The organism is Microbulbifer aggregans, assembly GCF_020524005.1.
Lineage (GTDB): Bacteria > Pseudomonadota > Gammaproteobacteria > Pseudomonadales > Cellvibrionaceae > Microbulbifer > Microbulbifer aggregans_A.
The window spans coordinates 576,715-634,385 of the sequence record NZ_JAIVKK010000004.1 but is presented as its reverse complement, the minus strand read 5'-3'; the positions used below and the strand labels follow the sequence as shown (position 1 = coordinate 634,385).

Annotated in this window: 50 protein-coding genes, 1 tRNA gene and 1 pseudogene; 29 read left to right on the top strand and 23 right to left on the bottom strand. The window is 56.6% G+C overall.

The window, feature by feature from the left end; translation table 11 throughout:
* The 4 genes from LC093_RS10290 to LC093_RS10275 form a co-directional block, all read right to left on the bottom strand.
* Nucleotides 1-390: an STAS/SEC14 domain-containing protein gene (locus LC093_RS10290; RefSeq protein ID WP_226664692.1), complete on the bottom strand. Its 390-nt coding sequence runs from the start codon at nucleotides 388-390 to the stop codon at nucleotides 1-3.
* A gap of 137 nt (nucleotides 391-527) precedes the next feature.
* Entirely contained in the window at nucleotides 528-842 is a 315-nt protein-coding gene (locus LC093_RS10285; RefSeq protein WP_226664691.1) for a hypothetical protein, read from the bottom strand.
* Nucleotides 843-1,011: 169 nt separating this feature from the next.
* Complete coding sequence (locus LC093_RS10280) at nucleotides 1,012-2,520, bottom strand: aldehyde dehydrogenase (protein ID WP_226664690.1); 1,509 nt, start codon at nucleotides 2,518-2,520, stop codon at nucleotides 1,012-1,014.
* A 111-nt stretch (nucleotides 2,521-2,631) separates the two neighbouring features.
* A complete protein-coding gene (locus tag LC093_RS10275; RefSeq protein ID WP_226664689.1) occupies nucleotides 2,632-3,156 on the bottom strand; it encodes an asparaginase in 525 nt (174 codons plus the stop codon).
* A gap of 185 nt (nucleotides 3,157-3,341) precedes the next feature.
* Between LC093_RS10275 and LC093_RS10270 the strand changes: the two genes are divergently transcribed.
* The 4 genes from LC093_RS10270 to LC093_RS10255 all read left to right on the top strand — a co-directional run bounded on the left by LC093_RS10270 (nucleotide 3,342) and on the right by LC093_RS10255 (nucleotide 5,918).
* Entirely contained in the window at nucleotides 3,342-3,974 is a 633-nt protein-coding gene (locus LC093_RS10270) for a Crp/Fnr family transcriptional regulator (RefSeq protein WP_226664688.1), read from the top strand.
* Nucleotides 3,975-4,063: 89 nt separating this feature from the next.
* A complete protein-coding gene (locus tag LC093_RS10265) occupies nucleotides 4,064-4,690 on the top strand; it encodes an NAD(P)H-dependent oxidoreductase (protein WP_226664687.1) in 627 nt (208 codons plus the stop codon).
* Between the two features lies 1 nt (nucleotide 4,691).
* Nucleotides 4,692-5,132: a DMT family transporter gene (locus LC093_RS10260; RefSeq protein ID WP_226664686.1), complete on the top strand. Its 441-nt coding sequence runs from the start codon at nucleotides 4,692-4,694 to the stop codon at nucleotides 5,130-5,132.
* Between the two features lie 12 nt (nucleotides 5,133-5,144).
* A complete protein-coding gene (locus LC093_RS10255) occupies nucleotides 5,145-5,918 on the top strand; it encodes a GNAT family N-acetyltransferase (protein ID WP_226664685.1) in 774 nt (257 codons plus the stop codon).
* Between the two features lie 91 nt (nucleotides 5,919-6,009).
* On the opposite strand, the gene LC093_RS10250 is transcribed toward LC093_RS10255, so the two are convergent.
* Nucleotides 6,010-6,672, bottom strand: a complete 663-nt coding sequence (locus LC093_RS10250; RefSeq protein ID WP_226664684.1) for a fumarylacetoacetate hydrolase family protein — start codon at nucleotides 6,670-6,672, stop codon at nucleotides 6,010-6,012.
* A gap of 185 nt (nucleotides 6,673-6,857) precedes the next feature.
* On the opposite strand from LC093_RS10250, the gene serA reads away from it, so the two are divergent.
* Both serA and rarD read left to right on the top strand, forming a co-directional pair.
* Nucleotides 6,858-8,105 carry a phosphoglycerate dehydrogenase gene (serA, locus tag LC093_RS10245; RefSeq protein WP_226664683.1) on the top strand — a complete coding sequence of 416 codons (1,248 nt, stop codon included), beginning with the start codon at nucleotides 6,858-6,860 and terminating at the stop codon, nucleotides 8,103-8,105.
* Between the two features lie 170 nt (nucleotides 8,106-8,275).
* Entirely contained in the window at nucleotides 8,276-9,190 is a 915-nt protein-coding gene (rarD, locus tag LC093_RS10240; protein WP_226664682.1) for an EamA family transporter RarD, read from the top strand.
* Between the two features lie 9 nt (nucleotides 9,191-9,199).
* Here rarD and LC093_RS10235 read toward each other — a convergent pair whose 3' ends face one another.
* The 9 genes from LC093_RS10235 to LC093_RS10195 all read right to left on the bottom strand — a co-directional run bounded on the left by LC093_RS10235 (nucleotide 9,200) and on the right by LC093_RS10195 (nucleotide 18,522).
* Nucleotides 9,200-10,195: an alpha/beta hydrolase gene (locus LC093_RS10235; protein WP_226664681.1), complete on the bottom strand. Its 996-nt coding sequence runs from the start codon at nucleotides 10,193-10,195 to the stop codon at nucleotides 9,200-9,202.
* 89 nt (nucleotides 10,196-10,284) lie between these two features.
* Nucleotides 10,285-11,079, bottom strand: a complete 795-nt coding sequence (gene trpC, locus LC093_RS10230) for an indole-3-glycerol phosphate synthase TrpC (RefSeq protein ID WP_226664680.1) — start codon at nucleotides 11,077-11,079, stop codon at nucleotides 10,285-10,287.
* A 4-nt stretch (nucleotides 11,080-11,083) separates the two neighbouring features.
* Nucleotides 11,084-12,118, bottom strand: a complete 1,035-nt coding sequence (trpD, locus tag LC093_RS10225) for an anthranilate phosphoribosyltransferase (protein WP_226664679.1) — start codon at nucleotides 12,116-12,118, stop codon at nucleotides 11,084-11,086.
* A gap of 211 nt (nucleotides 12,119-12,329) precedes the next feature.
* Nucleotides 12,330-12,908, bottom strand: coding sequence for an anthranilate synthase component II (locus LC093_RS10220; protein ID WP_226664678.1), 579 nt, complete (start codon nucleotides 12,906-12,908; stop codon nucleotides 12,330-12,332).
* On the bottom strand, nucleotides 12,905-13,774 hold the full coding sequence (locus LC093_RS10215; RefSeq protein WP_226664677.1) for an ion transporter: 870 nt from the start codon (nucleotides 13,772-13,774) through the stop codon (nucleotides 12,905-12,907). Before LC093_RS10215 ends, LC093_RS10220 begins: the two co-directional genes overlap by 4 nt.
* Nucleotides 13,775-13,811: 37 nt before the next feature.
* The gene (gene trpE, locus LC093_RS10210; protein ID WP_226664676.1) at nucleotides 13,812-15,293 is read right to left on the bottom strand and encodes an anthranilate synthase component I; all 1,482 of its coding nucleotides are present in this window, start codon (nucleotides 15,291-15,293) and stop codon (nucleotides 13,812-13,814) included.
* A 663-nt stretch (nucleotides 15,294-15,956) separates the two neighbouring features.
* Nucleotides 15,957-16,625, bottom strand: coding sequence for a ribulose-phosphate 3-epimerase (rpe, locus tag LC093_RS10205; RefSeq protein ID WP_226664675.1), 669 nt, complete (start codon nucleotides 16,623-16,625; stop codon nucleotides 15,957-15,959).
* Nucleotides 16,626-16,707: 82 nt separating this feature from the next.
* A complete protein-coding gene (murU, locus tag LC093_RS10200) occupies nucleotides 16,708-17,403 on the bottom strand; it encodes an N-acetylmuramate alpha-1-phosphate uridylyltransferase MurU (RefSeq protein ID WP_226664674.1) in 696 nt (231 codons plus the stop codon).
* Between the two features lie 9 nt (nucleotides 17,404-17,412).
* Nucleotides 17,413-18,522 (bottom strand): aminoglycoside phosphotransferase family protein, encoded by a 1,110-nt coding sequence (locus tag LC093_RS10195; RefSeq protein ID WP_226664673.1) that lies wholly within the window; start codon nucleotides 18,520-18,522, stop codon nucleotides 17,413-17,415.
* A 253-nt stretch (nucleotides 18,523-18,775) separates the two neighbouring features.
* On the opposite strand from LC093_RS10195, the gene LC093_RS10190 reads away from it, so the two are divergent.
* The 6 genes from LC093_RS10190 to LC093_RS10165 all read left to right on the top strand — a co-directional run bounded on the left by LC093_RS10190 (nucleotide 18,776) and on the right by LC093_RS10165 (nucleotide 29,115).
* Entirely contained in the window at nucleotides 18,776-21,487 is a 2,712-nt protein-coding gene (locus LC093_RS10190) for an LPS-assembly protein LptD (protein ID WP_226664672.1), read from the top strand.
* Nucleotides 21,487-22,857, top strand: coding sequence for a peptidylprolyl isomerase (locus LC093_RS10185; protein ID WP_226664671.1), 1,371 nt, complete (start codon nucleotides 21,487-21,489; stop codon nucleotides 22,855-22,857). Before LC093_RS10190 ends, LC093_RS10185 begins: the two co-directional genes overlap by 1 nt.
* Nucleotides 22,854-23,849 carry a 4-hydroxythreonine-4-phosphate dehydrogenase PdxA gene (gene pdxA / locus LC093_RS10180; RefSeq protein WP_226664670.1) on the top strand — a complete coding sequence of 332 codons (996 nt, stop codon included), beginning with the start codon at nucleotides 22,854-22,856 and terminating at the stop codon, nucleotides 23,847-23,849. Before LC093_RS10185 ends, pdxA begins: the two co-directional genes overlap by 4 nt.
* A 47-nt stretch (nucleotides 23,850-23,896) precedes the next feature.
* Entirely contained in the window at nucleotides 23,897-24,718 is an 822-nt protein-coding gene (gene rsmA, locus LC093_RS10175) for a 16S rRNA (adenine(1518)-N(6)/adenine(1519)-N(6))-dimethyltransferase RsmA (protein ID WP_226664669.1), read from the top strand.
* An 11-nt stretch (nucleotides 24,719-24,729) separates the two neighbouring features.
* Complete coding sequence (locus tag LC093_RS10170) at nucleotides 24,730-25,560, top strand: symmetrical bis(5'-nucleosyl)-tetraphosphatase (RefSeq protein ID WP_226664668.1); 831 nt, start codon at nucleotides 24,730-24,732, stop codon at nucleotides 25,558-25,560.
* Nucleotides 25,561-25,860: 300 nt separating this feature from the next.
* Nucleotides 25,861-29,115: a phosphopantetheine-binding protein gene (locus LC093_RS10165; protein ID WP_226664667.1), complete on the top strand. Its 3,255-nt coding sequence runs from the start codon at nucleotides 25,861-25,863 to the stop codon at nucleotides 29,113-29,115.
* Here the strand turns inward: LC093_RS10165 and LC093_RS10160 are convergent.
* The 3 genes from LC093_RS10160 to galE form a co-directional block, all read right to left on the bottom strand.
* The gene (locus LC093_RS10160; protein ID WP_264192973.1) at nucleotides 29,102-29,794 is read right to left on the bottom strand and encodes a TauD/TfdA family dioxygenase; all 693 of its coding nucleotides are present in this window, start codon (nucleotides 29,792-29,794) and stop codon (nucleotides 29,102-29,104) included. The two genes, LC093_RS10165 and LC093_RS10160, sit on opposite strands and share 14 nt — an antisense overlap.
* Nucleotides 29,766-30,089 carry a TauD/TfdA family dioxygenase gene (locus LC093_RS20355; protein WP_264192972.1) on the bottom strand — a complete coding sequence of 108 codons (324 nt, stop codon included), beginning with the start codon at nucleotides 30,087-30,089 and terminating at the stop codon, nucleotides 29,766-29,768. The genes LC093_RS10160 and LC093_RS20355 overlap by 29 nt, the downstream gene beginning before the upstream one ends.
* Before the next feature lie 164 nt (nucleotides 30,090-30,253).
* Nucleotides 30,254-31,276: a UDP-glucose 4-epimerase GalE gene (galE, locus tag LC093_RS10155; protein WP_226664666.1), complete on the bottom strand. Its 1,023-nt coding sequence runs from the start codon at nucleotides 31,274-31,276 to the stop codon at nucleotides 30,254-30,256.
* Between the two features lie 393 nt (nucleotides 31,277-31,669).
* Here galE and LC093_RS10150 point away from each other — a divergent pair, with 393 nt between their 5' ends.
* The 3 genes from LC093_RS10150 to LC093_RS10140 all read left to right on the top strand — a co-directional run bounded on the left by LC093_RS10150 (nucleotide 31,670) and on the right by LC093_RS10140 (nucleotide 36,517).
* Nucleotides 31,670-33,592 carry a PrkA family serine protein kinase gene (locus LC093_RS10150; RefSeq protein WP_226664665.1) on the top strand — a complete coding sequence of 641 codons (1,923 nt, stop codon included), beginning with the start codon at nucleotides 31,670-31,672 and terminating at the stop codon, nucleotides 33,590-33,592.
* Nucleotides 33,593-33,674: 82 nt separating this feature from the next.
* Complete coding sequence (locus LC093_RS10145; protein ID WP_226664664.1) at nucleotides 33,675-34,955, top strand: YeaH/YhbH family protein; 1,281 nt, start codon at nucleotides 33,675-33,677, stop codon at nucleotides 34,953-34,955.
* On the top strand, nucleotides 34,955-36,517 hold the full coding sequence (locus tag LC093_RS10140) for a SpoVR family protein (RefSeq protein WP_226664663.1): 1,563 nt from the start codon (nucleotides 34,955-34,957) through the stop codon (nucleotides 36,515-36,517). Before LC093_RS10145 ends, LC093_RS10140 begins: the two co-directional genes overlap by 1 nt.
* A 142-nt stretch (nucleotides 36,518-36,659) precedes the next feature.
* Here the strand turns inward: LC093_RS10140 and LC093_RS10135 are convergent, their stop codons facing one another.
* Entirely contained in the window at nucleotides 36,660-37,223 is a 564-nt protein-coding gene (locus tag LC093_RS10135; RefSeq protein WP_226664662.1) for a helix-turn-helix domain-containing protein, read from the bottom strand.
* A 492-nt stretch (nucleotides 37,224-37,715) separates the two neighbouring features.
* Here LC093_RS10135 and LC093_RS10130 point away from each other — a divergent pair, with 492 nt between their 5' ends.
* From LC093_RS10130 to LC093_RS10120, 3 genes are read left to right on the top strand one after another with little or no spacing between them, the layout of a single operon-like run.
* Nucleotides 37,716-38,936 carry a multifunctional CCA addition/repair protein gene (locus LC093_RS10130; protein ID WP_226664661.1) on the top strand — a complete coding sequence of 407 codons (1,221 nt, stop codon included), beginning with the start codon at nucleotides 37,716-37,718 and terminating at the stop codon, nucleotides 38,934-38,936.
* 46 nt (nucleotides 38,937-38,982) lie between these two features.
* Nucleotides 38,983-39,711, top strand: coding sequence for a pteridine reductase (locus tag LC093_RS10125; protein ID WP_319004918.1), 729 nt, complete (start codon nucleotides 38,983-38,985; stop codon nucleotides 39,709-39,711).
* A gap of 42 nt (nucleotides 39,712-39,753) precedes the next feature.
* The gene (locus LC093_RS10120; RefSeq protein ID WP_226664660.1) at nucleotides 39,754-40,329 is read left to right on the top strand and encodes a phosphoribosyltransferase; all 576 of its coding nucleotides are present in this window, start codon (nucleotides 39,754-39,756) and stop codon (nucleotides 40,327-40,329) included.
* Nucleotides 40,330-40,390: 61 nt separating this feature from the next.
* Here LC093_RS10120 and LC093_RS10115 read toward each other — a convergent pair whose 3' ends face one another.
* The gene (locus LC093_RS10115) at nucleotides 40,391-40,852 is read right to left on the bottom strand and encodes a winged helix-turn-helix transcriptional regulator (protein WP_226664659.1); all 462 of its coding nucleotides are present in this window, start codon (nucleotides 40,850-40,852) and stop codon (nucleotides 40,391-40,393) included.
* 134 nt (nucleotides 40,853-40,986) lie between these two features.
* Here LC093_RS10115 and LC093_RS10110 point away from each other — a divergent pair, with 134 nt between their 5' ends.
* The 4 genes and pseudogenes from LC093_RS10110 to LC093_RS10095 all read left to right on the top strand — a co-directional run.
* On the top strand, nucleotides 40,987-42,099 hold the full coding sequence (locus LC093_RS10110) for an NADH:flavin oxidoreductase (RefSeq protein WP_226664658.1): 1,113 nt from the start codon (nucleotides 40,987-40,989) through the stop codon (nucleotides 42,097-42,099).
* Nucleotides 42,100-42,205: 106 nt separating this feature from the next.
* The gene (locus LC093_RS10105) at nucleotides 42,206-42,895 is read left to right on the top strand and encodes a response regulator transcription factor (protein ID WP_226664657.1); all 690 of its coding nucleotides are present in this window, start codon (nucleotides 42,206-42,208) and stop codon (nucleotides 42,893-42,895) included.
* On the top strand, nucleotides 42,885-44,132 hold the full coding sequence (locus tag LC093_RS10100) for a sensor histidine kinase (protein ID WP_226664656.1): 1,248 nt from the start codon (nucleotides 42,885-42,887) through the stop codon (nucleotides 44,130-44,132). The genes LC093_RS10105 and LC093_RS10100 overlap by 11 nt, the downstream gene beginning before the upstream one ends.
* An 84-nt stretch (nucleotides 44,133-44,216) precedes the next feature.
* A pseudogene (locus LC093_RS10095) lies at nucleotides 44,217-45,005 on the top strand (type 1 glutamine amidotransferase domain-containing protein); the annotation flags it as partial.
* A 310-nt stretch (nucleotides 45,006-45,315) separates the two neighbouring features.
* Here the strand turns inward: LC093_RS10095 and folK are convergent.
* Genes folK through tsaD form a run of 3 tightly spaced genes read right to left on the bottom strand, consistent with a single transcriptional unit; the run spans nucleotide 45,316 to nucleotide 47,239 of the window.
* Nucleotides 45,316-45,813 (bottom strand): 2-amino-4-hydroxy-6-hydroxymethyldihydropteridine diphosphokinase, encoded by a 498-nt coding sequence (gene folK / locus LC093_RS10090; protein ID WP_226664655.1) that lies wholly within the window; start codon nucleotides 45,811-45,813, stop codon nucleotides 45,316-45,318.
* A gap of 2 nt (nucleotides 45,814-45,815) precedes the next feature.
* On the bottom strand, nucleotides 45,816-46,187 hold the full coding sequence (gene folB / locus LC093_RS10085; RefSeq protein WP_226664654.1) for a dihydroneopterin aldolase: 372 nt from the start codon (nucleotides 46,185-46,187) through the stop codon (nucleotides 45,816-45,818).
* A gap of 11 nt (nucleotides 46,188-46,198) precedes the next feature.
* A complete protein-coding gene (gene tsaD / locus LC093_RS10080) occupies nucleotides 46,199-47,239 on the bottom strand; it encodes a tRNA (adenosine(37)-N6)-threonylcarbamoyltransferase complex transferase subunit TsaD (protein WP_226664653.1) in 1,041 nt (346 codons plus the stop codon).
* A 347-nt stretch (nucleotides 47,240-47,586) separates the two neighbouring features.
* Here tsaD and rpsU point away from each other — a divergent pair, with 347 nt between their 5' ends.
* The 7 genes from rpsU to LC093_RS10045 all read left to right on the top strand — a co-directional run bounded on the left by rpsU (nucleotide 47,587) and on the right by LC093_RS10045 (nucleotide 55,326).
* On the top strand, nucleotides 47,587-47,802 hold the full coding sequence (rpsU, locus tag LC093_RS10075; protein ID WP_043319591.1) for a 30S ribosomal protein S21: 216 nt from the start codon (nucleotides 47,587-47,589) through the stop codon (nucleotides 47,800-47,802).
* Between the two features lie 209 nt (nucleotides 47,803-48,011).
* A complete protein-coding gene (locus tag LC093_RS10070) occupies nucleotides 48,012-48,458 on the top strand; it encodes a GatB/YqeY domain-containing protein (protein ID WP_226664652.1) in 447 nt (148 codons plus the stop codon).
* A 24-nt stretch (nucleotides 48,459-48,482) separates the two neighbouring features.
* Nucleotides 48,483-50,510, top strand: a complete 2,028-nt coding sequence (gene dnaG, locus LC093_RS10065; protein ID WP_226664651.1) for a DNA primase — start codon at nucleotides 48,483-48,485, stop codon at nucleotides 50,508-50,510.
* Between the two features lie 219 nt (nucleotides 50,511-50,729).
* Nucleotides 50,730-52,604, top strand: coding sequence for an RNA polymerase sigma factor RpoD (gene rpoD, locus LC093_RS10060; protein WP_226664650.1), 1,875 nt, complete (start codon nucleotides 50,730-50,732; stop codon nucleotides 52,602-52,604).
* Between the two features lie 137 nt (nucleotides 52,605-52,741).
* Nucleotides 52,742-53,131, top strand: coding sequence for a diacylglycerol kinase (locus LC093_RS10055; RefSeq protein ID WP_226664649.1), 390 nt, complete (start codon nucleotides 52,742-52,744; stop codon nucleotides 53,129-53,131).
* Between the two features lie 135 nt (nucleotides 53,132-53,266).
* Nucleotides 53,267-55,150: an autotransporter outer membrane beta-barrel domain-containing protein gene (locus tag LC093_RS10050; RefSeq protein WP_226664648.1), complete on the top strand. Its 1,884-nt coding sequence runs from the start codon at nucleotides 53,267-53,269 to the stop codon at nucleotides 55,148-55,150.
* 99 nt (nucleotides 55,151-55,249) lie between these two features.
* A tRNA-Ile gene (locus LC093_RS10045) sits at nucleotides 55,250-55,326 on the top strand.
* Nucleotides 55,327-55,438: 112 nt separating this feature from the next.
* On the opposite strand, the gene LC093_RS10040 is transcribed toward LC093_RS10045, so the two are convergent.
* Nucleotides 55,439-57,475 (bottom strand): metallophosphoesterase family protein, encoded by a 2,037-nt coding sequence (locus LC093_RS10040; RefSeq protein WP_226664647.1) that lies wholly within the window; start codon nucleotides 57,473-57,475, stop codon nucleotides 55,439-55,441.
* Between the last annotated feature and the right edge of the window lie 196 nt (nucleotides 57,476-57,671).

Below are 57,671 nucleotides of genomic sequence, written 5' to 3'. Positions count from 1 at the left end.
TTATGTGTTTTGTTGTAGCCAGGCCAAGGCTTCTGCCGGGCCTTCGAAGAATCTGGCCTCACCGCCGATAAACCAGGTTCCGATTTTTGCGGCGATTTCCTGCCAACGCTTATTCCCGACCATCGCAATTTTATTGAACTGGCGACCGTGCTTGACCCCGAGTTTGAGATCGTCCCAGGCTGCACGGATTTCCCAACCTTCCAGTTCGCGCATGTCCATGAGCACGTCTATTTTGGGGTGCTCCATACCCGCGATGGCGGTTTCCAGCATCGGCACGAGAGTTTCGTAGTCTTCGTGCTCCAGCTTACCCCTCGCATGCATTCTGAGCAGTACGCGCTCGGTACCGGTACGCTCAATACCAATGGAAAAACCGTGGTGATAATCGTCCATGTACCCTCCTGATTGGTGTCACAGCGCAAGAAACTGCATTGTAACTCTATCGGTGGCCTTAGGTTTAGGGTGGGTCACCGCCGGTCACAAGCAACCGGCGGCAGGATGTCGAGGGGACGACAGGGGAAAAGAGCGGGTCAGTGGGACAGGATGTCGACAATCTCATGGGTAGCATGCATCAAGCGCACCAGCTCCCCTTCGATCCGCACGGTCACTATGCCCCGGTTGTCCACTGGGCGCACAATAACTGCATGGTCGTAAATAGCATCTTCCAGCACATAGCCAGGTCGCAGCTTTTTCTTCCAGCCCGGGGGTAACTCACCACCGCGATTCACTTTTTTCTGCAACCCGGGAGGGAGGTTACCGGACTTGTCCGGTTTTGCCACCGCCGAGGCCGCTCCCGTTGCCAGCGCGACCATCAAGAATACGGAAATCAAAGGACGCTGTTTCATAATTGCCAACCTGTCTGACTGATTATCATGTAAGGACCATGAGTAGGTAGACGAAACTGTACCAACTCCAGGCTGTACCTTCACTGAATGGGTTCACAGGTATCACTGTTGCGCCCGCACAAAAAAGGGCCGCAATAGCGGCCCGAAGGAGTCAGAATGGGAAAAGGGTTCAGCTGATATCGATCCAGGTAGATTTCAGCTCGCAGTACTTGTCCAGCGCATGCAGGGACTTGTCGCGGCCATTGCCCGACTGCTTGAAGCCGCCGAACGGCACAGTGATATCACCGCCAAAGTAGTTGTTCACCCATACGGAGCCGGCGCGGATATCACGGGCCATGCGGTGAGCACGGCTGATGTCCCGGGTCCATACGCCGGACGCCAGACCGTAGATAGAATCATTGGCGATCTTGAGCGCTTCCTCTTCGGTCTCGAACTCGATGATGGACAGTACCGGGCCAAAGATCTCTTCGCGGGCGATCTTCATATCGCCATTTACACCACGGAAGATGGTGGGCTCGTAATAGTGCCCTCCCGCCACCGCGTCTGCAGGCTTACCGCCACAAACCAGTTGTGCGCCCTGCTCCAGGCCTTTGGCCACGTAGAACTCGACCGTATCGAACTGGCTCTGGTCGATCAGGGCACCCATTACAGAGTTGGGGTCCTGCGGGTGACCGGGCTGGAAGCGCTCGGAGGCCTTTTTCACTTTTTCGATAAAGGTGTCGGCGATGCTCTTTTCGACCAGCAGGCGGGTGCCAGCAGTACAGGTTTCCCCCTGGTTGTAGAACACTGCCAGTGCCGCGGCTTCTGCCGCCTTGTCCAGATCCGCATCGGCAAAGACGATATTGGGACTCTTGCCACCCAGCTCGAGGAAGGTGCGCTTGAGGTTGGACTGGCCGGAGTACTCGGTCAGGGTCTTACCCACCTCGGTGGAACCGGTAAAGGTCAGGCCATCGATATCCATGTGCAGGCCCAGGGTCTTGCCCAGGCTGCTGCCTGGCCCCGGCAGTACATTCAGCACACCGTCCGGCAGACCGGCTTCTTTTGCCAGCCCGGCCAGTTTGATGGCAGTCAACGGAGTATTGGAGGCCGGTTTCAGGATTACGCTGTTACCGGTAGCCAGTGCCGGCCCGAGTTTCCAGGCAGTGGTGGAAAGCGGGAAGTTCCAGGGCACGATGGCCGCGACCACCCCCAGGGGCATACGGGTAATCAGGCCGATCTCGTTCGGACCTGTGGGCGCAATCTCGTCATAGATCTTGTCGATCGCCTCCGCATTCCAGCGGATGGTGGTCACCGCACTGGGCACGTCGACGTTCATGGTGTCGCTGATGGGCTTGCCCGCGTCGAGGCTTTCCAGCAGTGCAATCTCGACCTTGTTCTGCTCGATCAGCTCGGCAAAGCGCACCAGGATCTTCTTGCGTTCCATCGGCGGCATATGCGACCACACACCGGACTCGAAAGTCTCGCGGGCCACTTTTACCGCGCGCTCGGCATCTTCCGGGCCACAGCTGGCGATCTGCGCCAGCTCTTTGCCATCGGCGGGATTAATGCTCGGGCGGGTGGTACCGGACAGGGCATCCACGTATTCACCGTTGATAAAGGCCCGGCCCTCGATGTTCAGCTCGGCGGCCAGCGCCTGCCACTCCTGCAGGGTTTGCGGGGTCTTATTCTGTTCTGCCATGGCACACCTCGATTCTTGGTAGAAGGCGATTAAAACTGAAGTATTATTCAGTTTATACCCAAAATGTGATCACAAATCAAAGACCCCGGCATCATACCGGTAAATTTGCGCTCAGACAGCCTCGAAAGTACCGGTTTCCAGGTTTTTGCGCGCACCGGGGATTTCGAACACCCGGTTGTGGAAAGCAATATAGAAACCGGGCCCCATCAGCCGGGCCGCCAGCAGGGCTTCGGTGACATTCTGACGGGCGTCGGAGTCGATAAAACCCATGGGCTTCATGGCGCCCGTGAATACCACCGCGACCTTGGGAGTACCCATCTGCTTGTAACAATACTCGGCGGTGACCGACATGGTATCGGTGCCATGCAGCACCACGATGGGGTCGCCCTGTTCGGCGGTGGCGGCGATGGCGCTGCAGATTTGCATGCGATCGCTATCGTCCATTTCCAGGGAATCCTTGTTGAGGACACTTTCCAGCTCGAGATGGGTATAGGGCAGACGCAGACTGGCGATCAGGCCGTCGCGAATGATCGAGGCACGGTTTTTCAGCGTGCCCTCGGACTCACAATAACTCTTTTCGATGGTGCCACCGGTGGTGAGAATGCGGATAGTGGCTTTTTGGTTGAGATCTGTCATCGTTTTTCCCACTGAATGAGTACAGTTGCGCGCATCTTAGAGGGGGTTTTGGAATGGGACAATCTTAGTTTCCATTGGCAGTCACGCCATCACTCCTAAGCCGTTCGGTCAATTTCAGCTGCGGACGCAGGGTGCGTCACTTTATAATCAGCACCCCAAACTGAGCCCAAGGCGCGACGGATTTCATGCCCTCCCACCCCCATTCCCTGCTGTCTCAGGAAGAGGCGGCGTTTATCGCCCTGCGTAAAACACTACATGGTTACTACCCCCTGAGCGATGCCACCTGGACGGCCTACCGCACACTCTGCACCTGGCGCCAGGTCAAAAAGGGCACCGAGCTGTATCCCGCTGGAGAAACACCGCGCTCTTTTGCCTATGTACATCAGGGACTGTTCAGAGTGTATGTACTCGATGACAAAGGGAACGAGTACAACAAGAACTTTTTCCCCGAAGGCCGCTTTCCCGGTTCGATGACCGCGCTACTGCGCGGGGAGCCATCGCTCTACACCATTGACGCGCTGGAAGATTCCGCAATCATTGAGATTGACCACGCCGGATACCGCCACCTGCTGCAGGTAAACGAAGACCTCAAGCTGTATCACATTCGCTATCTCGAGCGGCACTGGCTGATCGGAAAGGAACCTCGGGAAGTTTCGCTGGTACAGGATGAGGCCGCGGTTCGCTACCAGCGTTTCCTGCAGGATTTTCCCAGCCTGGCCGAGCGCCTGCCGCAATACCACATTGCTTCCCACCTGGGGATCACCCCCACCCAGCTCAGCCGGATACGAAAAAACCTGCTGATCGCTCAACCTATGTAAATGCCCTCGCCGACCTGAGCCCATAGACTGCACCGCGTGTTGGGGAGTGACCGATCTCCCCTTTCAAGTGCCAGATTCAGGAGAGAGCGATGCAAGTATTATCCGCGTTGCAATGGCGATACGCCGTGCGCCGTTTTAGCGAAGAGCGCCTGCCGGCGAGCGATGTAGAAACCCTTATCGAGGCCACGCGGCTGAGCGCCTCGGCCTACGGTTTGCAGCCCTACCGCCTGTTCCAGGTCGATAGCAGAGCCGTTCGCGAGCGCCTGCTTCCCCATGCAATGGGGCAGTACAAGGTTCTGCACTGCTCCCATCTGCTGGTTTTCGCCATCGAGACCCGCACCGGCGATGAGACCGTTGATCGCTATATGTCCCTGCTGGAAGGGGCTCGCCCCGTGACCGCCGACGACAAAGCCGGCATGGCCCGACATATGAAAGGCGTGCTTGCAGGCATGACGACAGTAGAGCGTGCGAGCTGGGCGCGGGAACAGGCTTTTATTGCCCTGGGCACACTGCTCACTGCGGCAGCAAGCCTGCAAATCGACAGCTGCCCCATGACCGGATTCGAGGCGGAAGGGTTTGATCAGGTACTGGGATTGGCCGAGCAGGGGCTTACCGCGACCGCCTTGTGTGCGCTGGGATACCGGCATCCGGAAGATGATCACGCAATACTCGAGAAGGTGCGCCTGCCCGCAAACGATTTCGCGCAGGTTATCTAACATGCTGGCCCTGGCAACCCTGGCCCTGATGGCCGGTGCAGCGATTGCGGTTCAGGCCAGCATCAATGCACAACTGGGCGTACTGCTGCACAGCTCGCTGCTCGGAACCGCCGTCGCATTTGCGGTCAGCTGCCTGGTTTCCGTATTCGCCATCGCGGTGGCAGTAAGGCACTACCCCACTCTGGCCACCATTCAGAGCGTACCCTGGTACCTGTGGTGCGGCGGACTGCTCAGCGCCTTTGGCGTAGGGCTGTTTTACTTCCTGATTCCGCGCATGGGGGTTGGCAGCATGATGTCGTTTGCTCTGACCGGGCAAATACTGGTTGCCGTGGTCTCCAGCCACTTCGGCTGGTTCGACCTGCCCGCCAAACCAGTCTCACTCCTGCGCGGACTGGGTGTCGCAGCGCTATTGGCGGGTATCGTATTAATTAACTGGGAGTAACCGAGAGTGATCATGGAAAGCATTTCAGTAACGGGCGGCATCAGCCATCTCCCTCTGCGCGATGAAGAGCTGGATAAAGCCAATATCGAGAACCTCACCAGCCTGTGGCGCGCCGCTGGAGCGAAGCAGGTTCCCGACACCGGAGCGGCGACACTCTATGCGTGCGACCGCTGGCCCAATCGGCACTGGTTTGAGGAAGACACAGTCCTCCCTGGACAAGAGACACTGCAAAACATTGTACGGCGCCTTCCGGCGGAGGCCATGGTGCCGGTGTGGAAGGCCGCCCCGAACCTGGAAGCGGCATTACTGGACTCCGGTTTTCAACCCTGCCTTGAGCAGCGGGCCATGCACCTGGATCTCGGCCGGTGGCCGACAACGGCAACCGACGCAACCCTGGTTTTGCGCCCGGTGCAGACGCGCGCAGAAATAGAAACCTGGGTAACCGTATGCAGCGAAGCTTTCGGTTACGCCATCGACGACACGGTGATTACCAACCTGGCCGCACACCGCGAAGTGAACCTGTGGCTTGCCGTGCGCGACAACACAGCGGTAGGCACCGCCCTGCTTTTCCGTACCGGAGAGGGGATCGGCATCCATCAGGTCGGTGTCCCGGATAGATTCCGCGGGCAGGGCATCGCGCGCACGCTGATGCAGTTGCTGCTGAACCTCTGCCAGCAGTCGGGTGCACGCTATGTCACCCTGCAGGCATCCCAAATGGGCGAGGGCCTGTATCGACAACTCGGGTTTGAACCCCGGTTCGGGATCACCAGTTACCGCCGCCCGTGATTATCGCGGTGACGTCGATTGTCAAAACAGCCAAAGCCGGCCATGGCCTGTTGCAGGTTTGACCGGCTTTAATCACGACAGTCCATTGACGTCAAACCACAGACGTTTCCACCCGCAGCCAGTCCTCTTCCAACCCCATGGCAATGCGGTCGCCCACCAGCAATTCGCCCACGCCCGCCGGTGTGCCAGTCAGCACGACGTCGCCCGGCATCAGGGTAAAGTAGCTGCTGATATACGCCACCAAATCCAGAATGGGTGTCAGCATATGATTGCTCTTTCCCCGCTGGCGGACCTCGCCATTGAGCCACAGGGTGTATGTCAGCTCGTCCCAATTGGGCAACCAGTCCAGTTTTACAAAAGGAGACAGGGGGCAGGCGCCATCAAAGCCCTTGGCTTTTTCCCAGGGCTGCCCCAGTTTCTTGAGATCCGACTGCAATTCCCGCAGGGTCAGGTCCAGCGCCAATCCCAGGCCGGCAATGGCCGGAGGCACTTCTGACGGGTTCGCATCCGTTAAGCGCTCGCCGATCAGCAGCGCCAGCTCACCTTCAAAGTGGCAACCGCCCCGTCCCCGCGGCAAATGTATCGGCTCACTCATGGGCGCCAGGGATGTCGCCGGCTTGATAAACAACAGCGGTTCCTCGGGAATCGGGTTGTTCAGCTCCTCTGCATGGGCCGCATAGTTGCGCCCGACACAGACAATTTTGCCCACTGGCAGGTCGACAGGAGAATTACAGGTAAATTGATGCTTATACATAACCAAATTCGATAGTTAGGATAGATATTGCGTATAAATCTTTGCAGGGCCCTTGTGGTATGATGCCGCACTCGCCGGGCACCCGGCGAGCCCCAACTGATTTTCGCCCTTTTTCGCTAATATGCCGCGATGTCCCGTCCCTTTTAATTGGTGTATCGTCATCGCGCACGGCCAAGAGATCCGATATGGCTCCGCCCAGTTCTTATCCGAAAGAATCTTTGCAGAAAGACAAAATCCGTATCCTGTTGCTGGAAGGCGTACACCAGTCCGCCGTAGACCTGCTGACCGCCCGCGGCTACTCCAACGTGGAATACATCAAAACCGCGCTGCCGGAAGATCAACTGATCGAGAAGATCGCCGACGCGCACTTTGTCGGTATTCGCTCCCGTACCCAGCTGACCCGCAAGGTGCTGGAAAACGCGCCCAAGCTGATCGCCGTCGGTTGTTTCTGCATCGGTACCAACCAGGTAGACCTGCAGGCCGCTACCGATCTCGGTATTGCGGTATTCAATGCCCCCTACTCCAACACCCGTAGCGTAGCCGAGCTGGTGATCGCCGAGGCGATCATGCTGCTGCGCGGCATTCCGGAAAAGAACATGGTCTGCCACCGCGGTGGCTGGCAGAAGTCGGCGGTGGGTTCTTACGAAGCCCGCGGCAAGACCCTCGGCCTGATCGGTTACGGCGCTATCGGCTCTCAGGTATCCGTACTGGCCGAAGGCATCGGCATGCGCGTGATCTTCTTCGACGTGGTCACCAAGCTGCCGCTGGGCAACGCGTCCCAGGTAAACACCCTGGACGAACTGCTGGCACAAGCTGACGTGGTATCCCTGCACGTGCCGGAGCTGCCCTCCACCAAGTGGATGATCGGCGCCGAGCAGATTGCGAAGATGAAGAAAGGTGCCATCCTGATCAATGCATCCCGCGGCACCGTGGTGGAAATCGAGCCGCTGGCAGAAGCACTGAAAAGCGGCCACCTGGCGGCGACCGCCATCGATGTATTCCCGGTAGAGCCCCGCGGCAACGACGACGAATTTGTATCGCCGCTGCGTGGCCTCGACAATGCGCTGCTGACACCGCACGTAGGCGGCTCCACTGTCGAAGCCCAGGAAAATATCGGGGTGGAAGTGTCCGACAAGCTGGCGCTCTATTCCGACAATGGCACCACCACCAGCTCGGTGAACTTCCCGGAAGTTGCCCTGCCAGGTCATGCCGGTGCACACCGCCTGCTGCACATCCACAAAAACGTGCCCGGTGTTCTGGGTGCCATCAACCAGGTGTTCTCGGAAAACGGCATCAACATCTCCGCCCAGTACCTGCAGACCAATGAGACGGTAGGTTACGTGGTCATCGATGTGGACGCAGAGTACTCCGACCTGGCGCTGGAAAAGCTCAAGAATATCCCCGGCACCCTGCGCTGCCGCGTACTGTTTTAAGGGACCTTTTTAAGGGGCCCTTCCTGACAGGCGCGCCGCGCGTCTGATAGACTCCCGCAAACCCGGACGGCACCCGCCGCCCGGGTTTCTTTTTTCTCCCTGACTGACCGGCTCGCTTCCGCATCCCGCAGTACAGTATTCGCTGTGCGCCGAGCCAAGGCTTATTTCACGTGCAAAACCAGAATTCCGACTCCGCCACGGCAGGCCTGCTGGCCGGCATTGGTGCCTTCCTCATCTGGGGACTGGCGCCGCTGTACTTCAATTTGCTCGACGGTATTTCCGCTCCGGAAATCCTCAGCCACCGCAGTGTCTGGTCGTTTATCCTGGCTATGTTGCTTCTGGCACTGCTGGGCAAATTGAAAGACTTCTGGGAGACCCTGGGCTCGCGCAAGAAAATGACCACGCTGCTGCTATCCACACTGCTGATCGGCAGCAATTGGCTGGTCTTTATTTGGGCCATTACCAATCAGCACATGCTGGACGCCAGCCTCGGGTATTACATCAACCCACTGGTCAGTATTTCCCTCGGCGTCCTGTTTATGGGCGAGCGCCTACGCCCGCTGCAATGGTTTGCAGTTGCGCTCGCCGCGGCCGGCATTGGCTATGAATTGTGGCAGTTTGGGCGGGTACCGCTGATCGCGCTGTTCCTGGCGTTTTCATTCGGCTTTTATGGCCTGGTACGCAAACGCGCCCCGGTCGACAGTCTCACGGGGCTCGCCGTGGAAACCCTGTACATGCTGCCCGTCGCGATCATTTTCCTGCTGTGGACGGACAGCCCCAGCAGTAACCTGCTGACCAACAGCTGGCAACTGAATGGCCTGCTATTACTGGCCGGCCCGATCACGCTGACGCCGCTGTTACTGTTCAATATCGCAGCGCGACGACTCAACCTTTCCACCGTGGGCTTCCTGCAATATATCGGACCAACCCTGATGCTATTGCTGGCAACATTTTTCTACGGAGAGCCGTTGGGTGAGAGCAAGCTGATCACTTTCGCCATCGTGTGGTTTGCGCTGTTCCTGTATTCCACCGATGCGCTGGTACACCGGCGCAAGCGCCGTCTATTGCGTAAGGCGGCACTTTAAGCGGAATAACTATTCGGCAAGCCAGTCGTCCAGGGCCTGAATGATCTGCTTTCGGTATGGCTGGGTTTCATTGATCATCTGGTGGCGGGCGCCACGCACAATGACGCGCTTGCTGTTGGGGAAGCGATCGCGGATGGCGCGCATGTTGTAGCGCCAATCGACAGTGCCATCGTCCGTGCCTTGTACCACCAGGATCCGCTTGGAATTGCGCGCGGTTTTGGGGAAGGATTTCAACCAGTCCACCATCGCGCCCAGCCAGCGAATCGACATAACCGGGGATTGCAGCGGGTCGCGATGCGCCTGGCGGCGGGCGAACTCCGCATCGTGGGTATTGATATTGAAACCGCGGTTGGGATGCGGCATCAGGTAACGCCCCAGGTAATACATCCACTTGCGCAGGTGCCAGCGCGCCGGACGTATCAAGGGCGCCAATAGCATGACCTTGTCGAACGGCTGCCAGTAGCTGTACTGAAGATACCCCAGCAGCGCCGCCCCGCCGGTGCTCTGTCCCATGCCATGCCAGGGCTCCGGCATTTTCCCCTGCGCACGACGCAACAGGGTTTCCAGTGATTCCCGATACTGCAGAAACGTATCAATGGCCACCGGCTCGCCACTGGAAAGACCGTGGCCGGGAAAGTCGAAAATCACTACGTTGTAACCGCGCTCCAGCCCAAAGCGGATAGCGGCACCATAAATACCCGTGTGGTCAAAGTAGCCGTGACAGATAAACAGGGTGCCCTTGGGAGCATTCACCAACCAGTACTGCGCAACCAGTTCAAAGCCCGCCGCCTTGAACGTCCCGATACCGGTAGCGCTCGCTTCAGCAAAATTCAGGCGATAAAAATTGCGGTAGGAAACCACCGATTCCGGCAGCGGCTGGTCGCAGGCAAAGTCCAGTTTCGGCAGAGTCTGGCGCAGCGCGGAATAGTCCGGCCGGCGAATTACCGGACTGGGTTCGATAACATTGAAATCTTGCAGCAGGTCCATGACCCAATGGTACTGCATTTCTTGCCGGGGTGGTTATGGGCAAGAGAATTAAGAAGGAGCGGGAGTCTTTGGGTGGCAAGCCCGTATCAGCCTGCCACCCGGCGAAATCAGTTAAACAGTTCCAGCAGTCGACGGCCCGGTTCCGGCTCGCGCATAAAGGCTTCACCGACCAGGAAAGTATCCACATTGTGACCGCGCATTGCGGCAACGTCGTCGGTGGTATGAATGCCACTTTCGGTCACAACAATGCGGTCGTCCGGAATCAGGTCCAAAAGCTTGAAGGTGGTTTCCAGCTGCACTTCAAACGTGTGCAGATTGCGGTTGTTGATACCAATCAGGCGGTTCGGCAGCTGCAGCGCGCGCTCCAGTTCCGCGCGATCATGCACTTCCACCAGCACGTCCATACCCAGCTCGATCGCCAGGTCATTGAGCTCTTTCAGCTTCGCGTCATCCAGGCAGGCGGCTATCAGCAGGATGCAGTCGGCACCGATGGCGCGGGCCTCGTAAACCTGATACGGATCGACAATAAAGTCTTTGCGAATCACCGGCAGGCGCACGGCGTTACGAGCCTGTTGCAGGTACTCGTCCGCGCCCTGGAAAAAGTCCACATCGGTCAATACGGAAAGACAGGCCGCGCCGCCCTTCTCATAGCTGGTAGCGATCTCGGCCGGAATGAAATCTTCACGAATCACACCCTTGCTCGGCGAGGCCTTCTTGATTTCCGCGATCACTGCAGCCTCACCAGCGTTGCGCTTGGCTTCGATCGAATTCACAAATCCACGGCACGGCGGCTGTTGCAGGGCGCGCTGCTGGATCTCATCCAGGGACACCTGTTGTTTGCGCTCGGCAATTTCCTGCCACTTGCGATCAACGATGGTTTTCAGAATCGTTGGCGTATCCATTACTTCACTCTTTGTATGCGCTGGTAAATGCAGCCAGCTCGTTTATTTTTTCTCCGGCGAGGCCGCTGTAGATAGCATCCTGGGCCATGCTTACCCCTTCCTGGGTACTCGCAGCAACGCCGCTTACGTAGATCGCCATACCGGCATTGAGAGCAATGATATCAGCTGCCTTGTTACCGGCGGGGGTTTCGCGCTTGCCGAGGGCATCGCGGATCAGCGCCAGCGACGCTTCCGAGCCGTCGACACACAGGCCATCGAGGTTCTGGCGCTCGATACCGAAATCTTCCGGGCTCAGTGTAACCTTTTTAAGCTCGCCGTTTTTCAGCTCCCAGCCGTGGGTATCGGCAGCGAGACTGATCTCGTCCAGACCGTCGTCACTGTGCAGCACCATTACGTGCTCTGACCCCAGGCTCTGCAGTACTTCGGCCAACATGCGGCAATAGTGCGGGTCGTAGACCCCGATTACCTGGCGTTTGACCCCGGCGGGGTTGGTGAGCGGGCCGAGGAGATTAAAAATGGTGCGCAATCCCAGAGCTTTGCGCGGGCCGATCGCGTGGCGCATGGCGCTGTGGTAACTCGGGGCAAACATGAAACCGACCCCCACACCTTCGATACAGCGGGCTACTTGCTCAGGAGATAAAGGCAGGTAGATTCCGGCTTTCTCCAGCAGGTCGGCGGAGCCGGAGGAGGAAGAAACGGAGCGGTTGCCGTGCTTGGCGACCCGCGCGCCGGCCGCCGCGGCCACAAAGCTCGACGCGCTGGAGACATTGAACAGATTGGCACCGTCACCACCGGTACCAACGATATCCACAGCATTGGTCAGGTCGATGTGCACCTTGGTGGACAGCTCACGCATGACCTCCACCGCCCCGGTGATTTCCTCCACCGTCTCGCCGGCCATCCGCAGGGCAACCAGGAAAGCACCGATCTGTGCATCCTCCGCCTCCCCCTGCATGATCTGCCCCATAGCTTCACGCATTTCCGCTCTGGTGAGGTGATCGCCGTCTACGAGCTTGGCGATGGCTTGTTGGATATTCATTTTTACTCCCCCTGAGACTATTCCTTTTGGTCACCCGGTGGTCGAAAGCAGGCGTGTGGCGGGCCTGCTACCGGGGACTGTTTGCGAGACACGCCGTGAACCCATCCCTGGGGGCTCTTCCGCGAGGTCCCTCTCGCGGAAGGTCTCGCAAACAGTCCCCGGTATCAGGCCCTTCGCATCTCGCGCTTCACTTCGCGGCAGGCGACTGCCCCTAGCCTTCCAGAAAATTCCTCAACATATCGTGCCCATGCTGGGTCAGGATCGACTCCGGGTGGAACTGGACCCCTTCGATCGGCAACTCACGGTGCCGCAGCCCCATAATTTCGTCAATCTCACCATCTTCGGTTTCAGTCCAGGCAGTAACTTCCAGACACTCCGGCAGACTGCCCTTCTCCACCACCAGCGAATGGTAGCGAGTCGCCTCAAACGGGTTCGACAGGCCTTTGAACACGCCCACATTGTTGTGCACGATCGGCGAGGTCTTGCCGTGCATCACCTGCCCGGCGCGCACAACCCGCCCACCAAACACCTGGCCGATACTCTGGTGGCCCAGGCAGATGCCGAGGATCGGAACTTTGCCGGCATAAGTGCGAATGGTCTCCATGGAGATACCCGCTTCATTCGGCGTGCACGGACCCGGAGAGATCACGATCTTCTCCGGGTTCAGCTGCTCGATGTCAGCAACGCTGATTTCGTCGTTGCGCTTGACCACGACCTCGGCACCCAGCTCCGCCAGGTATTGCACCACATTCCAGGTGAAGGAGTCGTAGTTGTCGATCATCAGGATCATGATTCGGTTCCTTTTTCATTCCCGTCCGACAGTTCTAATTCATTCCCCAACCGCTTCTGCAAACGGGTCAGGGATTCCTGGGTAGCGCGCAGCTCGCGCAGGATCTCGGTCTGGCTGGGTGGCATGCTCAGCTCATCCAGGCGGCGCAACTTGGCCTCTTCCAGGTTATTCAGCACCACACCGATAAACAGGTTGATCATTACAAACGCACCCATCACCACAAAGCTGATGAAGTACAGCCAGGCATAGGGCATGGCCTCCATCGCCGTATACATGATGTCAGTCCAGTCCTCGAAGGTTACGATCCGGAACAGACTCAACAATGCAATCGGCAGGCTGCGCCAATGGGTCGGATCGATTTCGTGGAACAGGAAGTAACCTGCTACCCCGTATATGTAAAAAATAATGCCCATCAGCAAACTGATATGGAACATGCTCGGCAGGCTCCGCAGCAGCGTATCCACGAGCAAACGCAACTCGGGGAAAGCGGATACCAGGCGCAATACCCGCAACACCCGCACCAGGCGCGCCAGTGTCGCCATGGGGCCCGCAGCCGGAATCAGGCTCAACACGATGATGCTGAAGTCGAAGCAGTTCCAGCCATTGGCGAAATAGCGCCAGGGGCGGTTGCCGTGGGCGGCGATCTTGATCAGGGCCTCGGCCATGAAGGCCACCAGGATCAACTGGTTTACACCATGCAGCAGATCGCTGAAACGCTCAACGATCCAGCTCGATGTTTCCAGGCCCACGGCCACCGCATTGACCATGATCAGGCCAATAATGATCTGGTTGAATCGTGGCGCTGCCGCGATACGGCGACAGGTTTCAGCCAGGGTGCTTTTCTGCGATACAGAAAGTTCGCTCATCGGTACTACTTCTTCCAATGGTTGCGCGTCTTACGCGTTATTGCCCGTTTGCAATGGCCACCGCACGGAACAGCGCGCGGGCCTTGTTCATGGTTTCATCCCACTCGGACTGCGGGTCTGAATCTGCCACCAGACCGGCGCCGGCCTGGACATAAATCTTCTCATCCTTGATCACCGCGGTACGGATCGCAATGGCGGTATCCATATTGCCATTCCAGGCCAGGTAGCCCACGGCGCCGCCGTAGATGCCGCGCTTTTCCGGTTCCAGTTCGTCGATGATTTCCATCGCACGGATTTTCGGCGCTCCTGACAAAGTGCCCGCGGGATGGGCTGCGCGCAGCGCGTCGATTCCGGAGAGCCCGGGTTTAATCTTGCCGGTGACATTGGAGACGATATGCATCACGTGGGAGTAACGCTCCACAACCATCTTGTCCGTTACCTGCACCGTCCCGGTCTGCGCCACGCGGCCGACGTCATTGCGGCCGAGGTCGATCAGCATCAGGTGCTCGGCCACTTCCTTCGGGTCTGCCAGCAGCTCTTTTTCAAGCGCCAGATCCTGCTCTTCCGTCACGCCTCGGCGGCGGGTACCGGCGATCGGGCGCACGGTCATATCACCATCTTCCAGGTGTACCAGGATCTCGGGACTGGACCCCACCACCTGGTGGTCGCCCAGGTCGAGGAAATACATATAGGGAGACGGATTGAGGCTGCGCAGGGCGCGGTACAAATTCAACGGCGGGGCGGTATACGGCGCAGACAGACGCTGGGACGGTACCACCTGCATTACGTCACCGGCGAGGATGTACTCCTTCACCTTGTGTACGCCCTGTTTGAACGCCTCTTCGCCAAAGTGCGACATAAAGAGCGCTTCTGCGGTGTCATCGCCGTCGATACCCAGCGGATCCACCGCCGCCAGCGGCTGCGACAGCTGGCCGACCAGCTCGTCCAGGCGGCGCTGGGCCTGTGCGTAAGCATCGTCCTGCCCGGGGTCGGCGTGAACAATAAAGATCACCGCCCCGGCCAGGTTGTCGAATACCACCAGCTCGTCACTGACCATCAACAGGATATCGGGGTTGCCGAGGGTATCCGGCGGGCAGCTGTTGGCGAGCCTGGGCTCGATATAACGCACACAGTCGTAGCCAAAGTAGCCAACGAGTCCACCGTTGAAGCGCGGCAAGCCGGGCAACTCAGGAACCTTGTAGCGGCTCTGGAAGGCTTCCACGAAGGCCAGAGGGTCTTCTACGGTACTCTGCTCGACAATTTTGCCATCGCGCTCGATAGTCACCTCGTGGCCGGATGCCCGCAGCACGGTGCGCGCGGGCAAACCGATAATGGAATAACGCCCCCATTTTTCCCCACCCTGTACCGACTCAAACAGGTAGCTGTAGCGACCGCCGTCGCGGGCGGCGAGCTTCATGTAGGTGGTCAGCGGGGTTTCTATGTCGGCCAGTACGCGGCGGACCAGAGGTATGCGGTTGTATCCTGCAGACGCAAGTTGGGCGTATTCGCTGGGGGTCATGGCGACTCCGTGTCTATCCAATGCTATTGGTATTACTGTGTTTTTTCGGGGGCTGGGCCACGCTTGTGTTGTGGAATCCTACCCGCGGGAAAGGCGTCCGGGCGACCTGGGCTGGTCGTCAGACTTCAGAGCGGTTCAGTGGCGCCATCGCCAGCTGTTGTTGAGGTGGGCAGTGCAGTTCAATGTCAGAATCTCGCAGCGTCGAGTTGCTTCCCTGTATTCCGGCGAGCAAGTGTACAAATCTCTGGTAAAGGCGGCAAGCTCGGGATTTTCATGACTCTGTTTGGTCCTTTGTGGTCCTTTATAACCTCTTGTGGCGCCTGAGCACCGGGTAAAGGTTTTTGAAACCGCTGTGAACCCATCCCTGGGCGCTGCGGCGCAAACATCCTGTTTGCGACGCTTTCAAAAACCTTTACCCGGCACTCCAGCTTCAATTCAAACTTATGGAGCTCTGAACACTAGTGTAAACGGGGCACTGAAATTTGATGCGAAGGCTGGGGGCCGGGTGGAGCTTTTCGGGATCGTCGGCAACATGGATGTTGCCGACGAAGCGTACAGGGACGTATTCACAGGGGGGCGCCTAGCTCGGTCCCGAAAAGCTCCACCCGGTGCCCAGCCGCCAGGTAGCCCCTGCGAAACCACCAAATCTACGGAGTCCAGCCCTCAGACCTGCGCCAGCTCCGAGCGCATCACCTTAATAACTTCCGCATAGTCATCCGTATTGAAGATCGCGGAGCCGGCCACAAAGCTGTCGGCACCGGCCTGGGCGATTTCGCGGATATTGTCTTTGGTCACACCGCCGTCAATCTCCAGGCGGATATCGAGGCCGGAATCGTCGATCAGCTTGCGCGCTTCACGGAGCTTGCCCAGGGTCGCGGGGATGAATTTTTGGCCGCCGAAGCCGGGGTTTACGGACATGAGCAGGATCATGTCGAGCTTGTCCATCACATACTTGGCCGCATCCAGGCTGGTGGCCGGGTTGAATACCAGGCCGGCCTTGCAGCCGAGGGAGCGGATAAGCTGCAGGGAGCGGTCCACGTGCCTGCTGGCTTCCGGGTGGAAGGTAATGTAGGTGGCGCCGGCGTCGGCAAACATGCGGATCATGTCATCGACTGGCTCAACCATAAGATGCACGTCGATAGGCGCTTCCACACCGTGATTGCGCAGCGCCTTGCACACCATCGGGCCGATAGTGAGGTTGGGCACGTAATGGTTGTCCATTACATCGAAGTGCACCCAGTCCGCGCCAGCGGCGAGTACGTTGTCGACCTCTTCGCCCAAGCGGGCAAAGTTAGCAGAAAGAATAGAAGGGGCAATTTTGTAGTCTGACATCATCTCGTCTCAGTGTTTTGCTATAGACCTTTTTTGACTGGGCCTTTCAGTTCAAATAATTGCGTATCGTAAGCGGGTTCGCTCACTCCGCCCGCAAACGCTCTTCCAGATTATTCAATCTTTCCGGCGTACCCACATCACACCAGTCACCCCCATAGACTTCCGCCTGCATCAGGTCTTCATTGTGGGTAAACACCTCGCCCAACCCATAGCATTCACGAGCATGGGGGTAAGCCGTGAGGATCTCTGGACGCAGCCAGCTGATTCCGGCAAAGGTATAGCGGGGCTTCGCCGTTCCCGACAGCAAGCCGTCCTCAATACCGAAATCCCCTTCGGGGTTGTGCGGAGGGTTGGGCACCATCAGCAGGCGGCCGGGACAGTGATCAGGCAGCGGGTTTTCGATCCAATTGGAAAAGTCGAAGTCGCACCAGACGTCGCCATTGACCACCAGAAAGGGCGCATCCCCAAGCAGGGGTAACGCCTTGGTAATACCGCCAGCGGTTTCCAACGGCTGATCTTCCGTAGAGAACTGGATTTGCAGCCCCCAGCGCTCACCACTGCCAAGGTACTCGCGAATCTGCTCGCCGAGGTGCGCAAGATTGACCACCACACGTGTAACACCGGCAGCAGCGAGACGCTCCAGGGCGTACTCAATCAAGGGTTTCCCAAGTACCGGAATCAGTGGCTTGGGCGTGTAGTCGGTCAGTGGCCGCATACGTTTGCCGAATCCGGCGGCGAGCAACATGGCCGCTGGGGCCTGGCGTGTTGGGACGTTCATACAGTGCAATTATTCGGGTGACTCTGTGTCAACGGTGGTGCGGTCCCCCGCAGTACGATAGTCGCGGTACCAATCCTGCTGCTCGATCAACGGCAGGATTTCAGCGCGGAACCACTGGGCAAAGGGCTGTAACTCGGGATATTTCTCGCTGACTTCCAGTGTGTAGCGGATCACCAGGGGGAGATCCGGCAGATAACCGTGCTTGCCATCGCGCAGGTACAGGCGCGGGAAAAGCCCCAGCACCTTGATGTGACGCTGCAGGCCTATCCAGTCAAACCAACGCAGGAAGGTTTCAGGGGAGACCTCAGGGATAACATCCGCCTCAGCGGCTATGGCCGCATAGGCGAGCGCCCAGTTTTCCACTTGCTCCCGCGGCCAGCGGATATAGCAGTCCCGCAGCAGTGAAGCGAGGTCATAGGTTACTGGCCCCCAGACCGCATCCTGGAAGTCGACGACCCCGGGACGCTGGCCATCGTGCAACATCAGGTTGCGGCTGTGGTAATCCCTGTGCACCAGGACCTGGGGCTGAGCGCAGGCACTATCGAGCAGGTGGGCAAAGGTGCGCTCCAGCAGGTGGTCTTCTTCTTCGCTCAGCGTGCGTCCGAGTAACTTGCCAATCAGCCACTCCGGCAGCAGGCGCATCTCCATATGCAGCAGCTCGCGATCGTAGGGAGGGAACAGCCCCTCCGCACGCGGAATCTGCTGCAGGCACAGCAATTCATTCAGAACTTCGGCATAAAGTCCGGACACGCTGTCGCTGTTTAGTGCCCGCAACAGCTGAGTGTCGCCGAGATCCTCCAGCAGCATAAAGCCCCGCTCGACGTCGGCTGCGATCACCAGCGGAGTATGAATCCCGTTGCGACGCAGATAATCCGCCAGGGCGACAAACCGCTTCACGTTGGTTTTTTGCGGCGGCGAATCCACCGCGATCAGGCTCGGAGAGGTGTCAGCACGGAAATAGCGGCGGAAACCTGCATCCCCGGAAAGGGGCTGAAGGCTCAGGGTTTCCCGCAGAGGCGGCAGTGCGAGCGGTTCATGGCCGCTCTCCAGGGCACGGGCAGCCCATTCGCGCAGCTGATCACGACGCTCATCCTGACCTTCATCAACACTCTCAGTCATCCGCCACCTGTTTTCAATTTACTGCTCTATTATTTGTTTCCCGCAGCGACGTTGGGACGCTACTGGTGCTGCTAACTTTACCGGATATACAGGAGTCTGAACCCGGCGCGGAAGGATGACCGCCTAAAAACTGCGCATTGTAACTGCGCTGGCGGTGCGTATCACCCGCTATTGTTTCCATGGTTACGGCCATTCAAGTAGAATCCTCCGCTGATTTTTGCGCTTCAGACCCGCAGGCAGCGTCACAGGTTCAATGAATTTTGTCACCATCGCCGGCAACACCTGGGCATTCTGGCTGCGCAGCCGCGGCTGCAATTGCGCAAACTCGCCAACGGAACAGACTCTAAAGATAGCCGGAACAATTCATTCGATGCTGGAAGCTGCCCACTGGCGCCGCTTGGCGCTAGCAATAGGACAATTGTCGCGCCCCCGTACATTCGTCATTGGACTCCTTGCCGCGCAACCTCTGTGGGCCGCCGCCGAGGAAGCCGTACCTGCGCCCCAGTCCGATGAAAATCCTTACCTGTACCTGGATTGGTTCCCCAAATCGCAACTGACGCCGGAAGAGCGCAGCCTGCTGCCACCAGTATGTGGCGGCACCTTTATTTCCCCGGCGCGAAACTACCCCGATGCCAACCTGCTGCCGGAAGAGGCGCCACTGCGGGCAACCGCCGATTCCGCCAACTGGCTGGACGATGGCACCGCGCAGTTGAGGGGTAATGTCCACGCTACACAGGGCTACCGCCAATTGTTCGCGGATCAGGTGGACGTCAACCGCGACGAAAACACTGCTTACCTGAGCGGTGCCATCGAGATGCGCGAGCCCAACCTGTTGGTGCGCGGCAAGGCCGCGGAAATCCAGACCGACAGCAAGGCCGCCTTCATCGAGGACGCGACCTATGTGGTGCACGACCAGTATGTACACGGCAGCGCGCAGCACGCCTCCCGCGAAGCCAGCGGCGAGCTGATCCTGACCCAGGGCACCTATACCCGCTGTGAGCCAGACGATGTATTCTGGCGCATGAGTGGTGGCGAAATATCCATCGACAACGTGGAGCGCCAGGGCACCGCGCGCAATGTGCGCCTCGAAATTGCCGATATCCCTGTATTTTACTTCCCCTACCTGCGCTTTCCGGTGGGCAGTGACCGGATGTCCGGCTTCCTGTTCCCGAGCATCAGTACCGATGAAGACAATGGCTGGGATATCGCCATTCCCTACTACTGGAATATCGCCCCGCAACTCGACGCAACCATTACGCCGCGCTACATCCAGTACCGCGGCACCGGTCTCGAGCTGGAAACCCGCCACCTGAGCCAATCGTTCAATACCGAGCTGCGCCTTGCCGGCCTCCCCAACGACAAGGGTGGCGATGACGAGGACGCCCGCGAGCTGATCCGCGAAGGCTTCCCGGAAGACCTGGTACTGCCCGCCAAGGGCGAGGATCGCTGGTTCGTCAATTTGAACCAGAAAGGCGGCAATGGCGGCCTGTGGCGCACCAATATCGACTACGCCAAAGTCAGCGACCCGGACTACTTCCGCGACCTCGACACCGCCGATATCAAGGTGCCGCAGAACGTGAATGCTTCTGCGGAAACCGCTCTCAGCCAAATGGCCGAGGCCAGCCTGGTCAGCGAGCACTGGCAAGCCCGCGTGCGTGCGCAGGATTACCAGCAGCTGGTCAAGGACCGCTTTGACACCTATAGCCAGTTACCCCGCGTGAACGTGAACGGCAATTACAAGTGGGACGACTGGCAATTACTGATGGAACATGAGGTCACCGCCTTCGATCACGCGGATACGCAGACCATTCGTTTTATCGACGATGTGGACGACCCCGACAGCGTAATCGAGCGCAGCCGTAACTTCGTCAATGCCAAGCGCACCCGTATTGACTACAGCTTTGGCTGGGATAAACAATGGCTGTGGGGCTTTTTCAACCCCAGGGTCACCGGCATCTACCTTGGCTACGAACTCGACGACACCTTCCTCGCCGACCCCACGATGGACACCCCGGAAACTTCCGCCGGCCAGCTGTCCATAGACACCGGACTTTTCTTCGAGCGCGACGGACAGTTCTTTGGGCACGAATATATCCAGACCCTGGAGCCCCGCCTGTTCGCTTTTGCCAGCAGCGAGGCGGACCAAAGCGATTTCTTCAATGTCAGCACCCAGGCCAGTGACGGCGGCAACGACCTGCTGTTTGACACGTCACTGTTTACCTTCAGCTATGACCAGCTGTTTCGCGACAGCCGCTTCAATGGCCACGACCGCATCGACGATGCGGATCGCGCCGCACTGGGCCTGACCTCGCGTATTATCGATCCAACAAGTGGGCGCGACCTGTTTTCCGCCAGTGCCGGCCAGATTTTCTACTCCCACGACGTTCGCATTGAACTGAATGGAGAAGTCGAGCAGGCGCCACGCTCGGAATTCGCCGCGCGCCTGGAGAGCCGCCCAACCAATGCTCTGCGCATCAGCAGCGAGCTGATCTACGACGACAGTGATAACACCATTGATCGCGGTAATTTCAGCGTGCGCTATCTGGACGATGACTTCCGCCTGTTTAACGTGGGCTACCGCTACCTGCGTGTGGATGAGGTATATGACGACGACGGTAACCTGACCCGCGGCCCGGTGGAGCAGATCGACCTTTCAGCCGCCTGGCCCATCAATACCCGCCTGTCCGTGCTCGCACGGGCAAACTACGATATTACCTTTGACCGGGAACTGGAGTACCTGGCCGGGATCGAATACGACACATGCTGCTATCGCACCCGCGTGCTATGGCGCCGCAGACTCGACAATGACCTGGCAGACGTTTTAACGCCCGAGGAGCTGGAATTCGACGAGGGCATCTACCTGGAACTGCAGTTGAAAGGTCTGGCTGGCCTTGGAGGCTCGGTTACCCGTATGCTCAGCCAGGGCATTGCCAACTTTGAACAGAGAGAAGTACTGAAACAGTGATGACAATAATGCAGATGTTCAACTTCACCCGTCGCGGCCTGCTGACCCTGGCCGCCCTGTGTGCATTTACGGTGCCAGCCCTGGCTCAGGTACAGAAACTCGATCGCGTGGTTGCCGTCGTTGACGACGACGTGGTGATGGCCAGCGAGCTGCAGCAACGCCTCAATACCATTGCTCAGCAGATCGCCGCGCAGAATGTGCAGGCGCCCCCCATGGACATCCTCCGCCGTCAGGTACTGGAGCAACTGATTGTCGAGCGCCTGCAGCTGCAGATGGGCGCCCGCGCCGGTGTCACCATTTCCGACAGCGAGCTGGATCAGGCCATCGCCCGGGTGCAGCAGAATATGGGACTCTCCCCGGAACAGTTCCAGAAGAAACTGGAGGCAGACGGCATCTCCAACAATGCCTTTCGCCAGCAGATCCGCCACGAACTGATCATTCGCCGGGTAGAACAGGGCAGTGTAAACCGCCGTATCCAGATCACCGACCAGGACATCAATAACTTCCTGCGCTCCAAAGAGGGGGAATTCTGGAAGTCGCCCCAATACCAGCTCGGCCATATCCTGATTGCCGTGGGTTCCAGTGCACCGGCGGAAGAAGTCGCCGCGGCCCGCACCAAGGCGGAATCCATTTATGAGAAAGCGACTGGCGGTCAAGATTTCAGAGCGCTGGCGATCAGTAACTCTTCCGGCCAAAACGCACTGCAGGGCGGCGATCTCGGCTGGCGCAAGACCGTGGAACTCCCCACCCTGTTCGCCGATGCCCTGGTCGACCTGAAAGTTGGCGATACCAGCAAACCTTTCCGCAGTGACGCAGGTTTCCACCTGCTGAAGATCCACGATCAGCGCGGCGGCGCCTCCGAGCAGGTGGTCGAGCAAACCAAGGTGCGCCACGTCCTGGTGAAGACGTCCGCCATCCGCAATGACGACGACGCCTACAAACTGCTGATGGACTTGCGCGGTAAAATTGAATCCGGAGACCTGAAATTCGAAGACGCCGCCAGAGAGAACTCCGAAGATATTGGTACCATGCTACAGGGCGGTGACCTCGGCTGGTCCAACCCGGGTCAGTTCGTGCCAGAGTTTACCCAGGCCATGAACAACACTCCGGTGGGCGAAATGAGCATGCCGTTCCGCAGCCAGTTTGGCTGGCACCTGCTGCGTGTCGATGGCCGTCGCCAGCAGGATATGACCGACCAGTACATTCGCAATCAGGCGGCCAACCTGCTGCGCAACCGTCGCTATGAAGAAGAACTACAAAACTGGCGCCAGGAGATCCGCGACCAGGCGTTCGTAGAGATCAAACTGCCAGAAATCGGCGAATCATCCGCCTCTGACGCCAAGCAGGCCGAAGAACAGCAAGGCCAATGATCCCTCGTATTGCCTTTACCCCCGGCGAACCCGCCGGTATTGGTCCGGAGCTTGCGGTCAAACTGGCCGCCTCCGGGTCAGAATCCGGCCCGGCCCAGGTCATTGCAATTGCCGACCCGGCACTACTGGCACAGGCGGCAGAGCGCCTGAAGCTCCCACTCAAGCTGATCCCCTTTCACGCCGACACACCCGCCGAGCCGACGCCGGCAAACAGCCTGTATATCATTCCAGTGGCTCTGACCAAGGCTGCCAACCCCGGTCACCTGGATCCCGCGAATGGTCCCTATGTACTCGAAACCCTGCGCCGCGCGGCAGCAGGCTGCCTGTCACGGGAGTTCGATGCCGTCGTTACCGGCCCTGTACACAAGGGCATCATCAACGAGGCAGGCGTACCCTTTTCCGGTCACACGGAGTTTTTTGCCGAACAGGCGGGCGTGGAGAAGGTGGTGATGATGCTGGCTGCCGACGACCTGCGTGTCGCCCTGGCCACTACCCACCTGCCACTGAAAGACGTCAGCGCTGCTATCAGCGGCGAATCACTACAACAGGTCCTGACCATACTGCATCGCAGCCTGCGGGATCAGTTCCGTATCGAGCGGCCGCGTATCGGCGTGTGCGGGCTTAATCCCCACGCGGGTGAAGGCGGCCACCTGGGAAGGGAAGAGATCGAGGTCATTGAGCCCGCGCTGGACACCCTGCGCGCCCTGGGCCTGGACCTGATTGGCCCACTGCCGGCTGACACCCTGTTTACCCCGCCCCAACTGGCCCGATGTGATGCCGTTCTTGCGATGTACCACGATCAAGGGCTGCCGGTGTTAAAATTCAAGGGGTTCGGGCGCGCCATCAATATCACACTAGGATTACCGTTTATCCGCACCTCCGTGGATCACGGTACCGCGCTCAATATCGCCGGCCAGGGCATCGCCGAAACCGGCAGTCTCCAGGCCGCCCTGAGCCAGGCCATCACCCTGGCTCAGCTGCGCCATATTTAACGACTCTTCTTCTGTAGGAGCCTGCTTGCAGGCGAACAAACCAATACATGGACAATTTTTTCCAACACAAGGCGCGCAAGCGCTTCGGCCAGAACTTCCTCGTCGATGAAAACATCATCGAGCGTATCGTCCGCGCCATTGGCCCGAAGGAATCCGACAAACTGGTCGAAATCGGCCCGGGCCAGGGTGCCATTACCGCACTGCTGCTGGACCGCTGCCCGTCGCTGACCGCGGTAGAGCTGGACCGGGACCTAATTCCGATGCTCCAGTTCAAGTTCCGCGACTACCCGGATTTCACCATCATCGAAAAGGATGCACTGAAATTCGACTTCAGTAGCCTGGTAGAAGGCGACGAGCAACTGCGCATCGTCGGCAACCTGCCCTACAACATCTCCACCCCTTTACTGTTCCACCTGCTGAGCTTCCGCGGCAAAGTGCAGGACATGCACTTTATGCTGCAAAAAGAAGTGGTGGACCGCCTCAGCGCTGTGCCCGGAGCCAAGTCCTATGGCCGCCTGAGTGTGATGACTCAGTACCACTGCCGCGTACAGGGCCTGTTCCCGGTTCCTCCGCAGTCCTTCCGCCCGGCGCCTAAAGTTGATTCGGCCATTGTCCGCCTGGTCCCGCACCAGACACTCCCGCACCCCGCCCAAGACGAAAAACTGCTTGAGCGTATCGTCAGCGTCGCCTTCCAGCAGCGTCGTAAAACCCTGCGCAACGCGCTAAAACCACTGTTCCCCGATCTGGATATGACGCAGCTGCCGGTCGATACCAGCCGACGCCCGGAAACTCTGAGCGTGCAGGAATACGTGCAGCTCGCCGACTTCTGCACCGCCCTCATTCCACCCAGTGCACCAGACGACAAATAACGGACGATATTGTGGCTACCTATGCAATCGGCGACATACAAGGCTGCCTGGAACCTCTACAACGACTGCTGAAAAAGGTTCGCTTCAATCCTGACACGGACAAGCTCTGGCTCGCCGGAGACATGGTTCACCGCGGCCCCGACAGCCTCGGTACACTTCGTTTCCTGTACGAGCATCGCAGTCAGATCACTGCCGTACTGGGCAATCACGACCTGCACCTGCTGGCACTGGCCCACGGTGCCAAACGGCTGACCGACAAGGAACACGACCTGGCTGAAGTACTGCGAGCGAAAGACGCCGACAAACTGCTGGGCTGGCTGCAGAAGCAGCCGCTCATGGTGCACAAAAAAGTGGCCGGCAAATATTTCTCCATGGTGCATGCCGGTATCCCGCCGATTTGGAGTATGAGCAAGGCACTGGAGCTCGCAGGCGAGGTACACAGGGCACTACAGGACCCAGCAATGGCCGAAGCCTTTTTCTTCGGTATGTATGGCAATGAGCCGCATCTTTGGAATGACCACCTGATAGGCGTCGAACGCCTGCGCTCTATCACCAACTACTTTACCCGTATGCGCTTCTGCAAGGCCGACGGCACCCTGGACCTGGTCACCAAGCAGGGACCACTGGCCGCCCACCACGACTACCGTCCATGGTTCAGTTTTGACCAACGCAAAACAAAAAACGATAGGGTCATTTTTGGACACTGGGCGGCCCTGGAAGGAGAGGCGAACACCAGAAACGTCTATGCCCTGGATACCGGCTGTGTCTGGGGTGGCTATTTGACGGCTATGCGGCTCGATGATGAAAATTTTTATTGTGCGGACTGTGCCGACGCATTCTAAACGCTGATGCGATACACCTTCGGGCTAGATTCTTTGCTTCTTTTCAGTAAATAATGGTGTGTGGCGCGAATACAACGGATTCTGAAGAAATTCGCGCCATGCGCCATCGATGATAGCGACCTGCATTGCGTTGAACAGGGATTGTTTTAATTTTAGGGGTCACATTACCGTCCTCTCCTACTCCATTCCTGCTCCGAGCTTTCTCAGAAATCAACGCTGCTGTTGATGGCCTAATACCCTGCCCGCTTTGCGGCACACCCACTGACCATAAAAACCGAATAGATCCGACAGGACCGTCAAATGATCGAGCAAGCCATAGGGCTGGAAGCCAAGAACTCCCTGGAATACGTACGCCATGCGTTTACGGTATTGAATCGAGGCGGTCTATTCGTAAACATCGCCAGCAACTGGGATCCGCAGCAAGCAACAAACATTCACATACAAAGCACGCTTACCGTCGCTAGTGAATCTGGTTGGTATCAGGGGCCGGCCTATACCGGCAACCGCTCCGAAGAAGGCGCCCAGATACTGTTTACCTCGGGTACAGAAGGACTCCCCAAAGGCGTGCTTCTATCACACCGGGCGCTCAAAAACACGACCGACCGGATCATTTCCGTAATGGAGATGGATGCTTCTGTCCGAGAGTATGTGGGTATACCGGTAAACTATTCTTTCGGTTTCGGCCGCTGCCGGGCTGTCAGCCAAATTGGGGGCGAGTTCTACCTTCCCGAGAATGGCTTCAACCCCGTTGAAATTCAGGAGATGCTGGAACGGGGAGAAATAAACGCAATCTCTGCCGTCCCTTCGCTGTGGCGCCTGATACTGGAAAACCCGCAACTACTACATAACGTCGGCGACAAAGTGCGCTGGATAGAAATCGGCAGTCAATACATGAGCGCCGAAGAAAAATCACAGCTACGCAATCTTTTCCCTAACGCGTGTATCGCACAACACTACGGCCTATCCGAGGCTTCGCGTACTACATTCTTGCGCGTCGATACGACACCAGAGGAACAACTTGAATCCGTCGGCACGTCCTCTAACGGCGTGGAGCTAAGAATCAGTACGACTGGCGCAATCCAGATTCGCGGTCCTCACATAGCCAGCGCGATCCTGATTGATGGCCAAAAGGAACCCCTGGTAGACAGCGATGGCTGGTTCACTACCAATGACCAGGGGCACGAAGTCGACGGGCTTTTGTATTTCGATGGCCGAATGGACGACCTGATCAACTGCGGGGGAATCAAACTTTCCCCAGACAGTCTGGAACAAGCACTCCTGAAGCGACTTAGCCTAAAAACGGGTATCGCGATATTTAAACTTGCCCACGCAGACCTCGGCGATCAGCCCGCCCTCGCAATATCAAACCAATGCAAATGCCCAAATCGACTTCTAGCCGATGCTTTTCGACAGATACTGGCTGAATCCGGAGTTAGAGGTTCCAGCTGGCCACTATTCAATGTTGAATCATTTCCCCAAACCAGCACCGGCAAGGTCAAGCGAAAAGAACTGACAAAACTCGCAAGTTCCGGCGCACTCGGTGGATCATCTTCGATACGCGCGAGCAATGCAGAAGGCAAGAATGAGAGCACGCCAAGCGAAAAGCGCCTGATCGCGATCTGGGAAGAGGTTCTGAAGGTACACCCGATATGTGCCCAGGATAACTTCTTTGACCTCGGCGGTGATTCCCTATCTGCGATTCGCGTCGCCACTCGTATGGAAAAATCTGGCATCCCGCGGGAAGTGTCACGAAAAATCTTCTCTGGGCTCAGTATTTCTCAAATACTCGAATCCATGGAAAGCGATACGGCTGCCGCCCCAAAATCCCAGTCCGCCCCCGAAAACACACTTGCCAAAGACCTTATCGCTATCTGGCAAGATGTATTAAAGCTGGATCAGGTAGGCGAAAACGAAACTTTTTTCGGCCTGGGAGGCGATTCACTTTCCGCCATCCGCGTCGCACTCCGCATGGAGAAAGCGGGAGTCCCTAAAGAGACCTGTAAAAAAATTTTTCAGGGTTTCACCATTAAGCAGATCGTCAGCCAAACCGAAGGCCGCGACGCACCGTCAGATCTGAGGGAAGTATCCGCACAGGATACAAGTACACAACCTCATGTAATGGAAACTCAATTGATCGAGATCTGGCAAGATGCACTGAAGATCGACAATATAGGACTGGACGATAATTTTTTCGACCTCGGTGGCGACTCACTCTCCGCCATTCGCGTCACCATTCGTATGGAAGCCGCAGGCTTGGAACGGACTACCTGCAGAAAAATTTTTGAAGGCATGAGTATCCGGCAAATCCTGGACACTGATCCGGAATTTGCCAACAAAAGAAACTCTTATACATCAGAGAGTCCAAAAAATTCCACCGCTACCCCTCCGGCCAACGATAGCAAAGCTGTATCTCCAGAGATCAGCGAAAATTTCCGAACTCCGATGGCGTCCGCGAGTTTGGCTTTGAATGCTATGCGGGGCCTGTTGGTTCTCATGAATATTGCCGCGCACTGGGTCCCCGGCGTCATTGACCGGCTACCCGCATTGGCGGGCCAATTAAACCGCTACCTGGCTCCTGTTTACAGCTCCGGGACGCCAGGCTTTGCGATTGTCTTTGGTGCTGGCATTGGTTTCTTCATGCTGCCGCGGTTTGACAAAAATCGGAGATCTGTGGATAAGCTTGCAATCCGTAATGTCCTATTGCTCATCGCCGGTATGACCGCACTCGCCCTTGTGCGCGTATCCAACCTCATATTGCAAGACGTAGAAGTTAGCTCGCTTGATGTTTCCAACGCATACTACTCGGTAATTTTTTACTACCTATTCGCGGTTATCAGTATCCCACTTTGGCTACGCGTACTTAGGCTATTCAGTGCATTCAGCATGACCTGCCTCACCGTTGCATGTGTCTTTTATTTTTGCCATCTCGCCATAGACGCTACTGAAATAACACCATCCAGCAATGCACTTATTCAACCTTGGATCCTTCTGCTCACGGCGAAATACAACTATCTAGAAATGTCCGCCGGCGTACTGGCAGGCGCAGCCATAGGCAATGCACTAAAGCACTCCATCGAACGCGGCGACTCACTCGCCCCCTACGCCCATTCGGGCGCTCTTCTCGTACTTCTCTCGATAATAATATCCTTGGAGACCGGTGAATATGTCCGCTGGTTCGACTGGCCTAAAGGGCTGTACCTTTGGACCTGGCCATTCTATTTGGGCTGCATCCTGCTGGGCACCGTTGGCATCTATAACTACCTGTGCCGCAAGAAGTCCAGCGAAGACGGGATTGCAGATTCAATTCTTAGGATATTATCTGTCGTAGGAATACTGGCCTTCCCACTGTTTATCGGGCATGAGCTGGTGCGCCCTACTGCCCAGCTTATTACGGCTTTGGGTGCACCGATGGGACTCGCCATATCTATGACCGCATTTTTTGCCTTGTCACTATATATGGGACAAAAACTCTACGCTATTTACTTTGGTTCAGGTGTCACTACCCCCGCAGTGACACCTTCTATACCTTTGGCCAGTAACGTTAAACCGAGCTAACCTCGGCGTAGTCCACTCGACCGGTCATGGTTACGAGAATACTCCGGTCGCCTTCAAATGGACGGCGACCGTGAGACAGCAACATATTATCGATCAGAATCACATCTTTCTTCTGCCACTTGAAGGAGTATGAATTCTTTTCGTACAGGTAACGCAAGACTTCGATAACTTCCTCCTCGATTTCCTCACCATCACCATAGTACGTATTGTAGGGAAGCCCCTCCTGCCCAACGGTCTCAAGAAAAAACTCCTTTAGCTCAGGCTCAAGAGAATGCACATTGAAGAAGGTTCCATGGTTAAACCAGACCCGCTCACCGGTCACCGGATGTTCAATCGCTGTATTACGGACATATGAAATAACTGGGGTACCATCTTCTGACCACTGCAGGTCTTCGATGTAGTTATCTCGACAAAACTTTTCCATATCCTCCCGAGTCTCAACATTGAACGCCTGCTTCCAGGGAATCCCCATATTGTTGCTGAACTTCCGCACATACTTGAGCTTTTTACGTTCAAATTTTTCGCGGATGTCTTCCGGGATATCCAGATATAGCTGCCGACAGTCAGACAACGGCGTTTCGCCGCCAACCTGAGGCTCCACATCGCAGTAAAAAAACAGGTTGTACGGCCATTCTCCGGAATAAGATTTTTCATTGTGAAAAAAAAATCGTGCGGTCATTCTGATAGCGAGTCGACGTTGATGTACGGCTTTGGACGTGATCTCTGGGAGAGGTCGCCTCCAGATATGGAACCCAATCCGCATTGGTCGACGCAACAGCAAGCCGTTCAAATTCCTCTACATTACTGATATCGAATCCACGAAACAGAACCGCTCCGTGCTTATTCAGGTACTCCCGAATCTCATCCTGATTGCTTTTCGCCCACCCGACAATATCAAACGAAGGATTATCATGTGTTACTACAAGAGGGAAGTAACTTCCCTCCATCATCCCAAACTTAAGCCCCTCATCCATACCCCCAGCCTCCATGTTGGTTGTTTAAACTTTCGATATTTTGCTTATAGTGAAAAATCCAGACCTAGCCAAGACATTCTATACACTCTTTAAGTGCATCAGCCAGAAACTGATCTTTTTTGTTAACCGCTCTAACCATTCCAGGCAATAGAAAAAATGTAAACTTAACTATACCCATTAGGGTTTTTAGATTGCCAACGCCACGTATCTTCAACCATGCGTTTCAGGTCAAACCTTGCACTCCAATCCAACTCGCGCTCTGCGTGCTCCGGATCTGCATAGCACTCGGCAATATCCCCAGGGCGGCGGGGAACCACCTTATAGGGAATTTCTTTTCCGGAAACTTCGGAGAATGCTCGCACGATTTCCAACACCGAGCTGCCACGACCAGTACCCAGGTTATAGGTATAACAGCCCGCTTCCGTAGTTTCTTGCTGGAGTTTATTCAGCGCCGCCAAATGCCCGCGAGCGAGATCTACCACATGGATATAATCCCTTACACCGGTACCATCCGGCGTCGGATAGTCTTCGCCAAATACTTGTAACTGAGGCAAACGACCAACTGCCACTTGGGCAACATAGGGGAGCAGGTTGTTGGGGATGCCCGACGGATCTTCGCCAATATTGCCGCTCTCATGGGCCCCGATAGGATTGAAGTAGCGCAATAGGCTCACCTTCCACTCATTGCCCGGCGCCTTGCAGAGATCACGCAGAATGTCTTCGACCATCAACTTGCTGGCGCCGTACGGGTTCGTTGCCCCGGTAGGGAAATCCTCACGAATCGGTACACTGGCGGGATCCCCATACACTGTGGCTGAAGAGCTGAAAATTAGCTGGCGAACACCGAACTCCTCCATGACTTCGCATAACACCAATGTTCCTGCAACATTATTCTGGTAATAGCGCAGCGGCTGGGAAACCGATTCACCAACGGCCTTCAAACCAGCAAAATGGATCACCGCTGAAACGTCATACTGACGGAAAATATCGCGCAAACCCTCCCTATCCTGAATATCCACTTGATGCAGGGTAACCGGCTTACCGGTAATGGCTTCAACGCGCTGCAAAGACTCGGCACTACTGTTACAGAGATTGTCGATCACAATGGGCTCTAACCCAGCTTCAAGTAGCTCTACACAGGTGTGACTGCCGATATATCCGGCACCGCCAGTGACTACAACTTTCATGATTTTCCTTATTTCTAAGATTTCTTGTCGTATTTGGCGCTCTTGGGAAGAATCCGAAACGCTCCCTTAGCCCGTACGCTAGGTATGCGAGGCATTTTACCTGCTGGAAGCCATTCGCAAAACAGGCGCCAATATCAACCTTTCTTGAGCCTAACCGACATTGAAGTTCGCAACCATAGCTATCCTGAAGATGCGGGCACTGAAAGCAGTCCCCTGTGCGACAGCAATACCGTCGCACAATCAATAGGTAATAAAGATAGCGTTCTCGCGCGTCAGCGCTCTTCAGCATTCGTTGCGGGATGTATTCGCGATCACCACCACGCTGCAGCGCAAATGGCACTCCACGGCAGGGGGCCCGTAACTGGCGCAGTACGCTATAGGGAGTCGTACAACATGTCGATATTCAACCACTACCTGGAACGCTATGAGTCGATTCAGGAGGAAGAACTCACTATCCAGGAATATCTGGAGCTCTGCAAAAATGATCGCAGCGCCTACGCATCCCCTGCGGAACGCATGCTCATGGCAATCGGCGAGGCTGAACTCGTAGATACATCTCGCGACCCGCGACTCTCGCGCATTTTTTCCAACAAGGTTATCAAGCGCTATAAGGCGTTCAATGAATTCTATGGCATGGAGGAAGCCATCGAACAGATCGTTTCCTTCTTCCGTCATGCAGCCCAGGGCCTGGAAGAAAAGAAACAGATTCTTTATCTGTTGGGTCCAGTTGGTGGCGGCAAATCCTCTCTCGCAGAGCGCCTAAAAGCGCTGATGGAGCAGTTGCCTATCTATGCCATCAAGGGCTCCCCAGTCTTTGAGTCCCCTCTGGCGCTTTTTTCCCCCACTGAAGACGGCCAGATTCTGGAGGAAGATTACGGTATTCCCCGCCGCTACGTGAATACAATTATGTCTCCTTGGGCTGTTAAACGCCTGCACGAATACAAGGGTGACATCAGCAAGTTCAGAGTTGTAAAAATTCGTCCATCTATCCTGGATCAGATCGCCATCGCCAAGACGGAGCCAGGCGATGAAAACAACCAGGACATTTCCTCACTCGTTGGTAAAGTTGATATTCGTAAACTCGAGGACCATCCGCAGAACGACCCGGATGCCTACAGTTTTTCCGGCAGTCTGTGTCGGTCCAACCAGGGGCTGATGGAGTTTGTTGAGATGTTCAAGGCCCCCATAAAGGTGCTGCACCCGCTGCTCACCGCCACACAAGAGGGCAACTACAACAGTACCGAAGGGCTGGGAGCCATTCCGTTCAACGGGATCATCCTTGCCCACTCGAATGAATCCGAGTGGCAATCGTTCCGCAACAATCGCAACAACGAGGCATTCCTGGACCGCATCTATATCGTTAAGGTGCCTTACTGCCTTCGCGTAAAAGAAGAGATCAAGATTTACGACAAGCTGCTCGAGCACAGCTCACTCTCGAAAGCACCCTGTGCACCGGATACGCTTCGTATGCTCGCGCAGTTTTCCGTACTGTCCCGAGTCAAGAACCCGGAAAACTCCAGCATTTTTTCAAAGATGCGGGTTTATGATGGCGAGAACCTGAAAGACACGGATCCTAAAGCCAAAACTATCCAGGAGTACCGCGATAACGCCGGTGTCGATGAGGGCATGAATGGCCTATCCACCCGCTTTGCCTTCAAAATCCTATCAAAAGTGTTCAACTTCGATCCAACCGAAGTGGCGGCAAACCCGGTACACCTGCTCTATGTACTGGAACAGCAGATTGAGCAGGAGCAGTTCCAACCTGAAATACAGGAAAACTACCTCGGCTTTATCAAGGAATATCTGGCTCCTCGCTATGTTGAATTCATCGGCAAGGAAATCCAGACCGCATACCTGGAATCCTATGCGGAATACGGCCAGAATCTTTTTGACCGTTACGTCACGTATGCTGACTTCTGGATCCAGGACCAGGAGTATCGGGACCCCGAGACCGGGGAAATCCTTGATCGCGCCGCCCTCAACGAAGAACTGGAAAAAACCGAAAAGCCCGCCGGAATTTCCAACCCGAAAGACTTCCGCAACGAAATTGTCAACTTCGTACTTCGTGCCCGCGCCGGTAATCAGGGCAAAAATCCGGACTGGCGCTCGTATGAAAAACTTCGCGCGGTCATCGAGAAGAAAATGTTCTCGAATACCGAAGACCTGCTCCCGGTTATTTCTTTCAATACCAAAGCCTCTGCGGACGACCAGAAAAAGCATGCTGATTTTGTTGCCCGCATGGTTGAGCGTGGATATACCGAGAAGCAGGTACGGCTGCTTTCAGAATGGTATCTGAGAGTACGCAAATCTCAGTAATCCCGGTCCAGCCAGTCCATTGGTGGCTACCTCGTGTGGCCGCCATATAACGACCTGAATGCACTAGGTCTAAGGCAGTACTATGAGCTATATCATCGACCGTCGTCTGAACGGAAAAAAGAAAAGCACCGTTAATCGCCAACGCTTTTTGCGGCGCTACAAAGCCCATATCAAGAAAGCTGTCGGCGAAGCCATGAATAGCCGGTCCATCACCGATATGGATAAAGGCGAAAAAATCAGTATTCCTACTCGCGACTTGAATGAGCCCATATTCTCCAACGGCCGTGGCGGTCATATGGAGCAGGTTTTACCTGGCAATAAGGAGTTTGTTACCGGCGATAGAATTCCGCGCCCAGGTCAGGGGCAGGGAAGCGGATCGGGCGGCAGTGGTGCCAGCGACAGCGGGGAAGGTATGGACGAGTTTGTGTTCCAGATCTCCCAGGAAGAATTTCTCGACTTCATGTTTGAAGGCTTGCAGCTGCCAAATATGGTCAAGCGCAAGCTCGCAGGAAACGAATCGTTCCAGATTGTGCGGGCAGGGATCAGTAATGAAGGCACACCAGGTCGCCTGAATGTCGTTCGCTCCATGCGTGCAGCGAATGCTCGACGTATTGCATTGACCGGAGGTAAACGCCGCAACCTCAAAGTACTGGAAAAAGAGCTCGAACTTGAAGAAAGTAAAGATCCCGCGCTCAGTGACCAGAGGATTATTGACCAGTTACGCCTGAAGATTGAGGATCTGAGGAATCGCGTCAATCGAATTCCGTTCCTCGATGACTTTGACCTCAAATATAACCTGCTGGTACGCCAGCCCCGACCGCGTTCAAAGGCTGTCATGTTTTGCCTGATGGACGTATCAGGCTCAATGAATCAGGCCACCAAAGATATGGCCAAGCGATTCTTCCTGTTGCTCTACCTGTTTTTACAGCGCAGCTATGAATATACGGAAGTCGTCTTTATTCGCCACCATACCAGTGCCAAAGAGGTAGACGAGCAGGAATTCTTTTATTCCCGCGAAACAGGCGGAACCATTGTATCCAGTGCACTCAAATTGATGCGCGACATCATGCGCGACCGGTACCCGGATAGCGAATGGAATATCTACGGCGCACAGGCATCAGACGGAGACAACTGGAATGACGACTCCAGCACCTGCCACAAGATCCTGATCGACGACATCATGCCCCACGTACAGTACTACTCCTATGTGGAGATCACCCCTCGCGATCATCAGGCACTGTGGGAAGAGTATCAGAGTGTGGCACAGCTGTTTCCAGAGCATTTCGCAATGGAACAGATCGTCGACATCCAGGATATCTATCCGGTATTCCGCCAATTATTCAGCCAGAAGGTGGCCGCCTGATGCTCGATACCTCACTAGAGAACAAGCAGCCAATCTCCACTACATCTGAGTGGACATTTGAGCTGATTCAGGAGTACGACAGAGAAATTGCAAGGATCGCCAAGGAATTCGGGTTGGACACCTATCCCAACCAGATTGAAGTGATCTGCTCTGAGCAAATGATGGATGCGTACTCATCGGTTGGTATGCCGGTCGGCTACCACCACTGGTCTTTCGGCAAGCAATTTATCAGCGTGGAGAATAATTACCAGCGCGGGCGTATGGGGCTCGCCTACGAAATCGTAATTAATTCCAACCCCTGCATTGCTTACCTCATGGAAGAAAACACCATGGCGATGCAGGCCCTGGTGATCGCCCACGCCTGTTATGGCCACAATTCATTTTTCAAGGGAAACTATCTGTTCAGAAGCTGGACAGATGCCAGTAGTATCATTGATTACCTGCTGTTCGCTAAAAACTATATTGCGCGCTGCGAAGAGCGCCACGGAGTTGCTGAAGTTGAGGCGCTACTGGATTCCTGCCATGCGTTGATGAACTATGGCGTGGATCGCTACAAGCGTCCCTACCCAATCTCAGCCCACGAAGAAGAGCGCCGACAAAAAGAACGCGAAGAGTACCGACAGCGGCAATTGAACGACCTGTGGCGCACCATCCCGAAATTGAACGATGGCAATGAGCAGGCACCCGTCAAGCGATTCCCCGAAGAACCTCAGGAAAACATTCTTTATTTCATCGAAAAAAATGCACCGCTTCTGGAAAATTGGCAGCGGGAACTGGTTCGTATCGTTCGCAAGATGGCACAGTATTTTTATCCACAGCGCCAGACCCAGGTAATGAACGAGGGGTGGGCCACATTCTGGCACTACACACTGCTAAATGAGCTTTACCAGCAGGGAAAAGTTACTGATGGCTTTATGATGGAATTCCTTCAAAGCCATACCAGCGTGATCTATCAGCCATCCTACGATAGCCCCTACTACAACGGTATTAACCCTTACACACTCGGGTTTAATATCTTTACCGATTTGCGTCGAATCTGTGAAAGCCCGACTGAGGAAGACAGGGCCTGGTTCCCGGAGATAGCCGGTAGTAACTGGAAAGAAACTCTGCAATTCGCCATGAGAGACTTCAAGGACGAAAGCTTTATCCTGCAGTTTTTATCCCCAAAAGTGATGCGGGATATGAAGTTATTCTGTATATCGGATGATGATCGTGAAAAAGAGATAGTGGTCAATGCGATTCACAACGAAGATGGATATCGGGAACTCCGTGCCAAACTCGCAGGGCAATACAATCTTGGTAACCGCGAACCGAATATCCAGGTCTTTTCAGTAGACACCCGGGGCGACCGCTCACTGACGCTGCATCACACCCAGCACCAGCGCCGTCCCCTCGGGCGCGACACTTCTGAGGTCATGCGTCATTTACACCGCCTGTGGGGTTTTGATGTCCACTTGCACAGTATCAACGGCGATGAAGTCACAGCCAGCTTCCACTGCCCGGAACAGGGAAGAGATCGTTCAGAAGAAGAGGAATACATGCTGGTGCCGAAACCTATTTGAATCGCCGGCGTCCACCCATCAAAAATCCAGCCGATGCGAAACGACAATGCGGGCACAGCGCCCGCATTGTTCAGAAGACATAGCCATCAGGAAGTAAAGCGCCCCATGAATGGCGCTACGCTTCCCAAATCCCTGGCCGCTCTTACAGGTCCAGCAGCAGGTTCACCCGAGCCAGCAGTGCATTGCGATCACAATTCGCAGGCACTACCGCATCGGCACCGGCGGTAACCCAGCGCTGCTGATCCGCCTCACCTTCCGGGGCCACGACCAACGTAGCTACGGAAGAAAACTCGCTGCGCGAGCGGACCATATCCAGAATCTGGAATCCCTCAATTCCCGCCAGATTGGCATCCAGAACCAATAATGCAGGCTTACCGCTTACCAGCAGCGCGCCTGCAGAAAAGCTGTCGGTTGCCAGGTCCACTTCAAATCCCGCCTGCTGGAGGGCCTGACGACTGGCTACCAGTTCTGGAGCACCAGAAACCAGCAGAACCTTGCGACTCGCCGCCGCAAGCTCAGCCGGAACCGGCATGGCGTTATCCCGCAGGAAACTGACAAAATCTTCCACACAAATCCGGTGATCACCTCGCCCCGGAAGTTTATAGGCTTTCAATTGTCCCCGCTCAATCCAGCGGATTACCGTGCGGAAATTGACCCCGCAATACCGGGCCGCTTCCCCGGTGGTTAGCACGTTCACTTCGCTCATAATTATTACTTTCCCCCACGAATCGCGCTTTTATTTATCGATTATTCTGCATTAAAGCAAAAAAACAGGTGCAAATACTACGCCCATATATGTTTAACGAACGACACGGCACACCCCTCAATAAAATCTTAATATCCATGGTTGACAGGTATGACAGGTAAAATAGAATAGTCACCAAGTTGCTGGTTGGTCACCGATTCACCAGCAAGTTGCGTCTATCCGATGAGATTACGCAGCAACTCAGGTCTATTTGCTGCGAACCTAGCCTCTTGGCGCACACGAGCTTGTTGAGCTTCAACTCTTTACGAATACCCTAAGACCCTGGGCCCCCTTGTATTTTCGGGGCCTTTTTTTTATCTTCCGGCCCCTCCATTTTTTATCTTTCGCCCTGACTCCCAGCCGCGACACAGCCAGGTTCATCGGATTTATGGCAATTTCCGGCCCCCTTCTTTATACCAACGTCAATCCAGACCAACTCCCGGAGGACTTCCGGTGAAAACCTATTTAGTAGGCGGCGCGGTGCGCGACAAACTTCTCCAGCGCCCCATACATGAACGAGACTGGGTGGTCGTCGGGGCGACTGAAGACGAAATGCTGTCGCTTGGCTACCGCCCGGTGGGTAAAGACTTCCCGGTATTCCTGCACCCGGAAACCGGGGAGGAGCATGCGCTCGCACGTACCGAACGCAAAAGTGGGCATGGGTATAGCGGCTTCACCGTCTTTGCCAGCCCGGATGTCACCCTTGAGCAGGATCTTCTGCGTCGAGACCTCACCGTTAACGCCATGGCGGAAACCGAAGACGGTCAAATCATCGATCCATACGGCGGCCAGCCAGACCTTGAAGCGCGCTTACTGCGGCATGTTTCCCCGGCATTTGCCGAAGATCCCCTGAGGATTCTACGCGTCGCCCGGTTTGCCGCCCGTTACCATCCTCTTGGATTTTCCATTGCTCCGGAAACCAAGACGCTGATGCGCACCATGGTAGATGCAGGGGAAGTCGAGCATCTCGTTGCCGAGCGGGTATGGAAGGAAGTCAGTCGCGCGCTGCTGGAACCACGCCCCGACATATTCATTCAGGTTCTGCGGGAATGCGGAGCACTTGAGGTCCTGCTTCCAGAAGTAGATTGTCTATTTGGCGTACCCCAACCTCCGCAACACCATCCGGAGGTGGATACAGGGGACCATGTACTGCGCGCTCTGCGCCAGGCCAGCCCGCAACTGGCAGTACGCTTTGCGGTCCTGGTACACGACCTGGGGAAAGGCGTCACGCCGGACGACGTGCTCCCAAGCCATCGGGGTCACGAAACCGCTGGTCTGCCGCTGGTCAAATCGGTGTGCGAACGGCTACGGGTGCCGAACCCGGTAAAATCCCTGGCCCTTGGTGTATGCGAATACCACCTGCACTGCCACAAAGCATTCGATTTGCGTCCGGATACCGTAATGAAACTGCTCCGCGCATTGGACGCCCTGCGCAATCCGGAAAAGTTTGAACAGTTCCTGTTAAGCTGTGAGGCCGATGCCCGTGGGCGACTGGGGCTGGAAGATCGGGATTATCCCCAGGCGGACTATTTACGTGCGGCCCGCTGTGCTGCGGCTGACGTAAGCCCCAAAGCACTGATTGATGAGGGCTTTGAGGGCGCCGAACTCGGCAAAGCACTGGATCGCGCACGCATCCAGGCAGTATCCCGGCTGAAAAGTACTTATCGCGCTTAACCCTGCACCACGCAGAACAATGCCAACGGAATTCTCACGAGCAGACATGATGCCCACCGCCCTTATCACCGGTGCTGCTGCCCGGCTCGGCCGCGCCGTCACCGAAGAGTTACATCGCGACCACAATGTCATCGTTCATTACCGCCATTCCGCAGAGGCTGCCCGGGCACTGGTAGAGCGACTTAATAGCAAGCGCCCCGACTCGGCCACTGCAATCCAAAGCAATCTGGCCAGCGCCGCGGAGTGTGAACAGCTCGCACAAGCCGCCGTAAGCGCTTTCGGTCACATTGACGTGCTGGTCAATAATGCATCCGCGTTCTTCCCCACCCCCATCGGCGGCGCAAATGAGGAACAGTGGGACACATTGATCGGCAGCAACCTGAAAACCCCGTTTTTTCTGTGCCAGGCACTGGCGCCAAAATTGCAGGCGCGTAACGGGTGTATCGTCAATCTGGTGGATATTCACGCCGAAAAGCCCATGCCCCAGCACACCGTTTACTGTGCGGCCAAGGCCGGACTGGCGATGCTGACCAAGAGCCTGGCACGGGAGCTAGCCCCCGATGTGCGCGTCAACGGCATCGCGCCGGGCGCAATTCTGTGGCCGGAACAGGAGAGTGAAGGCTATAACAAAGAACAGATTCTGGCGCGTATCCCCCTGGGGAGAAGTGGTGACCCACGGGACATTGCCCAAACAGCGCGTTTCCTGGTTTCCTTCGCCCCCTATATCACCGGCCAGATATTGGCCGTAGACGGCGGACGCAGCCTGAACATGTAATCCGGACTATATAATCCGCGACACGACAAAGAGGTTATCCGAGTGAGTGACAAGTTTTACATTTCCGCCCAGTCCCTGCTGGAGGATTCCTTTACGCTGGCACTGAAGGTTGTGGAGAGCGGGTTCCGCCCTGACTATATCGTCGGCGTCTGGCGCGGCGGCGCACCAATCGGGATTGCCGTACAGGAGATGTTCGACTTCCTGGGCTTCCACGCGGACCACATCGCCATCCGCACATCATCCTATTCGGGCCTGGACAAGCGCGACAAGGAAGTGAAAGTGCACGGTCTCACCTACCTGATCAAACAGGTAGAGTCACACCAGAAAATGCTGATCGTGGACGACGTATACGACACTGGCCTCAGCATCCAGCAAGCCATCTCGGATATGCGAAAGGCGTGTAAGAAAAACACCCCGGAAATCCGCATTGCCTGCCCCTACTTCAAACCCAACCGCAACCGCACCAAGTTTCAGCCGGATTACTACCTACACGAAACCGATGCCTGGCTGGTATTCCCCCACGAGCTGAAGGGACTGTCAGAAGAGGAGATTCTCGAGTACAAGCCCGAACTGCGGCGCCACGAGGCGAAGCTACGCGAACTGAAAAACGGGAAATAATTCTAGCGGGAAACGCGGCCTGTTGCGGGCCGCGAGCAACCATTCAGTCAACTGCTACCGATCAAACAGCCCGATCCAGCGGCTGGCCATTTTCATCGACAAACAGCACATCCCTGACCCCCAGAGGCTCTCCTGCGGAATTCTGAACTGAAACCGCTCCAACAGGCTCACCGGTGCCGCGTTCCACCAGCCGCATATCGTCTTTACTGCCGTTCCAGCGCTCATTCCACTGGCGCAATGCCACTACGACCGCAAACAGGTCCCGCCCCTTATCGGTCAACCGATACTCATAGCGGGTGCCATGCTCGCCAACATCCACGCGCACCAGAACACCGTTCTCCACCAGACGGGACAATCGGTCGCAGAGAATATTCTTCGCTATACCAAGGCTATGCTGGAAATCCACAAAACGTCGCGTACCCAACATCGCCTGCTTGATTACCAGCAGCGACCACCAATCGCCCACTTCATTGAGCGCACAGGCTACCGAACAGCCCGGATTTTCAAAACGTTTACGTGTCATGGAGCGCAGTATATTTGAATTAGGTTGCAATAAGAAACCAAATACAGTCTCATAACGCAACCATATTGACCTGCATGGGTCTCCCAGAGCAGGCAAGCATCCACGTATTACCAGAGAATTACCCGGAGTGTGATATGAGCGCGTCCCTCGACAGCCTGTTGCGTCCTTTCCAGCACAAGTCCCTCAACCTGCGCAATCGCGTGGCCATGGCCCCGATGACCCGTACTGCGTCACCCGGCTACGTCGCCAATGAGCAGGTAGCCGGCTACTACCGCCGCCGCGCCGAGGGCGATGTGGGCCTGATCATCACCGAGGGGACCTTTGTCGGCCACCCCGCTGCCAATGGCTACGAAAATGTACCCGCGATCCACGGCGAGGAAGCCCTGTCCGGCTGGAAGAAGGTCGTTGACGAAGTACATGCGGCAGGCGGCCAGATCATTCCGCAACTGTGGCATGTGGGCGCTGTGCGCAAAGAGGGCACGGGTCCGGATAAATCCGTTCCCGGTCACTCCCCCTCCGGCCTGTTCAAACCCGGCAAGCCCAGCGGCGTCGCCATGACCAAACAGGATATTCAGGACACTGTAAAAGCGTTCGCCGATGCCGCCAAAGCGGCCAAAGATGCGGGCTTCGACGGCGTTGAAATCCACGGTGCCCACGGCTACCTGATCGACCAGTTTTTCTGGGAGGGGACCAACCAGCGCGACGACGAGTACGGCGGCTCACTGGAAAATCGCACCCGCTTTGCGGTGGAGATTATTGAGGCGGTGCGCAAAGCGGTAGGTGAAGACTTCGCCATCGTGCTGCGCTATTCCCAGTGGAAACAGCAGGACTATGACGCCCGACTGGCGCAGACTCCAGAAGAACTGCAGCGCTTCCTGACCCCGCTGGTAAATGCTGGCGTCGATATTTTCCACGCTTCGACCAGACGTTTCTGGGTACCCGAGTTTGAAGGCTCTGACATGAATCTGGCAGGCTGGACCAAGGAACTCACCGGCAAGCCGGTTATCTCTGTCGGTAGCGTCGGCCTCGACGACGACTTCATCGGCGGCAACAACCAGGGTATGGGCGGCACCGCCAACCCCACCGGACTGGACGAACTGATTCGCCGTATGGACAACAACGAGTTCGACATGATCGCCGTAGGCCGCGCGCTGCTGCAGGATCCGAACTGGCTGGTGAAAGTGCGCGAGGGTCGGGAAGAAGAAATAGTGCCGTTCACCAAGGACGCCCTGACAAACTTGAGCTGACAAATTGGGTCGCTGTCGCTGCAGCGGCCCACTAGATTTCACTTCTATTTCACCGGTAAATTGCCACAATGTCCTCTTACATTGAAAATGTGGACAGGGATTTCCGGTGAACAATCTTAAGATACTCCTGGTTGAAGATAACCCCACTCTCGCCCGCCAGACCGGCGAGTTCCTGGAAGGACACGGCTGGCACATGGATTTCGCCCGCACAGGGCAACACGGCCTGAAGTTAGCCTTACAGGAAATCTATGACCTGATTTTGCTGGACCTGAACCTGCCCGATATCGACGGCCTGGAAGTCTGCCGCCAACTCCGGCAAAGGAGAAACATCACAGTCCCTATACTGATGCTTACAGCACGTGATGCCTTCGCCGACAAAGCATCGGGATTCCACTCCGGCGCAGACGATTACCTGTGTAAACCTTTCGACCCACGCGAACTGGCATTGCGCTGCCTCGCCCTCGCAAGGCGCCGGGAGCTGCATCGCAGCGACGAAATTCATATTGGCCCTTTACATATCCACGGCCGCCAGCGGGAAGCGACTCGTAATGGCCAGCAACTGAAGCTCACAGCTATTACCTTCAACATCCTCTGGGAGCTGGCCTGCGCCTATCCCGAACCTCTCAGCCGCGGGGAGGTCAGCCATCGAATCTGGGGCGACACCCCTCCCAACAGCGACGCACTGAAATCCCATATCTACAGCCTCCGCTGCCAGCTCGATCGTCCATTTTCCGCCCCCATGCTGAGAACCATCAGCAACATCGGCTACCGCCTGGAGCAACCCGGTGAAAACTGAGCATCCGCAAGGCAACCTGCAACGACGGGTGTTCGTCGTATTCGGCAGTTTCACCCTGGCACTCTGCCTTATTTACTCGGCGATTGGCGTGCTCGTGGCATATGGTATTGAAGACCGACTGCTCGAAAATCTGGTGAATAACGAGGCGGATTATATCGAGCGATCACTTCAAGAAAGCGGTGAGTTCCCCCCCCCAAGATTGCCGGAATTCAGCCTCTACACCTCAGCATCTGAAACACCACCAGAATTCCTCACCGCACTGGAAGGAGAGAAGCGCAAGGCCGAACTCTTCGTTGCCGGCCGGCAGCACTACCACCTTCGACAGCTGGCACCCGAAGCCGGTGCCATCCTCGCCGCGGATGTCGGTGAGCTACTCACCGTTTCAAGACAATCCAGCCATTTAATCTGGCTGATTGTGTTCGCTCTTTTATGTACAACTTTACTCGCCCTGTGGCTGGCCCACCGGCTAGTAGCCGCAACCATTCGGCCAGTACTTGAGCTTGCGCGCGAACTGGAATCACAACCAGAAAACATGCAGCCAGTTGCACTGTCGAACTCACATCGCAAAGACGAAATAGGCTTTCTCGCGCGCACCTTACAACGCAATATCAACGGCCTTCGCCAGGCACAGCAGAGGGAAGCCGAATTCACGCGCGATGTTAGCCATGAATTGCGCACTGGCCTAGCCATAGCAACCAACACTCTCACCCTGGCGCGAGGTCGCAACCTTGAGCGCAGAGAAACCCGGGAACTCGAATCGATTCTCGCGAGTATGAACACGACAATCGGCACACTACTAGCGCTCGCGCGAGCCGAATCTTTCGAGCACACCACGTTCAATCTACGATCACTGTTAGAAGAGCGGCTACTTGCCCGGCCTGAAATATCTACAGGCAAGAGCTTTCGACTAAAGCTTGCGCTACCGGAAGCCCTCGCGGCAACTGGCAACGCACAATTGACTGCGCTACTTCTGGATATCCTGCTAGACAACGTTATTCGACACGCAGCACAACCAACACTACATATATATAAAACTGGCAACGCGCTGGTATTCGAAAACCCCACGGAAAGACTTCTCGATACGGCAACGATATTTAACCGCGGAACCCACAGAACAGACAGCCAAGGACTCGGCCAGGGACTGTATCTGGCTGGCAGGATTCTAAACGCGCAAGACTGGCAATACAGAGCAACCTGCACAAGCCAGCTATTCACATTTTCGATTGACCTTACGTAGCCGACGTACACGTTTTCGGTAAATTTCACCCACGCTTCACTAGCCCTTGACCATGATCGGCCTGCAACAGAAAGGAGATCCACCATGGTCAAAAAGATATTAGTTACGGTTTTGTGCAGTGCGGCCGCACTGATTGCTAGCGGGTATTGGCTGAAGAGCCTGATCCCCCCGGCGCCCGATCAGCAAGTGCTCACAGACACACAAGTCTCAGACATCCCTTACTTACAGCATATTCCATCCAGCCCTGACCGCGGACGTATCCTGATGGTGGTTACCAGCACCGACACAATGGGAGATACCGGCAAAAAGACCGGTTACGAATTTACCGAACTCGCACGCCCATACTATGTGTTCAAGGCCAATGGCTTCACCGTCGATATCGCCAGTCCACAAGGTGGCGAGCCGCCGGCGGTGATGGATTCAGACGATATGGGCCCATTCGATTACGCCTTCCTCAATGACTACCGGGCAATGGAAAAGCTACGTAACAGCATCGCGCTTGCGGACGCCGATGCCAACCAATACCAAGGCGTATTCTTTGTTGGCGGTAAGGGTGCCATGTTCGACTTCCCTGGAAACAAGGCCATTCAAAAACTGGTTCGTACGCTCCATCAAAAGCAGGGCGTTATCGGCGCAGTGTGCCATGGACCCGCGGCACTTACGGATATCACGCTGACAAACGGGAGTTCCTTTCTGCAAGGCCGCCGGATCAGTAGCTTTACGAACGAAGAGGAGCTTTTTCTGATACCCGATGCAGAGAAAATTTTTCCATTCTTACTGGAAACACGACTGCGCGACAATGGTGCAACTTTCCAGCAGGGGCCGCTCTACCTACGGCACTTCAGTGTCGATGGCCGACTAATCACGGGTCAAAACCCCTGGTCTTCCTGGGCTGTAACGGAGGCTATGGTGAAGGCATTGGGTTATCAGCCCGTGCCGCGAAGTTTGACAGAAATGGAAAGAACGGTGGAGGTTCTACTGGCATATGAAAAAGCCGGGCATGCCGGCGCCAACAAAAAGCTCCAGGAATTCCTGCAGGGATCAAGTGGATATCAGGAAGCAATCGACCGGCGCCTGCTGGCAATGCATGGGATAGTCGCAGTGATGCAGGGCCGGCTGAACAAAGCGCTCGCTGTCGTAAGGCTACTGGCTCAGGCAAAAGCGCATCAGCCCAAGTTACAAACTAGTCTTCAGGCCAGGAGAATTCCACAGGCCAGAGCTTCTGTGAAGCCTGATCGTATGCTTCCCACAATTGCTGATAGGTTTTCCCCTCTACCGGGTGCACCGAATCCGATGCCAGTTCCGACAGCGGCAACAGTACAAACGCATTCTTGAGGATCTCATCCCGTGGCAGTTTCACACTATCCACAACGCCGGTGCGGTCATCGTAAGTGAGAATATCGATATCCAGGGTACGGGCGCTAAATTTGGGGCCGCTGCGCAGGCGGCCATTGTCGTCCTCGATCTGGCGCAGGCGCAGGGCCAGCTCTCCCACAGAAAGGTCAGTGTCGATGGCCGCGACCAGATTGTAAAAATTGTCGCCGTCGAATCCGACCGCCTCACTTTCGTACACCTGCGACATTTGCAGGTCGCCAAATTCACGCACCAGTGCGTCCAGGCCGGCACTCAGGTGTTTGTGGCGCTCGATGTTACTGCCGAGACTCAGATATACCCTGGCCATTCTCAAGCCACCCCGGTCGCTGTTTTACTGCCGCGCTCGATAATCACACCGACATCACGGGCGCCGCGTACCGCGCCGGGCTTGGACAGGCGCAAGCGCAACCAGGTTACGCCAAACTCCTCGCGCACGATTGCTGCGGCCTGTTCGGCCATAGTCTCAACCAGCAGAAATTCGCTGCCCTCAATAAAGGCGATCAGCCGCTTGGCGACGGCTTTGTAGTTGAGCGTATGTTCAATATTGTCGGTGCGCGCCGCTTCGCTGATATCAAAAGCCATTTCGATATCCAGGCTTACGGTTTGCTTCACTTCACGCTCCCAGTCATAAATACCGATGATGGTATTTACCTTCAGGTCGCGGATATAAACGATATCCAATCCAGTTCTCCCTATTTTCCGCCCAGCACTCCAGCCAGCTCAGTAAGTGGCCAGCGGGGGCGGACTTCTATGTCGAGATCCGCCCTCTGCCCCGCCTGCAAACGCAGGCAGCCGGCGTAGGCAATCATGGCACCATTGTCGGTACAAAATTCGTGGCGCGGGTAGTACACGCTGCAACCATCTTCCGCGAGACGCGCCTCCAGGCGCTGACGCAGCAATTTGTTTGCGGAAACACCACCTGCGATGACCAGCGTATTGCGCCCGGTCTGTTTGAGCGCGCGGCGACATTTAATCACCAGCGTATCCACGACCGCATCCTGGAAAGCCGCCGCGATGTCGGCACAGGTCCGCTCATCTGGCAGACCATCTTCCAGCGCGTGCTGCTGCACGGTGGTCAGGGTGTAGGTCTTCAGGCCTGAGAAACTGAAATCGAGCCCGGGACGATCGGTCATCGGTCGCGGGAAAGTAAACCGCAACGGATCTCCCTGCTCGGCCAGCGCCGCCAGCCGCGGCCCGCCCGGGTAATCCAGGTCGAGCATCTTTGCGGCCTTGTCGAAGGCTTCGCCTGCGGCATCGTCGAGGGACTCCCCCAGCAGCTCATATCGCCCCAGCCCCTGCACGTCCACCAACTGGGTGTGTCCACCGGAAACCAGCAGTGCCACAAACGGGAACGCGGGCGGTTTTTCCTCCAGCATGGGCGCCAGCAAGTGGCCTTCCATATGGTGTACACCAATCGCCGGCACATTCCATCCATAAGCCAGGGCGCGACCAGCGCAGGCCCCAACCATCAGGGCGCCGATCAGGCCGGGGCCAGCTGTGAAGGCCACCCCGTCAATGTCCGCCGGAGCGGTGTCGCTCTGGGCCATCACCTCCCTGACCAGGGGCAACAGTTTGCGCACATGATCGCGACTGGCCAGTTCCGGCACAACGCCTCCGTAGTCGGCGTGCAGTTTCACCTGGCTATAAAGGGTGTGCCCCAGCAGCCCCTGCTCGCTGTCGTACAGGGCTACGCCGGTTTCATCACAGGAGGTTTCAATTCCGAGTACTCGCAAGGCTCTCTCGTCTATATGAATGTATATAAATGACTCACTATTCAACCACTACCGCGCTGCGGAGGTGGCCTTGGCGGCGCTATCATACTCTCTAGCTGGCGCAGTCCATAGGATCCAGCCGAAGACAGCCCCAATCTCCACCGCATGGTGCCCCATCAGCTGGACTATAGTTGCCATCCTGTCCAAAACAGGACTGACAGTCGCAGAGATTCCGTCGGCAAGGCTTGCGAAGGCCAAATCATCTGTATAGAATTTGCGCCCTCGCTGTGAACCGGCCTCCGGATTGCATCTGCGAGATGAGCAATTTGCCGGATAGGCCGAGAGAAACGAATTTAACAGGTAAGCTAATGCCTTCAGTACGCATCAAAGACAACGAACCTTTTGACATCGCCCTGCGCCGTTTCAAGCGCTCCTGCGAAAAAGCTGGTGTACTCTCCGAAGTACGTCGTCGCGAGTTCTACGAAAAGCCGACTTCCGTTCGCAAGCGCAAGGCTGCTGCCGCTGTAAAGCGTCACGCCAAGAAGCTGCAGCGCGAAAACCGCAAATTCCAGCGTCTCTACTGAGTTCGAGCTGATTCTCTCGATCACAGCACGCTGACGCGAACGCTGTTCGCGGTCAAAACGGCGCCCGAGTTCGCTCGCGCGCCGTTTTTTATTGCCCGCTGAATGCGCTGAACCCCCTTCAGCCCTCTTCAGACCCGACGGGCTTGGCGCTATGCTTAGCCGCCTCAACCACCCGAATATCCATTCGTAACCGAACCGGACGAACACCAATGAGCACACTCAAGGAAACCCTCTCCACCGCCACCAAAGACGCCATGAGAGCCCGCGAAAAAGCGCGCCTCGCGACCCTGCGACTGATCAACGCAGAGATCAAGCGCGTGGAAGTGGACGAGCGTATCGAACTGGACGACGCCCGTATCCTTGCCCTGCTGGACAAAATGACCAAGCAGCGCCGCGACTCCATCGCGCAGTACGAAAAAGCCGGCCGTCCGGAACTGGCAGAGGTGGAGCAACAGGAAATTGATGTGATCCAGGAGTTTCTGCCGGAGCAGCTGAGCGAAGAGGAAATCGCGGAGATCGTGTCCGCGGCCGTTGCCGAAACCGGCGCCAGCAGCATGGCGGACATGGGCAAGGTCATGGCCCTGGTGAAGCCACAGGTACAGGGCCGCGCCGACATGGGCGCAATCAGCAAGTTGGTCAAGGCGGCTTTCAACTAAGCCGCCCCACGTAAGAACCCGGTTATGGCAGGTAAAATACCCCAGTACTTCATCGACGACCTGTTGGCCCGCGCCGACATAGTCCCGGTCGTCGATAGCCGGGTAAAACTCCGCAAAACCGGAAAAAACTATTCCGCCTGCTGCCCCTTTCACGACGAAAAAACACCATCGTTTACGGTCAGCCCGGATAAGCAGTTCTACTACTGCTTTGGCTGTGGCGCCAGCGGTAATGCGGTCGGTTTCCTTATGGAATACGACCGCCTGCCGTTCCCTGAAGCCGTGGAAAAGCTGGCCGGCAGCCTCGGTATAGAAGTACCGCGAGAGCAACTGGCTCCCGGGCAAATCAAGCGCCAACAGGAAAGCCAGTCACTCTATCAGCTGACGGAAAAGGCGGCAGACTACTACCGTGCCCAGCTGAAAGACCATAAAGTCGCCGCCAAAGCGATTGCCTACCTGCGCAACCGCGGCCTTACCGGCGCCATCGCCAAAGACTTCGGCATCGGCCTCGCGCCCCCCGGCTGGGACAACCTGCTCAACCAGCTGGGTACCAGCTCGGAAAAATCCGAGCAGCTGGAACTCGCTGGTCTTGCCATCCGCCGCCAGGACAGCGATGGCAATCCGGGCAAGGTAGAACCCGGCAAGCGCCACCACTACGACCGCTTCCGCAACCGCATCATGTTCCCGATCCGCGACCAGCGCGGGCGCACCATCGGTTTCGGCGGCCGCGTACTGGGCGACGACAAGCCCAAGTACCTCAACTCCCCTGAAACCCCGATTTTCCACAAAGGGCGCGAGCTCTACGGTCTTTGGGAGGCCCGCCAGGCCAACCGTGAACTGAAGCGGCTGATCGTGGTGGAAGGCTATATGGACGTGGTGGCTCTGGCCCAGTTCGACATTCGCTGCGCGGTCGCCACCCTGGGCACCGCCTGCGGCGAAGAACATATCCAGCTGGCGTTCCGCCATACCCAGGAACTCGTGTTCTGTTTTGACGGCGACAACGCCGGCCGCACGGCCGCCCGCCGCGCGCTGGAGGCGGCCCTGCCACACATGCAGGACGGCCGCAGCCTGCGATTCCTGCTCCTACCGGAGGGGGAAGACCCGGACACCCTGGTACGCCAGGTCGGCGGCGAACGCTTTGACCAGATGATCGACGACCAGGGCCGCCCGCTGGAAGACTTCCTGTTCGACCTGCTGGGCGAAGGTATCAACCTTCAGACCATGGACGGCCGCGCGCGCCTGTCCAAGGCCGCGGCCCCGCTACTGGACCTGCTCCCCGCAGGTGTCTACCGCCAGTTGATGTTCCAGCAGCTGGCCCGGCGCACCGGTCTCGAGCTGGAGATGCTGGAAGAAGTCATTGCAGCTGAAAAAGCCCGCGCCGCCAAACTGGCACAACAGCCCCCGCCCGTCGCTCAGCCGCCTCAAAGCAAACCGCAGGCAGCCTCGTCTGCGCCTGCCCATCCCGCGGGGGAACATACCCAGCCGCCAGAAGCGTTCGCAACGCCGCCGGAATACAGCGAATACGACATCCCGGTCGATGAACCTGCCGCGATGGCAGAAGAAGATATCCGTCGGGACGCGCCCATCCGCCGCAGCGGCCAATACCGGCTGCCCGCGGAACGGATGCTGATCGCACTGCTGCTGCACCACCCGCAGCTGGCCCAACTGATCGAAAACAGCGCCCAATTTCGCGCCAGCAACGATGCCGACCTGCAACTGTTTGCCGACCTGGTAGACCTGCTGAAAACCCGCCCTGAGTACAACCTCAATCAACTGCTCGGGTATTGGCGGGCACACCACGGGGCGGATTCGTGCGACCAGCTGGCACAGCTCGGCAATTCCCAGCTGGTTACCGGCGCACGCCTGATGGCCCTCAATGGCCAGTATGAGGAATACGATCCCCAGACCGAGTTCAGCGACTGCCTGCAGCGCCTGAATCACGCCGCCGAGAAACAGCGCAACCGCGACCTGCTCAACCAGCTCAAGAACAGCGGCAACCAGCTGGGGCCGGAACAGCTGGCGCTGCTCGCCAACTGGCGACGCAAACCCGACTGAGCAATAATTCATCGCGCCTGCCCTTGAATTCCATCGGCGAGGCCCCATATCCAGATCCCGCCCAAAGACCGGCGGGACCCAGAAGACAGACGCCCTATACCCCAAGCCACCACTGCCTTGACAGTCACTGTGGTTATTGCTATCGCAAATACGCTATAATCCCGCGTCTTTGTCCAGACAAAAGTCCAGATTTTCAATCCCCAGAATTCAGGGTTGTGCATGACCGACAAAACCCAGCAGCAACAAACCACCTCCCGCATCAAGGAACTGATCGCCCGCGGTAAAGAGCAGGGCTATCTGACCTATGCGGAAGTGAACGACCACCTTCCGGAAGACATCTCCGATCCGGATCAGGTCGAAGACATCATCGGCATGATCAACGACATGGGCATCAAGGTGTTTGAACAAGCACCGGATGCCGAAGAACTGTTGATGGCCGAGGGCGACAGCTCCGCCGATGAAATCGCCGCCGCAGAGGCTGCCGCAGCCCTGGCCGCAGTGGAATCCGATGTCGGCCGTACCACCGACCCAGTGCGCATGTACATGCGTGAAATGGGCACAGTGGAACTCCTCACCCGGGAGGGCGAGATCGCCATTGCCAAGCGTATCGAAGAAGGCCTGCGCGAGCTGATGGCAGCTCTCGCTTACTGGCCTGGCGCGGTGCAGCACATCATCAACGAATACGAGCTGATCGAGAAAGAAGAGCGCCGTATCCCGGACGTGATCGCCGGTTGGCTGGACCCCGCCGATGAAGTGCCTCCGGGTGCGCAGGCCGGTCAGGCCGCAGAAGCGAGTAAATCCGACGACAAGGACGATGACGAAGAGTCCGACGGCGATGACGACGATGACGATTCCTCTGAGGAAGAAGAGGAAAACGTAGGCGGCATCGACCCGGAAGAGCTGGCCGAGCGTATGAAGGCGCTGATCGCCGCGCAAAAGAAAGCCGACGCCGCAGTGAAGAAGCACGGTCGCGATTCCAAAGAGGCTGGTGAAGCCATGGAAGCCGTGGGCGAAGTATTCCGCTTCTTCAAGCTGGCACCGCGTCAGTTCGACCCGCTGTACAACGAAGTGCGCAGCATTCTCGACGACGTGCGCGAGCAAGAACGCATCGTCATGAACCTGTGCATCAAGCGCGCCCGTATGCCGCGCAAGACCTTTATCAAGGAATTTCCCGGCAACGAGACCAACGATGACTGGATCCCGTCCATCATCAAGAAAAAGCGCGACTACTCCGATGCACTGCGTCAGGTAGCGGAAGAAATTCAACGCGCCCAGCGCAAGTTGACCCAGGCCCAGGATAAAGCCCTGCTGGACGTCGGCCAGATCAAAGAGATCAACCGCCGCATGTCCATCGGCGAAGCTCGTTCCCGTCGCGCCAAGAAAGAAATGGTTGAGGCCAACCTGCGTCTGGTGATTTCCATCGCCAAGAAGTACACCAACCGTGGCCTGCAGTTCCTCGACCTGATCCAGGAAGGCAACATCGGTCTGATGAAAGCGGTCGACAAGTTCGAATACCGCCGTGGCTACAAGTTCTCCACTTACGCCACCTGGTGGATTCGTCAGGCAATCACCCGCTCCATCGCTGACCAGGCGCGCACCATCCGTATTCCGGTGCACATGATTGAGACCATCAACAAGCTCAATCGTATCAGCCGCCAGATGTTGCAGGAGATGGGTCGCGAGCCGACGCCGGAAGAGCTTGGCGAACGCATGGACATGCCGGAAGACAAGGTGCGTAAAGTCCTGAAGATCGCCAAAGAGCCGATCTCCATGGAAACGCCGATCGGTGATGATGAAGACTCCCATCTGGGCGACTTCATCGAAGACCAGAACCAGTCTTCCCCAGTGGACACCGCTACCTCCACCGGCCTGCACGATGCTACCCGCTCAGTGCTGTCCGGCCTGACGGCGCGGGAAGCCAAGGTACTGCGCATGCGCTTCGGGATCGATATGAACACTGACCACACCCTCGAGGAAGTGGGCAAACAGTTCGACGTAACCCGCGAGCGTATCCGCCAGATCGAAGCCAAGGCATTGCGCAAACTGCGCCATCCTTCGCGCTCCGAACACCTGCGCAGCTTCCTGGACGAGTAAGTCCAATCAAAAAAGTCCGGCTTGCCCGGGCTTTTTTTTGACATTTTTTTGACACCTGAGCGACTAAAGTGTGCCGCGGAGCCAGCCCCCGAAACTATCGGCCGCTAATTTATCCAAAGGATCACAAGAAGCCAGCCATGCAAGAGCAATTCGTGAACAAGCCCGGAAAAACCGGAATCTCCCGCCTGATCGACGCCACCGGCTACTCCTGGGCCGGCCTGCTAGCCACCTGGCGGAACGAGGCAGCCTTTCGGCAGGAAGTCACCCTTGCGATCATCCTGATTCCCGCCGCCCTGTGGCTGGGTAATACCGGTGTAGAACGCGCATTGCTCATCGGTGTCACACTGATGGTGATGATTGTGGAACTGTTGAACAGCGCAGTCGAAGCCGTCGTCGACCGTATCGGGCCAGAAAAACACCCCCTGTCAAAAATTGCCAAAGATACGGCATCCGCGGCTGTTTCAATCTCGTTACTGCTGTGGCTAACCACCTGGGGCTGCATCCTCCTTCCCCGCTGGATAGGCTGACAATATTTGTGACCGCCGGGCCCGGTATCTGGCCCGCACCTTTCCCTCGACTAAACTTTCCGGGACTGACGCACCTACTGGACTGCACGCAATGGATCTGCGTGTGTATTGCCAATAACGCCCAGGGACGGAATTATGTCGTATCCCCGCATTGGGAGGGCTCCCTGCACCCGCTCTCCCAAATTGCTCAGCCTCGCCATCTTCTCCTCGATTGCATTCAACTCATTTCCAGCCCATGCCGATATATTGCTGGGCAGCGGCGACGATCAATACAGCCTGGACGGCAACAACGCCATTACCCGGAGTGATTACACGGTCATCAGCGGCGGTAGCGGCAATGACAGCCTCAGCCTGTACAACGCCAGACTGCAAAACCCCGCGCGCCTGCAACACTGGGAGACCCTGCGCCTTCTCGATAGTACCCAACTTGAATTCACCAGCGACCTGACCCTCGGGGGGAGTGATATCCTGCCCGGCCGTCTGGAAATCAGCTCGTCCAGTGCTCTGCTTCTGCCCCACTTCAGCGCCAGTATCCTGTCCAGTGGCGGGCAGTACCTTTCCGTGTCCAATCTCGGCACCATCGACATGCGCGGCACCACTGCCAACCGACTGCTGATTGACGGCGACTACGAAGGTAACGGCAGTATTTACATGGACATGGTGGCGGGTGACGACAACAGCCTGAGCGACCGGTTAATTATTAACAGCGGCCATGCCAGTGGCGGCACCGAACTGGTGTTTCGCCGGCTCGGCGGCAGTGGCGCACCGACAGAAGACGGGATTCTGGTGGTAGAAACCCGGGATGGCGCTACCACGAGTAACAACGCCTTCTACATGAGAGACTCCATTTCCGCCGGCCCCTACGAATACCTCCTTTTCCGGGGATCAGACGATCCGGAAGAGAGTGATAACTGGTATCTGCGCTCCACCATAAATCCCGGCGAACAGGCCGCCACAGAGCCCTCCGGTACAAATGGCATTTCAACGCTCGAGATCCGCACAACAGACAATGGCGACGCCACGGCCGAAGCGACAGTCGCCCCTCGCCCTGAAACTCCGCCAATTCACCTGTACCGGCCTGAAATCCCCCTCTACGCCCAGGCGAAGTCCCTGGCCAGAATTACTTCATTGCAGGAGATAGGCAGCTACCACAAGCGCCGCGGCGAACAGCGCAGCTGGTTTGATGGCGCCAATGACGACTGGATGCGGGTGTACCACCAGAGCGCGGACCAAAACTGGCGCGGCGACGTGAACAATCGTTTCGATGGCGACATCACCGGCGTCCAGATCGGCACCAATATCTGGGCAGGCCCTACCTGTACCGGCGGCGCACGGGAAATGGGGCTTTTTTTCGGCAGCAGCCAGGCCCGCGGCGATGTCACTGGATTTGCGCGGGGCTTCGACAATTACAGCTCCGGACGCAATGAATTGAGTACTCTGTACGCCGGCTACTACTTCAACGACTACAAGCAGGATCAGAGTTACTTCGACTTCACCGCAAAAGTCACTTACTTGAAGTTGCAGAGCCAATCTTTTCGCGCGATAGGCGATACCATCTATGGCCCCCAACTCACCGCGGCACTGGAAAAAGGAATTACCCTGCACGCCGGTGACAGGTTCAACCTCGAGCCCCAGGCTCAGGTAGTGGTCAATTACAGTAACCTCAGTGCATTCAATGACGGCATTTCCTGGGTTGAACCGGATATGACGCCGGAAGCGAACTTCCGCCTGGGCCTGCGCGCATACAACGTCGATAGCGATATCGCAGGCCTCAATTTACGTGCCTATGTTTACGGCAATGTCTGGCACACGCTTGGCGGTAACGACCAGCTACAGTTCGACCTCAAACTTCAACTGGATATGGAACGCGAAGCCACCTGGAGCGAATTTGGTGGCGGTATCGTCCTGCTCGACCACAGGCTCGGCAGCGCCTTTCTGAACGTCGGTTACCAGCGTTCCCTCGACGCCCTGAACTGGTCAGGCGGTAGCGCAAACCTGGGCTTCAACTGGAACTGGTAGCGCCCACCAATGTGCCCCCGGACGGCAAAATATTGATTTGACGGAAAAAATCGAGTACTTTGCCATCCCGCTCGCGCACTGCCGCAAGCACCTCTTTGGGGGCCTTTAGCTCAGTTGGTTAGAGCATCCGACTCATAATCGGCAGGTCCTGGGTTCAAGTCCCGGAAGGCCCACCATTTCTTAACTACTCTCCTGATTCAGCCTTGTACACCCCGCCTTCTGCACAACGAAGAAGTATGCGCGGGCAGCGCGATACGCTAGCCGCTTCCTTTCACTTCATCTGTTTAGTCAATTCAGGCTCGCACGCTGAACCAGTGCCAATTCCGCGTCCTGCTGTAGCACTGCCCACCAGAGATTGGGCTGCGCAGGATCGAATCCCGCCAGTGGTTGCTCGCCACAGCCCGCGGCGCGCTCCGGAGCAGCGCTGAGGAATCGGTCCTGCCACTCCGACGCCACCAGGCATGTTTCCTCGGCCAACGCTTGCCACTGCCCACCGCTCATGACTGCCAGTAACAGGCTTTCATCTGCCCCCTCCGGGCCTGCAAATGACAGCACAAAGCGATCGGATACGGCGTTGCCGATATCCCAGGATTTGGTCGCCGTTTGCGGTAACACCACCGGCGGCTTGACACCGCCATCGGTGCGGCTCATTGCGAGACCGGAATCCACTTCAATGTCCTTCAACACCCCATAATCGTCCTGATAAACACCCGTCTGATTCTGGGTACCACTCACAATCAAAATATCCGACACGGTATCCGCAGAGGCCGGGAGCCAGCTCAGGGTGACATGCTCTTTCAGGTCGATGGTGGTTTCGGGAATGATCAGTTCTTCATTCTCGTAATCAGGTACGGCGCGCATGGGGCTGTTCAGGTTCGGGGTCCAGTTCTCGTGATACTGGAACAGCCATTGGTAAGAAAGGCGCATCAGGTCATTGAGGGTTTCCGCGCGGGACAGGCCCGGGGTAAAACTCATATCCCGGGTACGGGTATCGGTGCGGTTAAAGGTTTTGTTACGGCCGCCCACCAGCTTGGCGTAGCCACCCTGCGGCGCCAGGCACTCGTTGGTACGGTACTCCGGCTGCAATACCAGCGCCGACCGCGTGCCCTCGGGAATCGCATCCGGGTAGATGACCGTTTCACAGCGATCGGTAGTGCGGGAAAACTTGTCAGCCAGTTTCCAGTCTGCCTCGAAGGCTTCGGACGCATCGTTACTGCTGGCGACATGTGGGGCGAAATAGGAAACGTAATCCACCCGCGGCCCCTGAAAAGTCAGGACCGAGGAGTTTACGTCATAGGCTTCGGAGCCATTGGATAGTGTGGCGTTTTTCTGCGACACAATCATCTGTACCAGATCCCGTTCGCCGTAGCGGAACTCATAGCCCTTGTAAGAGGCATTGCCGGCCATGATCTGTGTGTAACTATCCATGCGGTAATTGCCACCGGCGGGCGTTGAGCTGGATGGCAGAGTATTCAGCGCGGTCTTGGCGGCGATAAGCGAGCGCTGATACTGGTGCTCATGTCCCTGGACATAAATGACGTCGTGATCGGCGAGAAACTCTCGAATCTGCGGCTGCACCTGGTACACCCAGTTATCCTCTTTGGTCCCTTCCACGATATGCTCGCGGGTCTGGCCATACTTGGCGCCAATAAGACCATCGTGGCTGGCGATTACGATATGCTCAACTTTGTCCTGCTGTTCGTAGACCACCTGCTTGATCCACTCGAACGCAACCGGCAGGTTGTAGTAGGCGAGGCCAATAACCAGCACATTTTCGCGCACCACGTAATAGTTAACCCACTCGTAACCCGGCATATGCACGGCATCTTCGGGAATGACATCACGCATATTGTCGATCCACTCGACGGTGTAGGCATAACTGCTCTCGTGATTGCCCATGACCGGCAGAAACTCGATGCCTTGCTCGGCATAGACATCGGCAACGGAGCGCCACTCGGCAAATTCCAGTGCCGAGCCGTGATCGGTCAGGTCACCCAGCGCGACCACCATATTCACACCGGCGGCTTTCTGGTGCTTCAGGACTTCACGCATCGGGTGCAGGGCAACGTGGGCCTGCCCTTCACTGTCGGTACCGCCCTGCGTATCGGGCAGAAGACCGATCCGGTATACGGTCACTTCCTCTAATTCGACCGCCTCTTCCTGTTCAACATCTTCCTCCAGGCCATCCTGACCGTCCGACTGCTCATTCGGATCGTCTGGAGTCACAGGGTTTACAGAATCATCCCTGTCAGAGCAGCCCGCCAATACACAGGAAAACACAACGGCCAACAGCAGAATTGGCCAGCCTGATTTTTTAATATGCATTTTTAACGCTCCATTTTTGAATTATTTCCCTATAAATCCGCCAGGAAAAAGCACGAGGAAAGCCCGCTAAATAACGGGGACAGCCTTGAAAAGACTGGAAATTCTGGCCGGCGCCAATCAAAAAGCTACTATTGCTGGTATTTTTTCAGGCCAAGAGAGGAGAACCGGCCGGGTGCATCCCGTCTATTGAACGGTT

Bases quoted from the DNA above. Each gene is read 5' to 3' on its own strand.
- rpe (WP_226664675.1), bottom strand. From the start codon at position 16,625: ATGTCAGACTACAAAATTGCCCCTTCTATTCTTTCTGCTAACTTTGCC.
- rpsU (WP_043319591.1), top strand. From the start codon at position 47,587: ATGCCTTCAGTACGCATCAAAGACAACGAACCTTTTGACATCGCCCTG.
- LC093_RS10250 (WP_226664684.1), bottom strand. From the start codon at position 6,672: ATGTATAAGCATCAATTTACCTGTAATTCTCCTGTCGACCTGCCAGTG.
- LC093_RS10125 (WP_319004918.1), top strand. From the start codon at position 38,983: ATGATGCCCACCGCCCTTATCACCGGTGCTGCTGCCCGGCTCGGCCGC.
- trpD (WP_226664679.1), bottom strand. From the start codon at position 12,118: ATGAATATCCAACAAGCCATCGCCAAGCTCGTAGACGGCGATCACCTC.
- trpC (WP_226664680.1), bottom strand. From the start codon at position 11,079: ATGGATACGCCAACGATTCTGAAAACCATCGTTGATCGCAAGTGGCAG.
- LC093_RS10275 (WP_226664689.1), bottom strand. From the start codon at position 3,156: ATGACAGATCTCAACCAAAAAGCCACTATCCGCATTCTCACCACCGGT.
- LC093_RS10260 (WP_226664686.1), top strand. From the start codon at position 4,692: ATGCTGGCCCTGGCAACCCTGGCCCTGATGGCCGGTGCAGCGATTGCG.
- LC093_RS10185 (WP_226664671.1), top strand. From the start codon at position 21,487: ATGACAATAATGCAGATGTTCAACTTCACCCGTCGCGGCCTGCTGACC.
- LC093_RS10265 (WP_226664687.1), top strand. From the start codon at position 4,064: ATGCAAGTATTATCCGCGTTGCAATGGCGATACGCCGTGCGCCGTTTT.
- LC093_RS10195 (WP_226664673.1), bottom strand. From the start codon at position 18,522: ATGACTGAGAGTGTTGATGAAGGTCAGGATGAGCGTCGTGATCAGCTG.
- LC093_RS20355 (WP_264192972.1), bottom strand. From the start codon at position 30,089: ATGGATGAGGGGCTTAAGTTTGGGATGATGGAGGGAAGTTACTTCCCT.
- LC093_RS10150 (WP_226664665.1), top strand. From the start codon at position 31,670: ATGTCGATATTCAACCACTACCTGGAACGCTATGAGTCGATTCAGGAG.
- LC093_RS10165 (WP_226664667.1), top strand. From the start codon at position 25,861: ATGATCGAGCAAGCCATAGGGCTGGAAGCCAAGAACTCCCTGGAATAC.
- trpE (WP_226664676.1), bottom strand. From the start codon at position 15,293: ATGACCCCCAGCGAATACGCCCAACTTGCGTCTGCAGGATACAACCGC.
- LC093_RS10160 (WP_264192973.1), bottom strand. From the start codon at position 29,794: ATGACCGCACGATTTTTTTTTCACAATGAAAAATCTTATTCCGGAGAA.
- LC093_RS10040 (WP_226664647.1), bottom strand. From the start codon at position 57,475: ATGCATATTAAAAAATCAGGCTGGCCAATTCTGCTGTTGGCCGTTGTG.
- LC093_RS10050 (WP_226664648.1), top strand. From the start codon at position 53,267: ATGTCGTATCCCCGCATTGGGAGGGCTCCCTGCACCCGCTCTCCCAAA.
- LC093_RS10215 (WP_226664677.1), bottom strand. From the start codon at position 13,774: ATGAGCGAACTTTCTGTATCGCAGAAAAGCACCCTGGCTGAAACCTGT.
- LC093_RS10055 (WP_226664649.1), top strand. From the start codon at position 52,742: ATGCAAGAGCAATTCGTGAACAAGCCCGGAAAAACCGGAATCTCCCGC.
- LC093_RS10115 (WP_226664659.1), bottom strand. From the start codon at position 40,852: ATGACACGTAAACGTTTTGAAAATCCGGGCTGTTCGGTAGCCTGTGCG.
- LC093_RS10140 (WP_226664663.1), top strand. From the start codon at position 34,955: ATGCTCGATACCTCACTAGAGAACAAGCAGCCAATCTCCACTACATCT.
- rpoD (WP_226664650.1), top strand. From the start codon at position 50,730: ATGACCGACAAAACCCAGCAGCAACAAACCACCTCCCGCATCAAGGAA.
- folK (WP_226664655.1), bottom strand. From the start codon at position 45,813: ATGGCCAGGGTATATCTGAGTCTCGGCAGTAACATCGAGCGCCACAAA.
- dnaG (WP_226664651.1), top strand. From the start codon at position 48,483: ATGGCAGGTAAAATACCCCAGTACTTCATCGACGACCTGTTGGCCCGC.
- LC093_RS10220 (WP_226664678.1), bottom strand. From the start codon at position 12,908: ATGATCCTGATGATCGACAACTACGACTCCTTCACCTGGAATGTGGTG.
- LC093_RS10135 (WP_226664662.1), bottom strand. From the start codon at position 37,223: ATGAGCGAAGTGAACGTGCTAACCACCGGGGAAGCGGCCCGGTATTGC.
- LC093_RS10280 (WP_226664690.1), bottom strand. From the start codon at position 2,520: ATGGCAGAACAGAATAAGACCCCGCAAACCCTGCAGGAGTGGCAGGCG.
- LC093_RS10145 (WP_226664664.1), top strand. From the start codon at position 33,675: ATGAGCTATATCATCGACCGTCGTCTGAACGGAAAAAAGAAAAGCACC.
- murU (WP_226664674.1), bottom strand. From the start codon at position 17,403: ATGAACGTCCCAACACGCCAGGCCCCAGCGGCCATGTTGCTCGCCGCC.
- pdxA (WP_226664670.1), top strand. From the start codon at position 22,854: ATGATCCCTCGTATTGCCTTTACCCCCGGCGAACCCGCCGGTATTGGT.
- rsmA (WP_226664669.1), top strand. From the start codon at position 23,897: ATGGACAATTTTTTCCAACACAAGGCGCGCAAGCGCTTCGGCCAGAAC.
- LC093_RS10255 (WP_226664685.1), top strand. From the start codon at position 5,145: ATGGAAAGCATTTCAGTAACGGGCGGCATCAGCCATCTCCCTCTGCGC.
- LC093_RS10190 (WP_226664672.1), top strand. From the start codon at position 18,776: ATGAATTTTGTCACCATCGCCGGCAACACCTGGGCATTCTGGCTGCGC.
- LC093_RS10235 (WP_226664681.1), bottom strand. From the start codon at position 10,195: ATGCAGTACCATTGGGTCATGGACCTGCTGCAAGATTTCAATGTTATC.
- LC093_RS10285 (WP_226664691.1), bottom strand. From the start codon at position 842: ATGAAACAGCGTCCTTTGATTTCCGTATTCTTGATGGTCGCGCTGGCA.
- serA (WP_226664683.1), top strand. From the start codon at position 6,858: ATGGCTCCGCCCAGTTCTTATCCGAAAGAATCTTTGCAGAAAGACAAA.
- LC093_RS10070 (WP_226664652.1), top strand. From the start codon at position 48,012: ATGAGCACACTCAAGGAAACCCTCTCCACCGCCACCAAAGACGCCATG.
- LC093_RS10290 (WP_226664692.1), bottom strand. From the start codon at position 390: ATGGACGATTATCACCACGGTTTTTCCATTGGTATTGAGCGTACCGGT.
- LC093_RS10270 (WP_226664688.1), top strand. From the start codon at position 3,342: ATGCCCTCCCACCCCCATTCCCTGCTGTCTCAGGAAGAGGCGGCGTTT.
- LC093_RS10110 (WP_226664658.1), top strand. From the start codon at position 40,987: ATGAGCGCGTCCCTCGACAGCCTGTTGCGTCCTTTCCAGCACAAGTCC.
- galE (WP_226664666.1), bottom strand. From the start codon at position 31,276: ATGAAAGTTGTAGTCACTGGCGGTGCCGGATATATCGGCAGTCACACC.